52 protein-coding genes (1 of these 52 running past the window's edge) are annotated in these 56074 nt (G+C 68.6%); 29 read left to right on the top strand and 23 right to left on the bottom strand.

The window, feature by feature from the left end; all coding sequences use genetic code 11:
• The 13 genes from cofE to KHC24_RS12140 form a co-directional block, all read left to right on the top strand.
• A protein-coding gene (cofE, locus tag KHC24_RS12200; RefSeq protein WP_213363546.1) for a coenzyme F420-0:L-glutamate ligase crosses the window boundary here: on the top strand, positions 1–289 show its 3' portion. Its footprint begins 497 nt before the window's first position; the window shows 289 of its 786 coding nt (coding positions 498–786); its start codon lies beyond the left edge, outside the window; the stop codon is at positions 287–289.
• Positions 286–1017 (top strand): 2-phospho-L-lactate guanylyltransferase, encoded by a 732-nt coding sequence (cofC, locus tag KHC24_RS12195; protein ID WP_213363545.1) that lies wholly within the window; start codon positions 286–288, stop codon positions 1015–1017. Before cofE ends, cofC begins: the two co-directional genes overlap by 4 nt.
• 21 nt (positions 1018–1038) lie before the next feature.
• On the top strand, positions 1039–1782 hold the full coding sequence (locus KHC24_RS12190; RefSeq protein ID WP_213363544.1) for an alpha/beta fold hydrolase: 744 nt from the start codon (positions 1039–1041) through the stop codon (positions 1780–1782).
• Between the two features lie 173 nt (positions 1783–1955).
• The gene (locus KHC24_RS12185; protein ID WP_213363543.1) at positions 1956–3059 is read left to right on the top strand and encodes an ABC transporter ATP-binding protein; all 1104 of its coding nucleotides are present in this window, start codon (positions 1956–1958) and stop codon (positions 3057–3059) included.
• Positions 3056–4225, top strand: coding sequence for an ABC transporter ATP-binding protein (locus KHC24_RS12180; protein WP_271180673.1), 1170 nt, complete (start codon positions 3056–3058; stop codon positions 4223–4225). Before KHC24_RS12185 ends, KHC24_RS12180 begins: the two co-directional genes overlap by 4 nt.
• Positions 4226–4274: 49 nt before the next feature.
• A complete protein-coding gene (locus KHC24_RS12175; protein ID WP_213363542.1) occupies positions 4275–5699 on the top strand; it encodes an extracellular solute-binding protein in 1425 nt (474 codons plus the stop codon).
• Positions 5700–5890: 191 nt separating this feature from the next.
• Entirely contained in the window at positions 5891–6814 is a 924-nt protein-coding gene (locus tag KHC24_RS12170; RefSeq protein WP_246546842.1) for a carbohydrate ABC transporter permease, read from the top strand.
• 253 nt (positions 6815–7067) lie between these two features.
• On the top strand, positions 7068–7904 hold the full coding sequence (locus KHC24_RS12165) for a carbohydrate ABC transporter permease (protein WP_213363541.1): 837 nt from the start codon (positions 7068–7070) through the stop codon (positions 7902–7904).
• Positions 7905–7914: 10 nt separating this feature from the next.
• A complete protein-coding gene (locus KHC24_RS12160) occupies positions 7915–8877 on the top strand; it encodes an acetamidase/formamidase family protein (protein ID WP_213363540.1) in 963 nt (320 codons plus the stop codon).
• Positions 8874–10046 carry an LLM class flavin-dependent oxidoreductase gene (locus KHC24_RS12155; RefSeq protein WP_213363539.1) on the top strand — a complete coding sequence of 391 codons (1173 nt, stop codon included), beginning with the start codon at positions 8874–8876 and terminating at the stop codon, positions 10044–10046. Before KHC24_RS12160 ends, KHC24_RS12155 begins: the two co-directional genes overlap by 4 nt.
• Positions 10047–10057: 11 nt before the next feature.
• Positions 10058–10564, top strand: a complete 507-nt coding sequence (locus tag KHC24_RS12150; RefSeq protein ID WP_246546841.1) for a hypothetical protein — start codon at positions 10058–10060, stop codon at positions 10562–10564.
• Positions 10565–10591: 27 nt separating this feature from the next.
• Positions 10592–12154, top strand: coding sequence for a GMC family oxidoreductase (locus KHC24_RS12145; protein ID WP_213363538.1), 1563 nt, complete (start codon positions 10592–10594; stop codon positions 12152–12154).
• 159 nt (positions 12155–12313) lie between these two features.
• Entirely contained in the window at positions 12314–13033 is a 720-nt protein-coding gene (locus tag KHC24_RS12140) for a phosphoribosyltransferase (protein WP_213363537.1), read from the top strand.
• Positions 13034–13286: 253 nt separating this feature from the next.
• Here the strand turns inward: KHC24_RS12140 and KHC24_RS12135 are convergent, their stop codons facing one another.
• Positions 13287–15593, bottom strand: a complete 2307-nt coding sequence (locus tag KHC24_RS12135) for a xanthine dehydrogenase family protein molybdopterin-binding subunit (protein WP_213363536.1) — start codon at positions 15591–15593, stop codon at positions 13287–13289.
• A gap of 167 nt (positions 15594–15760) precedes the next feature.
• Between KHC24_RS12135 and KHC24_RS12130 the strand changes: the two genes are divergently transcribed.
• The 3 genes from KHC24_RS12130 to KHC24_RS12120 are packed head-to-tail and all read left to right on the top strand — an operon-like array spanning position 15761 to position 20135.
• Positions 15761–18130 carry a xanthine dehydrogenase family protein molybdopterin-binding subunit gene (locus tag KHC24_RS12130; protein ID WP_213363891.1) on the top strand — a complete coding sequence of 790 codons (2370 nt, stop codon included), beginning with the start codon at positions 15761–15763 and terminating at the stop codon, positions 18128–18130.
• Positions 18127–18957 carry an FAD binding domain-containing protein gene (locus KHC24_RS12125; RefSeq protein WP_213363535.1) on the top strand — a complete coding sequence of 277 codons (831 nt, stop codon included), beginning with the start codon at positions 18127–18129 and terminating at the stop codon, positions 18955–18957. The genes KHC24_RS12130 and KHC24_RS12125 overlap by 4 nt, the downstream gene beginning before the upstream one ends.
• Positions 18954–20135, top strand: a complete 1182-nt coding sequence (locus KHC24_RS12120; protein ID WP_213363534.1) for a xanthine dehydrogenase family Fe-S subunit — start codon at positions 18954–18956, stop codon at positions 20133–20135. Before KHC24_RS12125 ends, KHC24_RS12120 begins: the two co-directional genes overlap by 4 nt.
• Before the next feature lie 176 nt (positions 20136–20311).
• Here the strand turns inward: KHC24_RS12120 and KHC24_RS12115 are convergent, their stop codons facing one another.
• The 3 genes from KHC24_RS12115 to pxpB form a co-directional block, all read right to left on the bottom strand.
• Positions 20312–21064: a GntR family transcriptional regulator gene (locus KHC24_RS12115; protein WP_213363533.1), complete on the bottom strand. Its 753-nt coding sequence runs from the start codon at positions 21062–21064 to the stop codon at positions 20312–20314.
• A 99-nt stretch (positions 21065–21163) separates the two neighbouring features.
• Positions 21164–22204, bottom strand: coding sequence for a 5-oxoprolinase subunit C family protein (locus KHC24_RS12110; RefSeq protein ID WP_213363532.1), 1041 nt, complete (start codon positions 22202–22204; stop codon positions 21164–21166).
• Positions 22201–22959, bottom strand: coding sequence for a 5-oxoprolinase subunit PxpB (gene pxpB, locus KHC24_RS12105; RefSeq protein ID WP_271180671.1), 759 nt, complete (start codon positions 22957–22959; stop codon positions 22201–22203). Before pxpB ends, KHC24_RS12110 begins: the two co-directional genes overlap by 4 nt.
• 166 nt (positions 22960–23125) lie before the next feature.
• Here pxpB and KHC24_RS12100 point away from each other — a divergent pair, with 166 nt between their 5' ends.
• Together KHC24_RS12100 and cofH are read left to right on the top strand one after the other, a co-directional pair.
• Positions 23126–23902: a LamB/YcsF family protein gene (locus tag KHC24_RS12100; protein WP_213363530.1), complete on the top strand. Its 777-nt coding sequence runs from the start codon at positions 23126–23128 to the stop codon at positions 23900–23902.
• A gap of 5 nt (positions 23903–23907) precedes the next feature.
• The gene (cofH, locus tag KHC24_RS12095) at positions 23908–26382 is read left to right on the top strand and encodes a 5-amino-6-(D-ribitylamino)uracil--L-tyrosine 4-hydroxyphenyl transferase CofH (protein WP_213363529.1); all 2475 of its coding nucleotides are present in this window, start codon (positions 23908–23910) and stop codon (positions 26380–26382) included.
• A gap of 31 nt (positions 26383–26413) precedes the next feature.
• Here cofH and KHC24_RS12090 read toward each other — a convergent pair whose 3' ends face one another.
• From KHC24_RS12090 to KHC24_RS12045, 10 genes are all read right to left on the bottom strand, one after another.
• Positions 26414–26812, bottom strand: a complete 399-nt coding sequence (locus KHC24_RS12090; RefSeq protein ID WP_213363528.1) for a hypothetical protein — start codon at positions 26810–26812, stop codon at positions 26414–26416.
• Positions 26813–27013: 201 nt separating this feature from the next.
• Entirely contained in the window at positions 27014–27961 is a 948-nt protein-coding gene (locus tag KHC24_RS12085; protein ID WP_213363527.1) for an LLM class flavin-dependent oxidoreductase, read from the bottom strand.
• 199 nt (positions 27962–28160) lie between these two features.
• Positions 28161–28964: a CoA-transferase subunit beta gene (locus tag KHC24_RS12080; RefSeq protein WP_213363526.1), complete on the bottom strand. Its 804-nt coding sequence runs from the start codon at positions 28962–28964 to the stop codon at positions 28161–28163.
• A complete protein-coding gene (locus tag KHC24_RS12075; RefSeq protein WP_213363890.1) occupies positions 28954–29838 on the bottom strand; it encodes a CoA transferase subunit A in 885 nt (294 codons plus the stop codon). Before KHC24_RS12075 ends, KHC24_RS12080 begins: the two co-directional genes overlap by 11 nt.
• Positions 29839–29955: 117 nt before the next feature.
• Positions 29956–31449: a pyridoxal-phosphate dependent enzyme gene (locus KHC24_RS12070; RefSeq protein WP_213363525.1), complete on the bottom strand. Its 1494-nt coding sequence runs from the start codon at positions 31447–31449 to the stop codon at positions 29956–29958.
• Positions 31450–31551: 102 nt separating this feature from the next.
• Positions 31552–32268, bottom strand: a complete 717-nt coding sequence (locus KHC24_RS12065; RefSeq protein ID WP_213363524.1) for an ABC transporter ATP-binding protein — start codon at positions 32266–32268, stop codon at positions 31552–31554.
• Positions 32261–33034 carry an ABC transporter ATP-binding protein gene (locus KHC24_RS12060; RefSeq protein ID WP_213363523.1) on the bottom strand — a complete coding sequence of 258 codons (774 nt, stop codon included), beginning with the start codon at positions 33032–33034 and terminating at the stop codon, positions 32261–32263. Before KHC24_RS12060 ends, KHC24_RS12065 begins: the two co-directional genes overlap by 8 nt.
• Complete coding sequence (locus tag KHC24_RS12055; RefSeq protein WP_213363522.1) at positions 33031–33972, bottom strand: branched-chain amino acid ABC transporter permease; 942 nt, start codon at positions 33970–33972, stop codon at positions 33031–33033. The genes KHC24_RS12060 and KHC24_RS12055 overlap by 4 nt, the downstream gene beginning before the upstream one ends.
• Positions 33969–34832, bottom strand: coding sequence for a branched-chain amino acid ABC transporter permease (locus KHC24_RS12050; RefSeq protein WP_213363521.1), 864 nt, complete (start codon positions 34830–34832; stop codon positions 33969–33971). Before KHC24_RS12050 ends, KHC24_RS12055 begins: the two co-directional genes overlap by 4 nt.
• Positions 34833–35291: 459 nt before the next feature.
• Entirely contained in the window at positions 35292–36533 is a 1242-nt protein-coding gene (locus tag KHC24_RS12045) for an amino acid ABC transporter substrate-binding protein (protein WP_213363520.1), read from the bottom strand.
• Between the two features lie 422 nt (positions 36534–36955).
• On the opposite strand from KHC24_RS12045, the gene KHC24_RS12040 reads away from it, so the two are divergent.
• The 5 genes from KHC24_RS12040 to KHC24_RS12020 all read left to right on the top strand — a co-directional run bounded on the left by KHC24_RS12040 (position 36956) and on the right by KHC24_RS12020 (position 41394).
• Positions 36956–37432, top strand: a complete 477-nt coding sequence (locus KHC24_RS12040) for an SRPBCC family protein (protein ID WP_213363519.1) — start codon at positions 36956–36958, stop codon at positions 37430–37432.
• Between the two features lie 64 nt (positions 37433–37496).
• Entirely contained in the window at positions 37497–38006 is a 510-nt protein-coding gene (locus tag KHC24_RS12035; RefSeq protein WP_213363518.1) for a (2Fe-2S)-binding protein, read from the top strand.
• Between the two features lie 12 nt (positions 38007–38018).
• The gene (locus tag KHC24_RS12030; protein WP_213363517.1) at positions 38019–38825 is read left to right on the top strand and encodes an FAD binding domain-containing protein; all 807 of its coding nucleotides are present in this window, start codon (positions 38019–38021) and stop codon (positions 38823–38825) included.
• 31 nt (positions 38826–38856) lie between these two features.
• Entirely contained in the window at positions 38857–39207 is a 351-nt protein-coding gene (locus tag KHC24_RS12025; protein ID WP_213363516.1) for an ArsC family reductase, read from the top strand.
• 552 nt (positions 39208–39759) lie between these two features.
• Complete coding sequence (locus KHC24_RS12020; protein ID WP_213363515.1) at positions 39760–41394, top strand: peptide chain release factor 3; 1635 nt, start codon at positions 39760–39762, stop codon at positions 41392–41394.
• Here KHC24_RS12020 and KHC24_RS12015 read toward each other — a convergent pair.
• The 4 genes from KHC24_RS12015 to KHC24_RS12000 form a co-directional block, all read right to left on the bottom strand.
• Positions 41366–42547 (bottom strand): GGDEF domain-containing protein, encoded by a 1182-nt coding sequence (locus KHC24_RS12015; protein WP_213363514.1) that lies wholly within the window; start codon positions 42545–42547, stop codon positions 41366–41368. The two genes, KHC24_RS12020 and KHC24_RS12015, sit on opposite strands and share 29 nt — an antisense overlap.
• A 90-nt stretch (positions 42548–42637) precedes the next feature.
• Complete coding sequence (locus KHC24_RS12010; RefSeq protein WP_213363513.1) at positions 42638–43063, bottom strand: L,D-transpeptidase; 426 nt, start codon at positions 43061–43063, stop codon at positions 42638–42640.
• Positions 43064–43178: 115 nt separating this feature from the next.
• On the bottom strand, positions 43179–45509 hold the full coding sequence (locus tag KHC24_RS12005; protein ID WP_213363512.1) for a tetratricopeptide repeat protein: 2331 nt from the start codon (positions 45507–45509) through the stop codon (positions 43179–43181).
• 306 nt (positions 45510–45815) lie between these two features.
• Positions 45816–45965, bottom strand: a complete 150-nt coding sequence (locus tag KHC24_RS12000; protein ID WP_213363511.1) for a hypothetical protein — start codon at positions 45963–45965, stop codon at positions 45816–45818.
• A 168-nt stretch (positions 45966–46133) separates the two neighbouring features.
• Between KHC24_RS12000 and KHC24_RS11995 the strand changes: the two genes are divergently transcribed.
• The 5 genes from KHC24_RS11995 to der all read left to right on the top strand — a co-directional run bounded on the left by KHC24_RS11995 (position 46134) and on the right by der (position 50122).
• Positions 46134–46706, top strand: a complete 573-nt coding sequence (locus KHC24_RS11995) for an NnrU family protein (RefSeq protein ID WP_213363510.1) — start codon at positions 46134–46136, stop codon at positions 46704–46706.
• A 46-nt stretch (positions 46707–46752) separates the two neighbouring features.
• Entirely contained in the window at positions 46753–47574 is an 822-nt protein-coding gene (panB, locus tag KHC24_RS11990; protein ID WP_213363509.1) for a 3-methyl-2-oxobutanoate hydroxymethyltransferase, read from the top strand.
• A 143-nt stretch (positions 47575–47717) separates the two neighbouring features.
• Positions 47718–48431, top strand: coding sequence for a tetratricopeptide repeat protein (locus tag KHC24_RS11985; protein ID WP_213363508.1), 714 nt, complete (start codon positions 47718–47720; stop codon positions 48429–48431).
• An 11-nt stretch (positions 48432–48442) separates the two neighbouring features.
• The gene (locus KHC24_RS11980) at positions 48443–48745 is read left to right on the top strand and encodes a hypothetical protein (protein ID WP_213363507.1); all 303 of its coding nucleotides are present in this window, start codon (positions 48443–48445) and stop codon (positions 48743–48745) included.
• Positions 48746–48769: 24 nt separating this feature from the next.
• Positions 48770–50122, top strand: a complete 1353-nt coding sequence (gene der / locus KHC24_RS11975) for a ribosome biogenesis GTPase Der (protein ID WP_213363506.1) — start codon at positions 48770–48772, stop codon at positions 50120–50122.
• Between the two features lie 704 nt (positions 50123–50826).
• Here der and KHC24_RS11970 read toward each other — a convergent pair.
• Positions 50827–51288, bottom strand: coding sequence for an Lrp/AsnC family transcriptional regulator (locus KHC24_RS11970; RefSeq protein WP_213363505.1), 462 nt, complete (start codon positions 51286–51288; stop codon positions 50827–50829).
• Between the two features lie 113 nt (positions 51289–51401).
• On the opposite strand from KHC24_RS11970, the gene KHC24_RS11965 reads away from it, so the two are divergent.
• Positions 51402–52355, top strand: a complete 954-nt coding sequence (locus tag KHC24_RS11965; RefSeq protein ID WP_213363504.1) for a DMT family transporter — start codon at positions 51402–51404, stop codon at positions 52353–52355.
• Here the strand turns inward: KHC24_RS11965 and KHC24_RS11960 are convergent.
• The 4 genes from KHC24_RS11960 to KHC24_RS11945 form a co-directional block, all read right to left on the bottom strand.
• A complete protein-coding gene (locus KHC24_RS11960; RefSeq protein WP_213363503.1) occupies positions 52330–53085 on the bottom strand; it encodes an SDR family NAD(P)-dependent oxidoreductase in 756 nt (251 codons plus the stop codon). The two genes, KHC24_RS11965 and KHC24_RS11960, sit on opposite strands and share 26 nt — an antisense overlap.
• A 34-nt stretch (positions 53086–53119) precedes the next feature.
• Positions 53120–53536 (bottom strand): VOC family protein, encoded by a 417-nt coding sequence (locus KHC24_RS11955; RefSeq protein WP_213363502.1) that lies wholly within the window; start codon positions 53534–53536, stop codon positions 53120–53122.
• A gap of 221 nt (positions 53537–53757) precedes the next feature.
• Entirely contained in the window at positions 53758–55284 is a 1527-nt protein-coding gene (gene purF, locus KHC24_RS11950) for an amidophosphoribosyltransferase (protein WP_246546839.1), read from the bottom strand.
• A 168-nt stretch (positions 55285–55452) separates the two neighbouring features.
• Complete coding sequence (locus KHC24_RS11945; protein ID WP_213363887.1) at positions 55453–56031, bottom strand: CvpA family protein; 579 nt, start codon at positions 56029–56031, stop codon at positions 55453–55455.
• Between the last annotated feature and the right edge of the window lie 43 nt (positions 56032–56074).

The raw sequence follows: 56074 nt of genomic DNA, 5'->3' as shown, positions 1-56074 counted from the left end.
CAATGACAGCTTCGGCCGGCCGTGGCGGCGCGGCACCACCGGCATCGCCATCGGCGCCGCCGGCCTGCCGTCGATGATCGACCGGCGCGGCGAGACCGACCTGTTCGGCCGCACGCTGCGGGCGACGATGATCGCCCATGCCGACGAGATCGCCGCGAGCGCGTCGCTGGTGATGGGGCAGAGCACCGAGGCGACGCCGGTGGTGCTGGTGCGTGGACTGCAATGGACTGCGCCGGACAATCCGGCGGCGACGCTGATCCGCACGCCGGAGGAGGACCTGTTCCGGTGACCGCCGGGCGGGGAGCCGGCGGCATCTGGGCGGTGGTGCCGGTGAAGCCGTTCGGCCTCGCCAAGCAGCGGTTGGCGGCAACGCTTGCGCCGCAAGCGCGCGCCAGGCTGGCGCGGGCGATGCTGGAGGATGTGCTGGCGGCGCTGCGGCAGGCCGAAGCACCGCCCGGCGGCACGTTTGGTGGGCTTGGTGGGCTTGACGGGTTTGGCGGGCTCGCCGGCACGCTGATCGTCTCGGCGGAGCCGGCGGTGGCCGAACTGGCGCGGGCCTACCGGGCCGAATGGCTGGCGGAGCCGGAAGTGGCCGGGCTCAACGCGGCGCTGGCGCGGGCGGCGCGGCATCTGGCGGCGCGGCGGGCGGCCGGGCTGATGGTGCTGCCCGGCGACATTCCGGGGCTGGCCGCCGCCGAGGTGGCGCAGGTGATCGCCGCGCATCCGGCCGGCGGGGTGAGCCTGGTGGCCGCCCATGACGGGCAGGGCACCAATGCGCTGCTGGCGACGCCGCCGGAGGTGATCGGCTTTGCCTTCGGGCCGGGCAGCCTGGCGGCGCATCGCGCCGCGGTGCAGGCGGCCGGGGTGCCGGTGCGGGTGCATGCGGGCGCGGCGCTGCCGGGGCTCGGCTTCGATGTCGATGCGCCCGGCGATCTTGCGTGGCTGGCCCGGCTGCCGGCGGAATCCCGCACGCGGCAGGCGCTCGCCGCCGAAGGCGTTTCGGTGGATCGGACTTAAGCTCGACAGGGGAGGGGCGGCATGGCGAATTTCGTTCTCGTGCACGGATCGTTTCACGGTGCCTGGTGCTGGCAGCGGCTGGTGCCGCTGCTGGAGGCACGCGGCCACACCGTGCTGGCGCCCGACCTGCCGGCGAGCGGCGGCGACCCGGCGTTGCCCGAGACCGCCGATCTCGACAGCTATGTCACGCGCGTCTGCTGGGCGATCGACCAGCTGCCCGACGATGTGGTGCTGGTCGGCCATTCCATGGGCGGCATCGTCAGCGCGCAGGCGAGCGAGCGCCGCGCCCACCGGCTGGCGGCCACCGTCTATGTCAACGGGCTGCTGCTCACGCATGGCGCCAGCCTCGTCAGCTTCCTCGACGCGCATGCCGATCTCGGCGTCGAGGATCTGGTCTTGAAGAACATGCAGGTGGCGGCGGGCGGGCAGACCGCGACCTTCCCGGCGGCGGCGGCGGGCGAGGTGTTCTACAATAGCTGCACGCCGGAAGACGCAGCCTGGGCCGCCGGGCAGCTGACGCCGCAGCGGATGAAGATTTATGCCGACCGGCTCGACCTCAGCGCCGCGCGCTTCGGCAGGGTGCGGCGCTTCTATGTCGAGGGCACGCGCGACAAGGCGGTGTCGCTCGCCTATCAGCGGGCCATGACGGAGGAGACGCCGTGCGAGGCGGTGTTCACCCTCGAGGGCGACCATTCGCCCTTCCTGTCGGCGCCGGAGGCACTCGCCGGGCTGCTCGATACGGTGGTGGCGCGGGTGGGTATCTAGGGCGTCTTAGAGGCGCACATTCTGGCGGCAGGGAGTGCCTTGCGGCTGCTTTTTTAAGCAGATGTTCAATGGCGAAACCGGGTTTCGAAGCCCTGTTGGCTAGAGTGTCTATACACCAGCACACTTTGGCACAGAACTTGGATTGTTCATCGGCATAGCCATTGGAGTGCCGGATGTCGTCCATCGCCTTTGAGTCGGTCTTCAAGCGTTACGGGGAGGTTGATGCCGTTAGGGAACTCAACCTCACCTGCGCTGCCGGCGAGATGCTCGCCCTGCTGGGGCCCTCGGGCTGCGGCAAGTCGACCACATTGAAGATGGCCGCCGGCATCGAGAGCGTGTCGTCGGGCGAGATCTGGTTCGGCGACAAGCCCGTCTCGCGCCTTGCGCCCGGCGAGCGCAACATCGCCATGGTGTTCGAGGACTACGCGCTCTACCCGAACATGACGGTGTGGGAGAATGTCGGCTTCCCGCTGAAGGTGCGCGGCATCACCGGCCAGCCGGCCTCGCAGCGCATCGGCGAGGTGCTGCAGCTGCTCGGCCTGCGCCAGATGGCGGATCAACCCGTGCGCGGCCTGTCGGGCGGGGCGATGCAGCGCGTGTCGATCGGCCGGGCGCTGGTGCGCGACCCGGAAGTGATCCTGTTCGACGAGCCGCTGTCGCATCTCGACGCCGACCAGAAGGTGCAGCTGCGCGCCGAGATCAAGCGGCTGCAGAAGCTGCGGCAGGTGACCTCGATCCTCGTCACCCACGACCAGACCGAAGCCATCGCCATGGCCGACCGGGTGGCGGTGATGAATCACGGCGTGCTCCAGCAGGTGGGGGCGCCGCAGGACCTCTATGAGCGCCCGGCCAATCTGTTCGTCGCCAACTTCATCGGCGAGCCGCCGATGAACCTGATGAAGGCCGCCTATGCCGGCAACCGCATCGTCGGCGAGGGCTGGGAGGTGACGCTCACCACCGCGCGGCGGGCGAAGCTGCCCGACGGCGCCATCGTCGCGGGCATCCGCCCCGAGCATGTGACGGTGTCGGCGCCGGACGTCGCGGGCGACGCGGGAGGGGCGGCGCGGGGAACCATCATCTATCGCGAGCCGCGCGGCGATGCCGACGTGCTCACCGTGGCGCTCGATGCCGGCAGCGGGCCGGGTGGCAAGCTGGTGGCGGAGATCGCCGGCCCGACGGCCTGGCGGGCGGGCGACAAGGTGTCGGTCGGGCTCGATGTCGGCCGGCTGCTGGTCTTCGATGCCGCGAGCGAGAAGAACCTGGAGGTGGCGCCGTGAACGCCCCGCTGCGCATGTCCACCCATGCCGGGCTGATCGCCCGCGGCATTTCCAAGAGCTTTTCCTCCAAGGGGCAGCCGCACAAGGTGCTGGCCGAGATCGGCATCGAGGTGAAGCCGGGCGAACTGCTGGCGCTCACCGGCCCTTCCGGCGCCGGCAAGAGCACCTTCTGCCGCATCCTCGCCGGGCTGGAGCGGCCGGATGCCGGTTCGGTCGAGCTCGGCGGCCGCGCCATGGCCGAGGTGCCGGCCGGCCAGCGCGGCGTGGCGCTGATGTTCGAGAGCTACGCGCTCTATCCGCACCTCACCGTGCGCGGCAATGCGCTGTCGCCCTTGCAGGCGCCGGGCGGTCGGCTGGCGCTCGCCGAGGCCAACAAGCGCGTCGACGAGGTGCTGGAGCTGCTGGAGATCCGCCATCTGCACGAGCGGCTGCCGGGCGCGCTGTCCGGCGGGCAGAAGCAGCGCGTGGCGCTGGCGCGCCTGCTGGTGCAATCGCCGGCGCTCTATCTGCTCGACGAGCCGATCTCGCATCTCGACGCCAAGCTGCGCCACAAGCTGCGCGGCGAGATCCGCCGCCGGCTCTCCGGGCTGACGGTGCCGACGATCTGGGCGACGCCGGACGGCATGGAGGCGCTGTCGGTCGGCGACCGGGTGGCGGTGATCGACCAGGGCCGCCTCGAGCAGATCGGCACGCCGGAGGAGATCTGGCTGCGCCCGGCGAGCGCGCGGGTGGCCAAGCTGCTCGGCGATCCGCCGATGAACCTGATCGACGGCGAGCTGACCCGCGAGGACGGCGCCATCGTGTTCGTGCGCCGGGGGGTGAAGCTGACGCTGGCCGGCGCGCTGGCGCGGGCGGCGGAGCGCGCCAGCGGCGCGGCGGCGACGCTGGGCGTGCGGCCCGACGCCATCGGCTTCGTGGCGCCGGATGCCGGGGGCAGCGCATCCGGCGCGGTGCTGGCCGAGGTCTATTCCAACGAGCCGTTCGGCAAGCACGCCATCGTCACCATCGATCTCGGCAACCTGCTGGCCAAGGTGAAGACCTCGATGGCGGCGGCCGCGGCACTGGGCGCCGATGGCGGCATCGGCCGCGGCATCGGCATCACATTTCCCGGCGAGGGGATGGTCCTCTTCGACGGTGCGACCGGCCGGGCGCTTTCCGGCGACTGACGACTGACAGGCATAAGCCGCTAACGGCAAACTACAGAGGGAAAGAGCGATGAAGCGTAAGATTTGGTGTTTCGCCGCCGCCTTGGCGGCAACCACGGCACTCACCGTGCCGATGGTGGTCTCCGGCGTGCAGCCGGTGCTGGCGCAGGATGCCGGCTTCTATGCCAAGGCGGCGGCGCCCTATAAGGGCACCACCATCCGCGTGCTCGACGAGATCACGCCGCTGCAGGAGACGCTCTCCAAGATCGTGCCGGACTTCGAGAAAGAGACCGGCATCAAGGTCGAGTGGGAGCTGCTCAACCATTTCGAGGTGATCAACAAGGGCCAGGCCGACATGCTGTCCGGCCGCGGCTATTACGACGCCATCATGCTGCACGGCGCCCAGCTCGGCCCGATGCTGTCGGCCGGCGTGATCATGCCGCTCGACAAGTTCGTCGCCGACCCCAAGCTGTCGGATCCCGGCCTCAACGCCGCCGACTTCATCCAGGCGCCGTACAAGACCACCGCCTTCAGCGACGGCAAGCAGTACGGCTTCATCAACTGGAACTACAACCACGTCTACTGGGCGCGCGCCGACCTTTTGAACAACCCGGAAGAGCAGGCGGCGTTCAAGGCCAAATACGGCTATGACCTCGCCCCGGCCAAGACCATCGAGCAGATGCGCGACATCGCCGAGTTCTTCACCCGCAAGAAGGGCGAGAAGCTGGCCGGTGTGCCGCTGACCAGCGATTTCTACGGCATCGTGCTGGAAGGCATCAAGGGCGGCTCGACCTTCTCCAACCTCTGGGTGAACTTCATCCAGAACTATGGCGGCAACCTGCTCGACAAGGACGGCAAGCCGGTGTTCGACAGCCCGCAGACGGTGGCGGCGCTGAAGATGTGGCGCGAGCTGTGGACCTTCGCCCCGCCCGGCATCGCCGAATACTCGCTGGTCGACGTGCCGACCGTGATGGGCAACGGCATCGCCGCCCAGTCGCTGGCCTGGTCGGACTTCGTGCTCGGCATCGACAAGCCGGGCGTATCGCCCTTCGCCGGCAAGTTCGTCTACGCCCCGATCCCGGCCAAGGCCGGCAACGAGGCGCACCGCCATGCCGACGCCGAGCCGTCGGTGACGGTGATCAGCGCCGCGAGCAAGAACCCCGAGCCGACCTTCCTGTTCCTGCAGTGGCTGGCCGACAAGAAGCAGCAGGACAAGCTGATCGAGATGGGCCAGGGCGGCGTGCCGATCCGCGAGAGCTCGTGGGCGGCCCCGGCGATCACCGGCAGCACCAACCCGACGCTGTTCGCGGCGATGAAGTCCTCGCTCGACGTCGCCACCGCGCGGCCGAAGATGGAGAAGTACCCGGAGATGTTCGATGCCATGAGCGGCATCGCGCAGCAGGTCGGCCTCGGCAAGATGACCCCCGAGCAGGGCGCCAAGGAAGGCCAGGCCATCCTGGAGAAGCTCTGCGGCGGCAAGTCCTGCACGCTGTGACATCCGGAACGCTGTGACGTCCTGCACGCCCACGCAGTGACGTGACGTTCCATGCACCGGAGGCCTGGCGCTTCCGGTGCCCGATACGGCCGGCGCCCACCCGATCTGCCGGCCGCCTGCCGGGACGCGTGCCCCCGCGTCCCGGCTTCTTCTTCCCGATACACGACCACGCAGCGAGACGGACAGGCAGGATGGCGAGCGCAAGCGAGACGATGACGGTGGCCAAGCCGCAGGCGACGGGGATGCGCGAGCGGGCCTGGTATCCCTATCTGCTGATCGCCCCCTCGATGATCACCCTGGTGGTGGTGTCGCTGGCGCCGTTCATCTACGCCATCTATCTGAGCTTCCACGAGGCGAAGTTCGGCCGGGTGCGCGACTTCATCGGCTTCGACAACTACATCACGCTGCTCACCGATGCGCGGTTCTGGAACTCCATCGGGGTCGCCACGACCTTCGTGTTCATCGCGGTGCCGATCGAATTCATGCTCGGGCTGATCGGCGCGCTGGTGCTGAACCAGAATGTGCGCGGCCGCTCGATCCTCATCCCGCTCCTGTTCATGCCGACCATGATGGCGCCGATCGTCGTCGGGCTGCTGTGGAAGATCATGCTCGCCGGCTCGTGGGGGTTCTTCTCCTACAACGTGCTGGAGCGCTTCAACATTCTCGGCGAGACCTCGATCTTCGCCTCGCCGGAGCTGGCGCTGTACGCGCTGATTTTCGTCGATATCTGGCAGTGGACGCCGTTCATGATGCTGGCGTTCTTCGCCGGCCTGCAGGCGCTGCCGCTCGGCCCCTACCGTGCCGCGGCGGTGGACGGGGCCAACCCGGTGCAGATGTTCTTCCACATCACCCTGCCGATGATGACGCCGCTGCTCGCCGTGATCGGCCTGCTGCGCTTCATCGACGCCTTCAAGGTGTTCGACACCATCTACATCCTCACCAATGGCGGGCCGGGCATCTCGACCGAGACCCCGTCCATCCTCGCCAACAAGATGACCTTCGAGTTCTGGAACATCGGCGAGGCCTCGGCACTGGCGGTGCTGGTGTGGATCGCCTTCTTCGCCTTCTGCTCGATTTTCTACCAGGTCGCCAAGAAGCGCCTGAACGCGTTCTGAGAGCTTAGCTTTTCCCTCTCCCCGTCCGAGCTCGGCTGTTGCTGAATTCGGTTCTGGCGAGGCCGAAGCCGGAAACATCCGGCTTCGGCGGAGAGGTGGCCCGCGTAGCGGGTCGGTGAGGGCGACGACGTTGGGAAGCGTCGGAGACCCCTCACCCCACCCCTCTCCCCGGCGGGGAGAGGGAATCAGAAGTCAGGCCCCTCCCGACAGGGAGAGGAATCGAAGTCCGGTGTCCGGAACGAAAGAGGTAGAGATGGCCGAAGCTTCAAGCCGCCCCGAAGGTTCGCGCGGTCTGTTCTGGACCACGCTGGTCATCGTCTACGCCGCCATCATGCTGTTCCCGATCTTCTGGATGGCGTCGATGATGGTGAAGCCCAACGAGGCGATGTTCGCGCGCCCGACGCAGTGGCTGTTCGTGCCCACGCTCGACCACTTCTCCTATGTGATCGAGCAGGGCTTCCACTGGAGCCTGCTCACTTCCTTCGTGCTGTGCACGGTGTCGACCGCGCTGGTGGTGATCATCGGCACGCCGGCCGCCTATGCGTTCGCGCGCTTCGAGATGAAGGGCAAGGACGACCTGTTCCTGTTCATTCTCGGCTCGCGCATGGCGCCGCCGGTCTGCCTCGTCATCCCGTTCTACCTGATCTACGCCAAGGTCGGCCTGCTCGACAGCTTCCTCGGGCTGACGCTGGCCTACATGACCTTCAACCTGTCCTTCTACGTGTGGGTGCTGCGCTCGTTCTGCCGCGACCTGCCGGTGGAGCTGGAGGAGGCGGCGGCGCTGGAGGGATGGTCGAAGGTGCAGATCTTCCGCCGGGTGGTGTTCCCACTGCTGCGCAACGGCATCGTCGCCACCAGCGTGCTGTGCTTCATCTTCGCCTGGAACGAGTTCCTGTTCGCCTTCATGCTCGGCGGCAAATCGGTAACGACGCTGCCGGTTTCCATTCCCAAACTGATCACCAGCCAGGGCGTGCGCTGGGGCGAGATGGCGGTGGTCGGCATGACGGCGCTGCTGCCGGTGCTCGCGGTGGTGTTCGTGCTGCAACGCCATATCGTGCGCGGGCTGACGCTCGGCGCCGTGAAGGGCTGAGGAGGACAAGATGGCGGAGCATTACCTGCCGGCGCAGCCGGGCACGGTGAACTGGGGCAAGTGGGACGCCACCCTGCCGCCGGCGCTGACCATCAAGTCCGGCGACCGGGTGGTCATCGATACGGTGTCCGGCGAGCCGGAGGACATGCCGGACTTCGCCGCCACCGGCTTCACCCCGGTGCCGGGCCATGCGGAGATTTTCGCGGGCACCCATCGCGGGCCGGGGCCGCATCTGCTCACCGGCCCGGTCTTCGTCGAGGGCGCCGAGCCCGGCGACGTGCTGGAGGTGCGGATGCTCGACATAAAGTTCCGCGCCGATTGGGGCTGGAATCTCCAGCTGCCGTTCCTCGGCACGCTGCCGGAGGACTTCCCGACCCTGCGGCGCCTGCATATCCCGCTCGACCGCGAGCGGCTCATCGCCACCATGCCGTGGGGGCAGGAGCTGCCGCTGGAACCGTTCTTCGGCAATTTCGGCGTCGCGCCGGCCCTCGAATGGGGGCGGCTGTCGTCCACCGAGCCGCGGGTGTTCGGCGGCAACATGGACAACAAGGAACTGGGCGTCGGCACCACGACCTATTTCCCGGTGTTCGCGAAGGGCGCGCTGTTCTCGGTCGGCGACGGCCATGGAAGGCAGGGCGATGGCGAGGTGTGCATCACCGCCATCGAGACCGCGCTGACCGGCACCTTCGAATTCCACGTTCGCAAGGACATGAAGCTGACCACGCCGCGCGCCGAGAAGGCCGACGAGTGGATCACCATGGGCTTCGATCCCGATCTCGACGACGCGGTGAAGGAAGCGCTGCGCGACATGATCGTGCTGATCTCCGCGCATTCCGGCCTGTCGGCGCAGGACGCCTATACTCTGTGCTCGCTGTGCGCCGACCTGCGGGTCACCCAGACGGTGGACGGCAACAAGGGCATCCACTGCGTGCTGCCCAAGCGCTTCCTTCCCGTGCGCCAAGGGGAAGCATGATGCGGAAGACCCGTTTCGGCATCTTCATGCCGCCGTGGAATTCGCCGCCGACGCAGAACATCACCACCTCGCTTCAGCGCAACATGGAGACCATCCAGTGGATCGACGCGCTGGGCTATGAGGAGGCGTGGGTCGGCGAGCATCACTCGGCTGGCAGCGAGATCATCGCCGACCCGATGGTGTTCCTCGCCCATGTCGGGGCGCTGACCAAGTCGATCAAGCTCGGCACCGGCATCGTGCCGCTGCCCTATCACAACCCCTACCATGTCGCCGACCGCATGATCCTGATGGATCACCTGCTGCGCGGGCGCTTCATGGCCGGCTTCGGCCCGGGCGGCCTGCCCAGCGACGCCTCGATGTTCGGGCTCGACCCGCGCCAGCTGCGCCCGGCGCTCGATCACGATCTCGGCGTGCTGATGAAGCTGCTCACCACGCTGGAGCCGGTGAGCGTCGAGACCGACCGCTACAGGCTGGTCGACGCCTTCTGCCAGGTGGCGCCCTATTCCGACCCGATGTTCGATGTCTGCGTCGCCGCCACCCGCTCGGAGGCCGGGCCACGCATCGCGGGAAAGCACGGGCTGGGCCTGCTTTCCACCGGCGTGATCTCGCCGAAGGAGGGCATGCCGGCGCCGCCGCTGCACTGGGACGTCTATGCCGAGGAGGCGGTGAAGCACGGCCACACCCCGGACCCGTCGCGCTGGCGGCTGGTGGTGAACGTGCATGTCGCCGAGACCCGTGAGCAGGCGGTGGCCGACATGCGGCACGGCTTCGATGCCTTCTGCGAATACACCCAGAAGACCATCGCCATGCCTTCGATCACCGCGGTGGGCGACACGTTCGAGGAGCGCATCGCCTGGATGAACGAGACCGGCATCGGCGTCATCGGCACGCCGGACGACGCGGTCGCCTTCCTCAAGCGCCTCGCGGCGCGGGCGGGCGATTTCGGCTGCTTCCTGATGCTGGCGCATGACTGGGCGAACCGCGAGGCGACGCTGCGCCATTACGAGCTGTTCGCCCGCCATGTCGTGCCGCATTTTCAGCCGACGCGGGCGCGGCTGCTGCAGGCCGAAGCCCGGTCGCAGGCAAGCCATGCCGCAGACCTGGTGAAGAACGCTGCCGCCATCAATGCCTGGCTGCCGCCCGGCGAGCAATTGCCCTCGACGAACTGAGGAACGTGCCGATGACCGAAACCCCGATGCCCACTGCCTACAAGGATCCCAAGCTGCCGCCGCCGGTGGAACTGCCGGAGGGGCCGGACTGGGTGGGCGTGCTCAAGGTGTTCGACGCCCATGTCGCCGAGACGCTGGTGGTGGCGGCGCGCACGCTCTATCCGCACCAGGACCTGCCGGAGCGGGTCTATCGCCGCACGGTTGTGGCCTTTGACGGGCTGGCGGCCAAGATGCCGGCGGTGGCGCAGGGCTTCGCCGAGTTCGTCGATCTGGTGGATGGCGCCATGCCGGTGCCGTTCCGCGAGCTGTCGGAGAGCTACCGCGTCAACGGGCTGAAGGCGATCGAGGGCACGGCCGCCTTCCGGCTGGTGCAGCGCACCACCGTGCGCTTCCTCTATGACGATATCGAGGTGTGGCAGGCCTTCGGCTATGAGGGCGCCTCGGCGCATCTCGGCGGCTATGTCGACCGCGGCTTCAACGATCTCGACTGGCTGCCCGAACCGCCTCCGGGCATCTGACGCGCCGTCCGCACACAGGTACGCAGCATGACAAAATATGATCTGGATGATTCCGGCGTCGTGGTGATCGTCGGTTCCGGTGCCGGCGGCGGTACGCTGGCGCATGAACTGGTGAAGCGCGGCGTCGAGGTGGTGCTGCTGGAGGCCGGCAAGCACCTGACCGCCGACGATTTCGTCAATGACGAATGGGCCGGTTACGAGATGCTGTCCTGGCTCGACAAGCGCACCGCCTCCGGCACCTGGCGCGCCGCCAAGGACCATCCGACCGCCCCGAGCTGGAGCTGTCAGGTGGTGGGCGGCACGACGACCCACTGGTCGGCCTGCTGCTATCGCTTCATCGAGGACGAGTTCCGGGCGAAGACGCTCTATGGCGAGATCCCCGGCACCAGCCTGATCGACTGGCCGTTCACCGTCGCCGACATCGCGCCCTATTACGAGCTCGCCGAGGCCAAGATGGGGGTGACGCGCACCAATGGCCTGCCCGGACTGCCGGCCAACAACAACTTCAAGGTGATGTATGCCGGCGGCTCGAAGCTCGGCTACAACGTCTCGACCGGCCGCCACGCCATCAACTCGATCCCCTATGACGGCCGCCCGGCGACCATCCAGGACGGCTTCACCATCACCGGCGACAAGACCGGCGCGCGCTGGTCGACGCTGGCGGTGGAAATCCCGCGGGCACTGGCCACCGGCAAGCTGGAACTGCGCCCGCAATCGCGCGTGACCTTCATCGAGCATGACGCGGCCGGCAAGGCCTCGGCCGTGGTCTATGTCGACGCGGCCGGCGTCACCCATCGCCAGAAGGCCCGCGCCGTGGTGCTCGCCGGCAACTGCATCGAGACCTCGCGGCTGCTGCTGCACTCGAAGAGCGGGCGCTTCACCGACGGCCTCGCCAATGGCTATGGCCATGTCGGGCGGCATTATCTGCGGCACATCATCCAGACCGTGTGGTCGATCTTCGACAAGCCGGTCTACATGCATCGCGGCGAGATCATGGGCGGCATGATCGACGACTTCGTCCGCCACGACCCGGCGCGCGGCTTTGCCGGCGGTTATTATATCGAGATGAACTCGATGGGGCTGCCGACCACCGCCGCCTTTCTCGACCCCGGCTGGTGGGGCCGCGATTTCGTCTCGGTGATCGAGCAATACCGCAACATGGCCGGCATCTTCATGTCCGGCGAGGACATGCCGCAGCCGGGCAACCGGGTGACGCTGGGCGACGAACTCGACGCCTTCGGCGTTCCGGTCGCCAACCTGCATTATGACGACCACCCCAACGACCTGAAGCTGCGCGTGCACGGCTACAAGACGCTCTCCGCCATCCATGCGGCGGCGGGGGCGAAGCGCTCGATCGAGGCGCCGTCCTATCCGGCGAGCCACAATCTCGGCTCCAACCGCATGGCGGCGAAGGCAGAAGACGGTGTGCTCGACGGCAATGGCCGGGCGTGGGAGGTGCCGAACCTGTTCATCGCCGACGGCTCGACCTTCTCCACCGGCGGCGCCTGCAACCCGACGCTGACCATCGTCGCGCTGGCGATCCGGCAGGCCGAGTTCATGGCCGGGCGGATGGCCGCCGGCGAGCTGTGAGGCGAGGGGAGTTCCGCTCCGCAGACATTACGTCATGGCCGGGCTTGACCCGGCCATCCATGCGGTTCCGCTCGGTGCCCAGGCGAGGGCGTGGATGCCCGGCTCACGTCCGGGCATGACGATGTTCGGGATCGTGAGCCGTTCGCAGCGGGGAGCATCGTGTCCGACTCTTTTACCGAGCCGACCACCGGCTACTGGCAGGAACTGACGCAGGAGGTGCCGTCGCGCTTCTCGGCGACGCCGCCTTTCCGTTTCGGCTACCCGGTGCGGCTCGCCGACGGGCGGGTGCTGGTGCTGCCGCTGCGGGCGCTGCCGGATGGCGAGCACGCGGTGGCCTCGCTGATCGCCAACCAGGCCTCGCACGCGGTGGTCGCGGCGCTGGCGGAGGCGATGGCGGAAGCCGCCGGCGATCTCGGCGCCGAGCTGGTGGCCGGGCTGCCGACGCTGGGGCTTTCCTTCGCCGCCCTGGTGGCGGAGCGGCTGGGGCAGAAGCGCTACGTGCCGCTCGGCTATTCGCGCAAGTTCTGGTACCGCGACGACCTCGCAGAGCCGGTCTCCTCCATCACCACCCCGGAAGCGGGGAAAAGGCTGCGGCTCGACCCCAACCTGCTGCCGCTCATCGAAGGGCGGCGGGTGCTGCTGGTCGACGACGCCATTTCCTCCGGCGCCACGGCGGTCGCCGCCTGCCGGCTGCTGACGCGGGCGGGGGCGGAGATCGCCGGCATGGCGGTGGCGATGAAGCAGACCAATCGCTGGATGGCGGCGATGCAGGACGTGCTGCCGGCGGAGCGGGTGAGGGCGGCCTATGGCTGCCCGCTGTTCGCGCGCGGGGAGGGCGGCTGGCGGCCGGTGGAGGGCACGCTGCCGGAGGTGCCTTGATCTTTCTCGCTATCCCGGACGGCCGCAGGCCGATCCGGGATTGTGTGCCGTACCCGACAGCGATCCCGGCTTTCCGCTTCGCTGTGGCCAGGATGACAGGCGCGGGTGGAAAATCAGGCGGCGCCTGACTTCACCTCTCCCCATTGGGGAGAGGTCGCCGCATGGCGGCGGGTGAGGGGGAGAGAGTTTGGCAGCCGAAGAAGGTCCCTCACCCCAGCCCTCTCCCCGACGGGGAGAGGGAGCAGGGCGTCCGTCAAGCCGCCGCGTTCGCTCCCGTCTTCGCCGCCTCGATGGCTTCCCATACCCGGAACGGGGTGAGGGGCATGTCGAGCTCGGTGATGCCGAGGGAGCTGAGCGCGTCGATCACCGCGTTTACGAAGGCCGGCGGCGCGCCGATGGCTCCGGCCTCGCCGGCGCCCTTGATGCCGAGCGGGTTGGTGGTGCAGGGCACGTTCTGCGTCGCCACCTCGAAGAAGGGCAGGTCTTCCGCGCGCGGGATGCCGTAATCCATGAACGAGCCGGAGAGCAGCTGGCCGCTGTCCGCATCGTAGACCACCCGCTCCAGCATCGCCTGGCCGATGCCTTGGGCGATGCCGCCATGCACCTGGCCGGACAGCACCAGCGGGTTCAGCACCCGGCCGAAATCATCGACCACGGTGTAGCGCTCGACGGTGATCGAGCCGGTGTCGGGATCAACAGCTACCTCGCAAATATGCGCACCATTGGGGAAAGTGCCGATCAACTGCTCGAAATCGCCGATTCCGGTGAGGCCGCCGGCCTTGGCGGCGACCTCCAGCAGGCCGACATGGCGGTTGGTGCCGGGGACGTGGAAGGCGCCGTCCTCGAACTCCACCTCGCGCGGGTCGCTGTCGAGCAGCTTCGCCGCTTCCGCATGCGCCTTGCCGAGCACGTCGCCGGTGGCAAGGCGCAGCGCGCCGCCGCCATGCACCATGGAGCGCGAAGCCACGGTGCCGCCGGCCGAGGGCAGCGGCTGGTCGGTGTCGCCGGTCTTCACGGTGATGCGCTCGGGCGGGATGCCGAGCGTCTCGGCGGTCATCTGCACATAGGTGGTCTCGTGGCCCTGGCCGGTGGACTGGGTACCGACATGCACCGTCACCGCGCCGTCGGCGGCGATCTCCACCACCGCGCCTTCCTTGCCGGGCACGCCGGTGCGCTCGATGTAATAGCCGAGGCCGATGCCACGCATCAGGCCGTCCGCCTGCGCCCGGCGGGCGGGGAAGCCGGCCCAATCGGCGGCCTGCATGGCGGTGCGCATCACCGCGGCGAAGTCGCCGGAATCATAGGTGACGCCGGCGCCGGTGGTGTGCGGCATCTCCTCCGGCGCGATCATGTTGAGCGCGCGCAGCGCTTCCGGCGCCAGCCCGAGCTGCCGAGCCGCCTTGTCGACGATGCGCTCGATGAGATAGGCGGCCTCCGGCCGGCCGGCGCCGCGATAGGCGTCCATCGGCGCATTATTGGTGTAGGCGATGCGCACATCGGTCGCCACGATCGGGATGCGGTAGACGCCCGGCGCCATGGGTGGGCCGGACAGCGTCGGGCAATAGACGCCGAAGGCCGACAGCGCGCCGCCGCAGGGCGCCATCGTCTCCACCATCAGCGCGGTGAAGCGGTTGTCGGCGTCGAGGCCGAGCCGGGCGCGCGAGAGATTGTCGCGGCCCTGCGTATCGGAGAGGAAGGCCTCGGCGCGGGTGGATTGCCAGCGCACCGGCCGGCCGAGCTTGCGGGCGGCATAGAGCACCAGTCCCTGCTCGGGATAGGGAATCGCCTTCATGCCGAAGCCGCCGCCGACATCCGGGGTGATGACCCGCAGCTTTTCGGCGGGCAGGCCGAACAGCGCCTCGAACAGCCAGGCGCGGATCATGTGGCTGCCCTGCGAGCCGGTGACGAGGGTGAAGTCGCCGGTCTCGCCGTCATAAAGCCCGATGGCGTTGCGCGGCTCCATCGAGGCGACGACGATGCGGTTGTTGACCACTTCCAGCTCGACGACGCGGTGCGAGGCTTTGAGCGCCGCCTCGGTTGTGGCGACGTCGCCATGGGCCCAGTGCAAAGCGAGGTTGCCCGGCGCTTCGGGGTGCAACTGCGGCGCGTCGTCGGCGAAGGCGGCGACGGGATCGACCACCGCCGGCAGGTCCTCGATGTTGAGCATCACCGCCTCGGCGGCCTCCAGCGCTTGAAGCGCGCTCTCGGCGACCACGAAGGCGACCGGCTGGCCGAGATAGGTCACCTTGCCCTGCGCCAGCGGATGATAGGGCGGGGTCGGCATGCGGCCGCCCTCGACATGGTCGAGCACGATGACGGCGGGCAGGGTGCCGATGCCGTCAGTGGCGAGATCGTCGCCGGTATAGATGGCGAGCACGCCGGGCATCTCCCGCGCCGCCTCGGCATCGACGCCGTTGAGTAGGCCGTGGGCGACCGGGGAGCGCACCACGAAGCCATAGGCTTCGCCATCATAATGGATGTCGTCGGTGTAGCGGCCGGTGCCGGTGATGAAGCGCTGGTCCTCGACGCGCCGGAACGGCTGGCCCACACCGAATTTCATCGCTCTCGTCCCCTTCGATCCCGTCGCCGCAGCTTAGAACCGCTCTGCGCTCTTGCCAATGATACTGTTTGTGTAAAGATCAGCACATGTCGTGTGATAATCTCGATAATCGAATAGGATAGTGCATCAGACAAGATGCTTCGTCAGGGGATCGACCGGCCGTGGACATGCAGGAAACGAGCCATGAGGCTAAGGGTGGGCGCGGGGTCGGCGCCTCGCTCCGGCGCAAGGAGGATGCGCGGCTGCTGGCCGGCCGCGGGCGCTTCATCGGCGACATGCGCTTCGCCGGCCAGCTTGAGGTCGCCTTCCTGCGCGCGCCGCTCGCCCATGCGCGCATCAAGGCGATCCATATTCCTGAGCACCTGAAGGGGCGCGCCTTCACCCATGCCGACATGGCGGGCGTGAAGGACATTCTCGCCAAGACCGGCCTGCCGGGGTTCCGCGTTTCCGCCCAGCCCTCGCTCGCCAGCGGCAAGGTGCGCTTTGCCGGCGAACCGGTGGTGATGGTGCTGGCCGACACCCGCGCCGAGGCGGAGGATCTGATCGAGGAGATCCGCGTCGACTATGAGGAACTGCCGGCCAATCACGACATGCTGCGCGCGGTCGAGCCCGGCGCGGCGCTGGTGCATGACGACTGGCCGGACAATGTGTTCCTCATCTCGCAGACCGACAGGTTCTTCGACGAGGCCAGGCTCGCCGGCGCGCCGATCAAGGTGACGCGCGAGGTGCGCACCAGCCGGCAATGCATGTCGCCGCTGGAGGGCAAGGGCTGCATCGCGGTGTTCGAGCGCTATCTCGAGCAATTGACGCTGTGGACCTCGACGCAGATGCCGCACATCGTGCGCTCCGGTCTCGCCGAATGCCTCGGCCTTGAGACCCGCAAAATCCGCGTGGTGGCGCCGGATGTCGGCGGCGGCTTCGGCTGGAAGGGCCTGCTGCAACCGGAGGAGGTGTGCTGCGCCTGGGCGGCGCTCAAGCTCGACCGGCCGGTGAAATGGCTGGAGGACCGGCGCGAGCACCTGATCGCCGCCGCCAATTGCCGCGAGCATCATTACGTCATGACCGCCTATGCCGATGCCGACGGCACGCTGCTCGGCTTCGAGGCGGTGGCGCATGTCGATGCCGGCGCCTATTCGGTCTACCCGTTCTCGGCCTGCCTGGAAGGCGCGCAGGTGGTGTCGAACCTGCCGGGACCGTACAACCTGCCGGCCTATCGCTGCCGCACCTATTCGGTGTGCTCCAACAAGCCGCCCATCGTTCCCTATCGCGGTGTCGCCCGCACCGGCGTGTGCACGGCGATGGAGTTGATGATCGACGCGGTCGCGCGCGAGGCCGGGCTCGATCCCTATGACGTGCGCCTGCGCAACCTCGTCCGCCCGGAGCAGATGCCGTTCACCTCGATAACGGCCAAGGAGTTCGACATGGGCGACTATCCCGAGAGCCTTCGCCGGGCGCGGGAGATGATCGGCCATGAGGCGGTGCGGGCGCGGCAGACGCAGGCGGAAGCGGATGGCCGCAAGATCGGCCTCGGCTACGCCACCTATTGCGAGCAGGGCGCGCACGGCACCTCGGTCTATCACGGCTGGGGCATCCCCATGGTGCCGGGCATCGAGAGCTGCGGAGCCCGGCTGACCCCGGACGGCACGCTGGAGGTGCGCCTCGGCGTCCAGAGCCACGGCCAATCCATGGAGACCACCATGGCGCAGATCGCCTGCGAGGTGCTCGGCATCGATCCGGGGCTGGTCAATGTGGTGCATGGCGATACGGCGATGACGCCCTATTCCACCGGCACCTGGGGCTCGCGCTCGGCGGTGATGGCCGGCGGCGCGGTGGCGAGCGCCTGCGAGCGGCTGGGCGAGCGGCTGAAGAAAATTGGTGCGCATCTTTTGCAGGCGCCGGAGGAGGCGGTTAGCATCCGCGATGCCGAGATCGTCGGGCCGAACGGCTCGGTCAGCTTCAAGGAGGTGGCGAAGACCTGGTACCTCGCGCCGCAGAACCTGCCGGCTGACATCCACTCGGACGGGCTCGATCTCGTTGCCGGCTACAAGCCGACGGTGGATACCGGCACCTTCTCCTATGCCAGCCATGCCGCATTGGTGGCGGTGGAGCCGGAGACCGGCGAGGTGGAGATCCTCGACTACGTCATCGTCGAGGATGGCGGGGTGCTGATCAACCCGATGGTGGTGGACGGCCAGATCTATGGCGGCACCGCGCAGGGCATCGGCACCGCGCTCTATGAGGAGATGACCTATGACGAGCACGGCCAGCCCTTGGCTTCGACGCTCGCCGACTATCTGCTGCCCGGCGCCGGCGAGATGCCGAATGTACGCATCGACCACATGCAGACGCCCTCGCCCAATACCCGCTTCGGCCAGAAGGGCATCGGCGAGGGCGGGGCGATCGCGCCGCCGGCCGCGCTGGGCAACGCCATCAATGATGCGCTGAAGGGCATGGGCGTCGAGCTCTCCATGTCGCCGATGACGCCGCGCCGGGTGCGCGCGGCGGTGGCCGCCGCGCGCGAGGGGGCGGTGTCGTGAAGGCGGCGCGTTTCGACTATCTGCGTCCCGCCTCGGTGGTGGAGGCGGTGGCGGCGCTGGCGCAGGATGCCGGCGCCAAGCCGGTGGCCGGCGGCCAGAGCCTCGGACCGATGCTGAACCTGCGCCTCGCGCGGCCCTCGACGCTGGTGGATGTGAGCAAGATCGCCGATCTGCGCCGCGTCGACGAGCGCCCGGACGGCGTGCTCTACGGCGCGGCGATCACCCATGCCGAGTTCGAGGACGGCACGGTGCCGGACCCGACGCCGGGCTTCCTCGCGCGCGTCGCCCACGGCATCGCCTATCGCGCGGTGCGCAATCGCGGCACGGTGGGCGGCAGCCTGGTCCATGCCGATCCGGCCGCCGACTGGCCGACCACGCTGACCGCGCTCGGCGCCCGCGTGGTGCTCGCCGGGCCGTCCGGCGCGCGCGAGCTGGCGCTGGAGGATTTCATCCTAGGCGCCTTCTCCACCGCGCTGGCCGACGGGGAGATCGTCACCGGCGTGTTCATCCCGCGCTGCTCGCCGCAGGCGCGTTTCGGCTACCGCAAATCCTGCCGCAAGGTCGGCGAATTCGCCGAGGCGATGTGTGCCGTGCTGGCCGATCCCGCGCGCGGTGTGCACCGCCTCGTGGTCGGCGCCACCGAGGGGCGGCATATCGTGGTGACCGAGGCGGCGGCGGTGATCGCCGATCCTGCCTTGCTCGATGCCCGGTTGACCGCCGCCGGCCTTGCCGCCGAGCCGGCGACGCTGCGCCTGCATCAGAAGGTGGTACGCCAGGCGATCGAGCAACTCACGACCGTGCCGGAAACCGAAAGCCTGCCCGCATGATCCCGATAAAGCTCGAAGTGAATGGCCGACCGATCGAGGTGCGCGTCGAGCCGCGCCAGCACCTCGCCGATTTCCTGCGCGAAGAGATGCTGCTCACCGCCACCCATCTCGGCTGCGAGCATGGGGTGTGCGGCGCCTGCACGGTGCTGATCGACGGCGCGCCGGCGCGCTCCTGCATCGCCTTCCCGGCGATGCTCGACGGCGCCCGCATCACCACCGTCGAGGGGCTGGCCGACGACGCGGTGGCGGCGGAGCTGCGCGAGGCCTTCATGGACGAGCACGGCCTGCAATGCGGCTTCTGCACGCCCGGCATGCTGGTGATGGCGCGCGACATCGTGCTGCGCCGGCCGCAGGCGGACGAAGACGTCATCCGCCATGAGTTGGCGGGCAATCTGTGCCGCTGCACCGGCTATGTCGGCATCATCCGCGCGATCCGGAAGGTGGCGGCTGGCCGTGCCGATGCGGTGGTGACGCGCGGCACCGTATTGGAGCCGCCGGCCTATGCCTCGCCGCTCGCCTTGCCGGTGTCGCCGGCTCGGGTCGCGGTGGAGGCGCCGTTGGCACCCTCGCCGGCGGCGGCGATGGCGGGCGCCGGGGAGGGTGAGGCTGAGGCCGAACCGCTGCGCAACCCGGTGGAACTCAGCGAGAGCTTCGAAGTGCCGGCGCCGCGTGCCGAGGTGTGGGCGCTGTTCCAGTCACCGGAGCAGGTGATCGCCTGCCTGCCGGGGGCGCGGCTGACCGCGCCGAGCGACGGGCGCACGCTCAAAGCCGAGATGGTGGTGAAACTCGGGCCGATGCAGGCGGCGTTCGGCGGCGCCGGGCGCATTACGCCGGATGCGGCGAACTGGTCCGGCACCATAGACGGACGCGGCGTCGATGCGCGCAGCGCCACGCAGGTGCGGGCGCGGCTCGGCTATCGCCTCGCGGAGATCGAGGCGGATGCGGCGACGCGGGTGAGCGTCGACGTCGCCTATGTGCTGCAGGGGCCGCTGGCGCAGATGAGCCGCGGCGCCATCGCCCGCGACGTCGCCGCGCGGCTGACGCAGGCCTTCGCCGCCAATCTCGCGGCAACGGTGAAGGGCGAGACGCCGGCGGCGCAGAACGCTTCGCTGGATGCCGGCGCGCTGGCGTGGAGCGTGATCAAGGGCTGGCTCGCGCGGTTGTTCGGGCGCGGGTGAGGGGGCTCGGGGCGGCAGGCAAACTGTCCCTCTCCCCGTTGGGGAGAGGTGGCCCGCGCAGCGGGTCGGTGAGGGGAGACGCGGCTGCGGAAGCTTGGAGCGTCCTTCCCCCCTCACCCCACCCCTCCCCCCTGGGAGAGGGGGGTTCCTCGCTCTCGTGTCGCAGCCGGCCACCGCTACCGCAGCAGGTCGACATCCAGCTGCACGCAGTCGCCGCGATAGATGATGTCGGCGACATAGATCACCGTGTCGCTGTCATCGGTGACCACCAGATGCGCCTCCACGGTGGGGAAGCCGATGCCGATGGCGAGCAGGTTGGCGACGCGCGGTTCCACCGTGCCGACGATGAAGGATTGCCGCGCCCGCGTCACCTTGATGGCGTCCAGCGTCGAGACCACGCTGATGGTCGGCTCGCGGTCGAAGCGGGCGGGGGCGAGCTTGTAGATGTTCTCGTCGAAATGCACCCGCGCGAAGGAATAGGGCTGGCCGCGCCGCGACTGCACGCTCTCCAGATAGCGGTACTGCGTCGCCGGGTTGCCATCCTCCGGACGGATCTGCGGCGGAGCGGCGGGGGCGGCGCCGGACACGAAGCGCGGCACGTTGGCGCCGATGATGCTGGGGATCGAGTCCCATTTCAGGTCCAGCTTCAGCCAGCGTTTCTCCTCGACCGAGCCGGAGACGAAGGTGCCCTTGCCCTGGATCCGGCGCACCAGACCCTCGCCCTGCAGCACCTCCACCGCCTGGCGGACGGTGACGCGAGCCACCTGGAATTCGGCTTCCAGTTCCTGCAGCGTCGAGATCTTCTCGTTCGGCCCCCAGACGCCGTCCTCGATGCGGCGGCGGATGACGCCGGCGATCTGCAGATAGCGCGGCACCGGGCTGCGGCGGTAATCGGGATTGGCCAGTGCGGCCGTGTTGTCCTTCAGCATCGGCGTGTGTCGCACTCGGTCGCAGCAGCCTCAATCTAACGGCGGAATCAGCGAAGTGTTCTTATGTTCTCTATCACATAAACTTATCAAGCCGTCTCGTTACTCGGGTTCGCAGGCTGTCACCACCCCGGAAATAAGATTGGCCGAATAAAGCGCGGCGAGATCGATCTCTGCCGCTGCGCGCACCGGCGTCAGCGAGGCGATCAGGCTCGCCACCTCGCGCTCGAGTGCCCGGCGCGCCTCTTCCGCCTCGCCGACGCTCACCGCCCGGAAGCGCAGCTCGGCGCCGGGGAGCAGCCGGCCGGCGCGGGGCAGGTCGGCGGAGATCACCGTGGCGATCTTGGCATAGCCGCCGACCGTCTGGTGGTCGGCGAGCAGCACGATGGGCAGGCCGGAGCCGGGTACCTGGATGGCGCCGGTGGCGATGCCGTCGGAGGTGATGTCGGCGCCGGCGCGGAAGGCGAGCGGCGCGCCGTCGAGGCGGATGCCCATGCGGTCGGCCTCGCGCGAGACGCGATAGGCGGTGTCGAGGAACGTCGCGAGGCCGGCCTCGGTGAAGGCGTCGTCCTGCGGGCCGAGCACCACGCGCAGCACACCGTCGAAAGCCAGGGATGGCGGGCGCGGCAGTTCGAGGCACGCACCTTCCGGTGTCGCGATGCCGACCGGCAGGTGGTCGCCGGCCTTCAGCGCCCGGCCGTCCAGCCCGCCGAAACCGCCCTTGAGATCGGTCGCCCGCGAGCCCAGCACGGCGGGCACGTCGATGCCGCCCGCCACCGCCAGCACCGCCGCGCCGCTGCCGCGCAGCGGGCCGATGCGCACGCCGGCGCCCTCCGGCACGTCGATGGCCCGCCATGCGGGATAGCTGCGCGTCTCGCCGTCGCGCGTCACCTCGATGGCGGCCTCGGCGCCGGCGAGCGCGAGGCGCACCGGCCCGCCCTCGACGGTGAAGGCGGGGCCGATCAGGCGGCACTCCAGCGCGGCGGCGCCGGGCTCATTGCCGATCAGGGCATTGGCGAGGCGTAGCGCCACCATGTCGAGCGCGCCGCAGACCGGCACGCCATAGGCCTGCGCCCCGGTGCGGCCGAGATCCTGCACCGTGGTCTGCGGGCCGGGCTGGGTGAGGAGGAGGCGGGCGCTCATCGGCCGACCTCCTGCTCGGGCCGATAGGTGCCGCGCGCGACCGCCTCGGCTATGGCCGCATGTTCCTCGGCCGCGACAGGCCGGAAGCGCACGCCGTCGCCGGGGGCGAACAGGGTCGGCGGCGTGGCGGCATGGTCGAAGAAACGCAGCGGCGTGTTGCCGATCAGCCGCCAGCCGCCGGGCGATTCCACCGGATAGACGCCGGTCATGCGCTGGGCGATGGCGACCGAGCCCGGCGGCACCCGCACCCGCGGCGTGGCGAGGCGCGGCAGCTCCAGCTCCGGCGGCAGCACGCCGAGATAGGCGAAGCCGGGCAGGAAGCCCTGCACATAGACGCGGTAGAGCGTGCCGGCATGGCGGGCGATCACCTCCGCCGGCGACAGGCCGGTCGCGCTGGCGACGTCGTCGAGATCCGGCCCGGCCGCGCCGCCATACAGGGTGGGGATCACCCACACCCGCTCCGGCGCGCTCACCACCGCCTCGCCGAGATCGAGACCGTCCATCGTGTGCTGAAGCGCGGCGGCGCTGGTGACGAGCGGGTCGTATTGCACCAGCAGCGAGCGGAAGCTCGGCACCGTCTCGGTGACGCCGGGCAGCGCGGCCTCGCGGATCAGCGCCGCGGCGCGGTGCACGCGGGCGTTCAGCACCGGATCGATGCCGGTGCCGAACTCGATGGCGAAGGCGGTGTCGCCGACGCTGAGGAAGCGGGCGAGGCGGCCGAGGCGGTTGTCGTCCGGCGCGGGAGGGGTCGCCACCATGGCACTCCGATAGATGCAGCGGTCAGGGACGATATCGCCTTGCGGCAATCATCCTAATGTTAGTATGTTTCAGCTTGAAAGGCATGATTATTTAATGCCTTAATAACGCAGCTGTCGAGAGGGCGAGGGCTCCCCATCGGGCTCATCGGTTTAGGAGGCGTCTTTGGCAACCCGCATCAACATCAACGCCGACATGGGCGAAGGCTACGGTCATTATGACATCGGCAACGATGCCGCGATCCTCAAGATCGTGCAGAGCGTCAATGTCGCCTGCGGCCTGCATGCCGGCGACGCCACGGTGATGCGCGACGTCTGCCTGAAGGCCAAGGAGAACGGCGTCTCGATCGGCGCGCATCCCGGCTTCAACGATATCTGGGGCTTCGGCCGCCGGCAGATCCGCATGAACGCCAACGATCTCGAATATCTCGTCGCCTACCAGCTCGGGGCGCTGGCCGGCATGGCCGCCTATGCCGGGGTGAAGGTGACGCATGTGAAGCCGCATGGCGCGCTCAACAACATGGCCGCCATCGACAAGGACTATGCGCTGGCCATCGGCCGGGCGATCAGGACCGTCGATTCCAGCCTGTATTATCTCGCCCTGTCCAATTCGGAGATGGAAAAGGCGGCGCTGGCGCTGGACCTGAAGCTCGCCCGCGAGGCATTCATCGACCGGCTCTATGACGATGAGGGCAATCTGTTCACCCGCACCGACCCCCGCGCGGTGATCAAGGACCCGCAGGTGGCGGCCGAGCGCACCGTGCGCATGGTGCAGGACGGCGAAATCATTTCGGTAAACGGCAAGAAGATGCCGACGAAATTCGATTCGCTGTGCGTACATGGTGACGAGCCGACCGCGATCGCGGTGGCCGGCGCGGTGCGCGATGCGCTGAAGGCGGCGGGGATCGAACTGCTCACCCTGCCGGAAGTGATGGAAGGCTGACGAGCATGCACGACGCGGCGGCGCGGTGGGACGAACTTGCCCGGCAGGTGCTGGAGGAAGGCGGCCTCGACCGCGACGCCGCGATGGCGCTGGCGGCCAAGGGCGACGTCGCCGGGCTGATGCGCGCGTCGGCACGGGTGCGCGATGCCGGCTTCGGCAGCGTGGTCACGGTGTCGCGCAAGGTGTTCATCCCGCTCACCCAGCTCTGCCGCGACGTCTGCCACTACTGCACCTTCGCGCATCCGCCGCGGAAGGGGCAGCGCGCCTTCCTCACGCCCGAGGAGGTGCTGGAAATCGCCCGTGCCGGCGCCCGCGTCGGCTGCGACGAGGCGCTGTTCACCCTCGGCGACAAGCCGGAGCTGCGCTACAAGGTCGCCCGCGAGGAACTGGCGGCGCTCGGCTATGCCAGCACGGTCGATTATCTCGCGGCGATGGCGGAGCTGGTGCTGCGCGAGACCGGCCTGCTGCCGCATCTCAATGCCGGCGTGCTGACGACCGCCGACCTGCGCAGGCTGCGGAAGGTCTCCGCCTCGCAGGGCATGATGATCGAGACCACCTCCGAACGGCTGTCGGCGCGCGGCGGCCCGCATTTCGGCTCGCCGGACAAGCTGCCGGAAGCGCGGCTGGCGACGCTGGAGGCGGCGGGCGAGGCCGGCGTGCCCTTCACCACCGGCCTGCTGATCGGCATCGGCGAGACGCGGGCGGAGCGGGTGGAGGCCCTCCTCGCCATTCGCGATTCCCATGCCCGCCACGGCCATGTGCAGGAAGTCATCATCCAGAACTTTCGCGCCAAGCCCGGCACACGGATGGCCGATGCGCCGGAGCCGAGCCTCGACGAGCATCTGTGGACGATTGCCGTGGCGCGGCTGATCCTCGGCCCGGCGATCTCGATCCAGGCGCCGCCCAATCTGCGCGCCGACGAGCTTGGCCCGCTGATCGCCGCCGGCCTCAATGACTGGGGCGGCGTCTCGCCGGTGACGCCGGACCATGTGAACCCGGAGGCGCCGTGGCCGGCGCTCGCCGCGCTCGCCGCCGCCACGGCGAAGGCCGGCAAGGTGCTGAGCCCCCGGCTCGCGGTCTATCCGGCCTATCTGTTCGACGCGCCGCGCTGGCTCGACACGGCCGTGGCGCCTTATGTGCTGCGCCGCGCCGACGCCGGCGGCCTTGCCCATGAAAGCGGCTGGCGGGTGGGCGAGGGCGAGAGCTTCGAGAGCACGGTCGTCGAGTGGCCGGCAAATCCCGTGATCGCACGCCCGGCCATCGCCGGCGCCGGCGGCGAACTCGCCGCGCTGTTCGACAAGGCGTTCGACGGGCGCGGGTTGGACGAGGCCGAAATCGTGCGGCTGTTCGAAGCGCGCGGGCACGAGGCGCGCCGCGTGACCGAGGCGGCGGATGCGCTGCGGCGCCGGGCGGTGGGGGACACCGTCTCCTATGTCGTCACCCGCAACATCAATTACACCAATGTCTGCGCCTATCGCTGCGGTTTCTGCGCCTTCTCCAAGGGCAAGCACAACGAGCATCTGCGCGGAAAACCCTATGAGCTCGACCTCGGCGAGATCCAGCGCCGCACCATCGAGGCGTGGGAGCGCGGCGCCACCGAAGTGTGCATGCAGGGCGGCATCCACCCGGATTTCTCCGGCGAGACCTATCTGTCGATCGTGCGCGCGGTGAAGGCGGCGGTGCCGGACATGCATGTCCATGCCTTCTCCTCGCTGGAGGTGCGGCACGGCGCGGCGACGCTCGGCCTGTCGCTGACAGAGTTCCTCATCGCGCTGAAGGAGGCCGGGCTCGGAACGCTGCCCGGCACGGCGGCGGAGATCCTCGACGACGAGGTGCGGGCGATCATCTGCCCGGACAAGCTTAACACCGCCGAATGGCTGGAGACGGTGGGCGCGGCGCATCGCGTCGGGCTGAAGACCACCTCCACCATCATGTTCGGCCATGTCGACCATTACCGCCACTGGGCGCGGCATCTCATCCGGCTGCGGCATTTGCAGGAGGAAACCGGCGGCATCACCGAATTCGTGCCGCTGCCCTTCCTGCACATGGAGGCGCCGCTCTATCTCAAGGGCGGCACAAGGCAGGGGCCGAGCCGGCGCGAGGCATTGCTGATGCATGCGGTGGGGCGGCTCGCCTTGCATCCGGTGATCCCGAACGTGCAGGCGAGCTGGGTGAAACTCGGCGAGGGCGGCATCGTCGCCGCGCTGAAGGCGGGCGCCAACGACATTGGCGGCACGCTGATGGACGAATCGATCAGCCGCGCCGCCGGCGGCATGCACGGGCAGGAATTCCCGCCGGACCGGATGGAGGCGGCGGTGCGCAACGCCGGCCGGCTCGCCCGCCAGCGCACCACCACCTATCAGGACGCACCCTCGCGGCAGAAGCAGCGCTCCTATGCCGCCAATGCGCTCACCCCGCGCGTCGAGCCGGCGGCGGGCAAGTTCGCCAAGATCGGCAGCCTGGCCGCGCGGCGGGGGTGAGGCGCCCGTCGCCGGCCATCGTCTGGCGTGGTCAGTCGATCGGCATCATCGGCCCCCAGGGGCCGTCACCCCAGGGGCTGTAATCAAAGGCGGCCTGCTGGTTCATCATGGCGGTCATCTGCTGCTCGTTGACCATGCGCTGCTGGAACGCCATCTGCTGGTAGTTCTGGAAATTCTCCTGCGTGCCGACATAGAGGCAGCCGCACACCGTCGGGTCGGCATAGAGGAACACCGGCTGGCCGTTCTGGCTCTGGACGGTGAATTTGTGCGGCGGCAGCTTCTGCAGCGAGGCCACCTTCTCCGGCGTATTGGCGAGGCGCATCTGGAAGCCGGCGGCGGAGAGCATGTTCTCCTTGTCCTGGGTGGCGGTCACGCATCCGGCGGCGGTAAGGCTGACCAGCGCCAGCGCGGCGATCGAAGGCAGTTTCACGGCAGGCTCTCCTGAGACGATACGCGAATTCCCGGCAACGCAACGGTAGCAGCGCGAGGCCGGGAGTCGAGTGAGGCAGGCCGCCCCGCCGCGGTTTCATCGACGCAAGGCTAAGAATTTCTTCCGGTCGTGCGGTGGCATCCGGCCTCCCGCGGCGCCGGCGTGACCGGCCGGAGCTTTAACCCCGGATCGTTCGCCGGCTCACTTCCGCAGCAGCGGCAGCACCTCGTGGGCGAGCAGGTCGATCTGCTCCTTCTCGTAGCGCCAGGGCACGAAGACGATCTTCTTCACCCCGGTCTCGATGTGGCGGGCGATCTGCTCGGCGCATTCGGCCGGGGTGCCGACGATGGCGCTGTCGAAGGTCGACAGCGAGCCCTTCGACAGGTCCCACTCGGAATTCAGCCACTCGGTCATTTTCGGCAGGCCGACCTCGCGCGGGCCGACATAGATCGGCAGCTGGTTGAGGCTGTAGAGCGAGGCCGGGTCGCGGCCCTCTTCCTCGGCGAAGGCGGAGATCTTGGCCCAGGCCTCGTTGTAGCCTTCCGGCGTGTAGAAATAGGTCAGCCAGCCGTCGCCGCGCTTGGCCACCCGCTTCAGCACCGCATCGACATAGCCGCCGATCAGGATCGGCGGATGCGGACGCTGCACCGGCTTGGGGAACATCACCGCCTTGCGCAGGCTCAGTTCGTCCCACTCGCCGGTGACGCTGTCCTCGGTCCACAGCCGTTTGATGATGTCGAGGTTGCGGTCCATGATCTTGCCGCGGCGGTCATGGGCGATGCCGATGGCGTCGAATTCGCGCTTGTACCAGCCCACCGCCGCGCCCAGCATCAGCCGGCCGTTCGAGATCAGGTCCATCGAGGCCAGCTGCTTGGCCAGCACCACCGGATTGCGCAGCGGCAGCACCAGCACGCCGGTGCCGATCTTGATGGTCTTGGTGCGCGCCGCCACCGCGGTGAGCAGGGTCAGCGAATCGATGATCGGGAAGTGCGGATCGGTGCCGAGCAGGATGTGATCCCACACCCAGAGTGACTCGAAGCCGAGTTCCTCCATCCGCACCCCGTATTCCACCAGCGCCGGGGCGTCCGGCAGCTCGGGGAAGCGGGTGAAGTTGCGCATGGCGATGCCGAAGGAGACGGGAGCGGGCATGGGTGAGAGAGACCTTCTTCTCAGCTCTCCCAGAGGGGAGAGGTCGGCCGCTAAAGCGACCGGGTGAGGGGGGGGGCACGATTGCGGAGCGAAAGAAGACCCCTCACCCCGGCCCTCTCCCCCACGGGGAGAGGGAGCAGAACGCAGCCTTTCCCCATTGGGAGAAGGGGCGGTCCCTTCTCCGACCGGGAAGGGAAGCTTACGCCGTGTAGAGCCGCGCGGGATCGAGCTCGCGCAGGATGGCGAGTTCGACATCGCTGGGCACTTCGGTCACCGGCACATCGGACGGCACCGGCAGATCGAAGCCGGTATTGTCCTTGATCGCCTGCGGCGTCACGCCCGGATGCAGCGCCACCACCGTCATCGCGCGGGTCTGCGCATCGAAGCCCATGATGCCGAGATCGGTGACGACGCGGAACATGCCGCCCGCCGGCAGGCCGGCCTTCGCCCGGCTGTCGCCGCCCTCGATGAAGCCCGGCGAGGTGATGAAGTCCACCTTCTCCACGAAGCGGCGCTTCTCGTGCTTCATGGCGACGATCATATCGGCCAGCGAGGCGATGTCGTTGCCGCCGCCGGTGCCGGGCAGGCGGATCTTCGGGTTGTCGGCATCGCCGATGAAGGACGAGTTGAGATTGCCGTAGCGGTCGATCTGCGCCCCGCCCATGAAGCCGACATCGACATAGCCGCGCTGGAGCATCAGCAGCACTTCGGTGATCGACACCAGCATGTTGGCGCGCCGCGTGCAACGCTGCTCATTGGTGGAGGGCGGCAGCTTGCCGGCCTCGACGAACGGGCCGATCACCCCGCCCTCGAACAGGATGGTAAGACCGGGTGCATGGGTCTTCTGCGCCAGGATCGCGGCGAGCAGCGGGATGCCGACGCCGGCGAACACCGTCTGCCCATCCTTCAGCAGGCGGGCGCTCATCACGCCGAGCAGTTCGGAGGCCGTATAGGCCGGCACGGCTGCAAGGGCGGGTGTGGTGCGTACGGGTTCAGTCGTCATAGATGCCACTCCCGCGACGCTGGGCGTCGAGCAACTCGGCCATGCCGATGCGGCTGAGATAGTCCGCCCAGTCCTTGGGCTCGTGATAGAAGCGCGCGAGATAGTCGGCGGCGCCCTTGTCGGGGTCCTTCGCGGTCATCTGCGCATAGAGGTCCATGTGCGAATAGAACGGCTCGTAGAGGCCGTAGCATTCATGCGGCGCCGAGCCGAACGGCACTTCCACGACGGCATCGACGGTGAAGAAGCCGATCTTGGTCTGGTCCGGATGCCGGCGCATCTGCTCGTTGGAGACGATGCGCTCGGTGGTCAGGATCACCTTGTTCGCCGCCATGGCGATGTCGATGTCCATGAAGGTCAGCCCGTCGAGCTGGGCATTGCCATAGGCATCGCAGCGCTGGACATGGATCAGCGCCACGTCCGGGTTCAGCGCCGGCACCAGCAACAGCTGTTCGCCGGTGAACGGGCATTCCATGGTCTTGGCGCCCGGCGCGCGGTCGACCACGCCCGAGCCCATCATCGAGCGCATCGGCATGAACGGCACGCCCATGGCGCCGGCGCGGTAGCGCAGGCCCATCGCCATGTGGCTCCATTCCTCGAAGGTGGCGCGCTTGCTCTCGGTATAGGCGCGCATCACCTTGGATACGCCCCACACGATGCCCTGGCTGAACCATGAGGTGATGACGTGCTGCGACAGGCCGGAGGCGTAGAGGATGTCGCCCTCGGTCGACATGATCGAGCGGGAGACCACGAGCCCCTGCTTCTGCGCCCGCACCAGCGCCCACAGCATCGCCATCGGCGTGCGTGAGGCGGTGCAGCCGCCCAGCGCCACCGAGGCGCCGTTGTCGACGAGCTTCGCGGCCTCTTCCAGCGACATCACCTTGTCGCGCAGGCTGCGGTCGCGCTCGCGGGTCTTCTGCCGGAGTTCGAGATAGGACTGGGTCACGCGCGCAAAATCTCCCTCACGCCAAATCTCCGTCAGGCCGCAATGGGCTCAAGCTGCCTGCGCGATGCCGACATCGCGGTTCAGGCGGGCGATCATTTCGTCGAAGATGGCGAGATGCCCGGTCAGCCCCTTCCAGAACGACTGGTGGCGGCGGCGATCGAAATCCTCCACCGAGACGCCCTGCTGCTCGACCCAGGTGTAGTAGCCGAGGTTGAACACACGCTGGCGGTCGCGGTGGTCGAGCTCCAGCACGTGGTCGGCGTCACCGCCGAGCAGATGCTGGCCGAAGGCTTCCGCCGCATCGATCTGGTCGAAGCGGCCGCCCTTGCGGGCTAGGTGGCCGGCGAGCTCGCTGGGATAGAGCTCCGAGCCGTCGGTCGCCACGGTGATGATCACGTCGTCTTCGGAGAGGTCGAGCTTGCGGGCGGTCTTGATCGCCGCCAGCACATTGCCGATGCCAGACAGGCCGAGGCCGGCGAGCCCCTTGATGGTCACATCATCCAGCCCGCGGCGATCCGCCAGATAGGCGCGGCCGGCATCCGAGCCGAACAGCAGCGCCAGATCGTCGGAGGCCACATCGGAGACGCCGGCGACGATATCGGTGTTGGTGACGTTGTGGATCAGCGGCACATGCTTGTCGCCGATACCCTGAATATTGTGCTCGCCGAAGCCGTTATAGAGCAGCGTCGGGCACTGGACCGGCTCCATGGCGACGATGCGGGCGCCGAACTCTTCCTTCAGTCTGTCGCCGGCCCCCAGCGTGCCGGCCGAACCCGTACCGGCGACGAAGGCGGCGAGGTTCAGCTTGCCGGAGGCGTTCAGCCCCTCGAACAGCCGGGCCGCCGCCGCGCCGGTGACGGCGTAGTGGCCGAGATAGTTCGGGAATTCGGAGAACTGGTTGAGAATGAAGTTGCCGGGGTCCTTCGCCATCACCGCGCAGGCGTCGTAGATCTCCTTGACGTTCGACTCGGTGCCGGGCGTGCGCACGATGTCGGACGGGTCGGTGACCCACTGCTCCAGCCAGTTGAAGCGCTCGGCGCTCATGCCGCCCGGCAGCACCGCGACGCCGTGGCAGCCGAGAATGCGCGAGATGGCGACGCCGCCACGGCAGTAATTGCCGGTGGAGGGCCACACCGCGCGATGATGCGTCGGATCGAAGGCGCCGGTGGCGAGCCGCGGGGCGAGGCAGGCATAGGCCGCCAGCACCTTGTGGGCATGGATCATCGGGAAGTGCCGGCCGAGCATCACCACGATGCGCGCCGGCACCCCGGTCACCGCGCTGGGCAACTCGATGAAGTCCGGCACGCTCACGCCGCCGAGGTCGCGGGCGTTGTTGTACCAGTGCACGCCGAACAGGTTGCGCGCGTCCGGGGCATTCTTGTCGGCGGCATCGGCGGCGGCGCGGGTGGCGGCCGGGATGGTCTCGGGGTCGGCGAGCTCGGAGAAACGCGGCAGCACGATGCCGCGCGCGCGCAGATGCGCGACGGTGCGGGCATAGATGCCGGAATCGACGACGGCGGACGGAAGCTCGAAGGGATTCATTCTCACGACCTGGTTGGGGCCGGCGCCACGCGCCATCGCCTTATTTCCCATGATACTAATGATAGTATCATTTTGGCAAATTCTTCTTTTGTATCACGCATATCATATCGAAAGGTAAGCTTCGCTCACCGTCGGGTCGGCCATCAGCTCGGCGGAGGCGCCGGCGCGCGCCACCTTGCCGTTCTCGACGATGTAGGCGCGGTGCGAGAGCTCGAAGGCGGTCATCACGTCCTGCTCGACCAGCAGGATGGTCTGGCCGCCCTTGTTGAGCTGGGTGAGCGCGCCGCTCAGATGCTCGACCATGCGCGGCGACAGGCCGAGCGAAAGCTCGTCGATCATCAGCAGTTTGGGCCGCGACATGATTCCGCGCCCGACCGCGCACATCTGCTGCTCGCCGCCGGACAGGGTGGTGGCGTCCTGGCGCTGGCGCTCGGCGAGGATGGGGAACAGTTCGAACACGTAAGCGAGGTCGCGGGCGATGTCGTCCTTGTCGCTGCGCAGATAGGCGCCGAGCAGCAGGTTGTCGCGCACGGTGAGGCCGCGAAACAGCCGTCGCCCCTCGGGCACATGGGCGATGCCGGCGGTCAGCACCGCGTCGGGCCGGGCGCCGCCAATGTCGCGGCCGTTAAAGCGAATGGTGCCCTCGCGCGGCGCCAACTGGCCGGAGATGGTGCGCAGCAGCGTCGATTTTCCGGCGCCGTTGGAGCCGACCAGCGCCACCACCTCGCCCTCGCGCACCGCGAGGTCCATGCCCCACAGTACCTGGATCTGGCCATAACCGGAGGTCACGCCGGAGAGTTCGAGCAGCGGTTCAGCCATGGTGCCGCTCCTTGAGCTTGGCCGCGTATTTCTGGCCGAGATAGGCCTCGATCACCCGCTCGTCGGCGACGATCTCGCGGCTCGGCCCGTCGGCGATCATCTGGCCGTGATGCAGCACCAGAAGGCGCTTCGACAGCGATAGCACCACCTTCATCAGGTGCTCGATGATCAGCACGGTGACGCCGCGCTCGGCGATGCTGCGGATGAGGGCGAGCGCGCCGTCGATCTCCGAGGAGTTGAGCCCGGCATTCACCTCGTCGAGCATCAGCACTTTGGGGTTCATCGCCAGGCTCTTGGCCAGTTCCAGCCGCTTGCGGGCGGCCAGCGCCAGCTGTGCCGCCGGCCTGTCGGCCAGCGGCGCGAGGCCGACGAAGTCGAGGCTGGTGCGTGCCATGTCGCGCGCGTCGCCGACCGACGCGGCGCCGCCGCCGAACAGCGCGCCGGCGGTGACGTTCTCCAGCACCGTCATCTGCGGGAAGGGCTGGACGATCTGGAAGGTGCGCGCCAGCCCGCGCCGCGCCGCCTCATGCGGCTTCTGCGCCGCCACGTCCTTGCCCTCGAACAGGATGCTGCCCGAGGACGGCCGCAGATTGCCGGTGACGACATTGACCAGCGTGGTCTTGCCGGCGCCGTTGGGCCCGATCAGCCCGACCACCTCGCCGGGCTGGAGCGCGAAGGACACGTCGGTCAGCGCCTTCAGCCCGCCGAAGGTCTTCGACACGCCGTCGAGCTTCAGGATGGCATCGCCGGTTGTGGAGGTGCTCATGCGGCGCCTCCCGACTTCGCGCGGCGGCGCAGGTGCAGGCTGAGCAGCCCGCCCGGCAGGAAGAACACCAAGAGCACGATGACCACGCCGAGAATAGCGCGGTTCCAGTCGAGGAAATTGGCCCAGAACACCTCTTCGAGCAGCACGAAGGCGGCGGCGCCGAGGAACGGCCCGGCCAGCGTGCCGGCGCCGCCGAGCATCGCCATCACCGGCACCTTCACCGTCATCAGGATCTGGAACGACTCCGTCGGGTCGATGTAGCCGGTCCACGAGGCATAGGCGGCGCCCGCGGCGGCGCAGAAGATCGCTGACAGCGTGTAGGCGGCGACCTTGTAGCGGGTGGTGTCGATGCCGACCATGGCGGCGGCATCCTCGTTCTGGTGGATGCAGCGCAGGCCGAAGCCGAGCCGGGCGCGATCCACCAGGAAGGTGGCGATCAGGCTCAGCACCAGGATGCCGAGCATCACGAACAGGAAGAAGCGCATCAACTCTTCCGGCGGCCAGTGCAGCAGCGGCAGGTTCAGCCCGTCGCCGCCGCCGGTCAGGCTCGACCAGGACGAGACCACCAGCCGGCACACTTCCACCACGGCGATGGAGCCGATGGCGAAATAATGCCCCCTCAGCCGCAGGATGATCGCGCCCAGCAGCGCCGCGAACACGCCGACCATCAGCGTGGCGATCAGCCAGGCGGCGATCATCGGCACGCCGGCGCGCTGGCAGATGGCGCCGACATAGCAGCCGAGCCCGAAGAAGGCGGCGGTGGAGAAGGAGGGATAGCCGGTGAAGCCGCCGATGAAGTTCCACGAGGTGGCGAGCGCGCCATACATGGCGACGATGGCGGCGGTGCGCACCACGTAATTATCGGCATAGAGCGGCGTGGTCGCCAGCACCAATATGCCAGCGGCGAGAAGGAGATAGGCGAGGGGCCCGGATTTCATTCATACCCCCTGACGCCGACGAGGCCGGTGGGACGGGTGAGCAGGATGATCAGCATCAGCGCGAAGCCGGCGGTGATCGCCTGCTGCGGGCCGAACCAGTGGCCGGCGAGGCTTTCCACCAGCCCGAGCACCAGCCCGCCGACCAGCGCGCCCGGCACCGAGCCGAGGCCGCCGACCACGCAGACCACGAAGGCCTTGCCGAGATAGGTGCCGGTGACATTGGTGGTGATCGGGAAGATCGAGGCGAACACTACCCCCGCGACGCCGGCCATCAGCGCGCCGATGCCGAAGGTGATGGCGTAGATGCGCTCGGTGCGGATGCCCATCAGCTCGGCCGCCGAGCGGTCCATGCGCACCGCCACGATGGCGCGGCCGATATTGGAGCCGCGCATCACCGCGTAGAGCAGCAGCGTCAGCGCCAGCGCGAGGGCGGTGCCGAACAGCCGGTCCACCGGCAGCGTCACCGGCCCGAGGCTGACGGCGCCGAGATCCAGCGTCACCCGGCGCGGCGTCGCCGTGAACCAGTAGGTCATGACGTTGTAGAGGATCATGTCGAGGCCGAAGGTCAGCGTCAGCGTGGTGAGCACCGGCGCGCTGACCACCCGGTTGATCACCAGCTTCTGCAGCGCGAAGCCCAGCGCGAACAGCAGGGCGCCGACCACCGGCAGCATGACGATCGGGTGGATGCCCCAGGCGTGCCAGGCGAAATAGGTGAGGTAGCCGCCGAGGATGATGAAGGAACCGTGGAGCATGTTGATCACGTTCAACACCCCCCACACCAGCGAGAAGCCGACGGCGAGGCAGGCATAGAGCGCGCCCAGCATCAGCCCGTTGGCGAGGATCTGCGAATAGATGGCCATCGGTCAGGCGTTGCTCCCCAACATGGTCATGATGCATGCGGCCATGACGTCTCCTCGGCCGATTGGGCGATGCGGGATCAGCTTCATGGCGCTCTCTCGAAAATCTGGCGTTCGTTTCCCTCTCCCCATTGGGGAGAGGTGGCCCGCGCAGCGGGGCGGTGAGGGGGACGACATTGCGGAGCCTTGGAGCGCCCGCCCCCTCACCCCACCCCTCTCCATCGACATCGGATGTATCCGATGTCGACCTCTCCCCGCACGGAACCCGGCAACAGCCGAGTTCCGTGCGGGGAGAGGGAGAAGGTAAGGGACTTCGCCGGTTGCGCCGGCATGAAGCCGACATTCTGGCGAAGCGGGGTGAAGTTGGCCGGCGGACCAGAGGGGGGTCTGTCAGCGTCCGCCGGCCTCTTCACGCGGCGGGACGGTGCCCGCGCCGCGTGCAAGCGATCCCTGCCGCGCTCCTCACTTCGGCATGGCGATGAGGTCGGCGTTCTTGATGTCCGCCGGGGCGAGCACCTTGATGGTCTCGCCCTGCACCTGGATGATCGGCAGTTCGCGGGTGAGGTTCATGCCGGTCGGGCCGAACTTGATCGGGCCGTAGAAGGTCTGGATGTCGGTGGCCGCGATGGCGTCGCGCAGCTTGGCCTTGTCGAGCGAGCCGGTGCGGGCCAGCGCGTCGGCGATCACCTCGCCGGCGGCGGCGCAGGAGCCGTGCACATAGTCCGGGTCGGCGCCGCCGGTCTTGGCCTGGAAGTCCTTGTAGAAATCGGCGGTCGCCGGCCACACGCCCTGGCCGGTATAGTTGGTGGCGTGGTGCCACCAGCTCGACGAGGTGACGCCGTCGGCCAGCTTGCCGAGCCCCTCGGTGAATTCCTTGTAGGACGGGCCGGTCACCATGGTGACGATCGGCGCGGTGACGCCGAGGTCCTGCATCTGCTTGCGGGCGAGGATCAGGTCCTGAGTGTAGCCGGTGATGTAGATCCAGTCCGGCTTGGCCGCCTTGATCGAGGACAGCGCCGCGGCGTGGTCCATGGTGCCTACGGGATAGAGCTCCTTATAGGCGACGGTCAGGCCCTGCGCTTCCGCCGCCTTGGCGATGCCCTCGGCCATCGATTTGGGGAACACGTCGTCGCGGCCGAGCACGGCGATGGTCTTGGTCTCCGGGAACTTCTCCTTGAACATCTTCACCATGGCGGTGGTCATGCCGCCATTGGGGGAGAGCGTGCCGAACAGGTGCTTCAGGCTCTGGTCGAACACGCTTTCGGAGGAGGCGACGCAGGCGATGGTCGGCACCTGGTAGCGCTCGCCGACGCCGCCGACGATCTTGGTGTGGCCGGAGCCGAACGGCGCGAACAGGAACTGCACCTTGTCGTCGTTGATCAGCTTTTCGGCGAGCTGCGAGGCGCGCTGGCCCTCCGACTGGTAGTCGTATTCGATCAGCTCCACCTTCATGGTCTTGTCGCCGACCTTCAGGCCGCCGGCGGCGTTGACCTTCTCCACCCACATCTTCCAGACGAGGTCCTGCTTCTTGCCCTCATCGGCGAGGCCGCCGGTGAGCGCCAGCGGCGCGCCGATCTTGATCACTTCCTGCGCGAGGGCCGGAGCCGCCGCGGTGCCGGCGAGCGCGGCGATCAGCGCCGCCGCCAGCAGGCCGGTGCGGCGCGAGGGGGAGAGGGCGCGGCGGCGAGGATCTCGTTCGAACATGTGCCTGTTCCTGTGCTCTGGGCAGTGGGTGCTGTGGGCGGCGAAGATCGCGCCCTGCTCGGAGGCCGTTCATGCGCGGTGCCATCAGGTGGAGGAGGTCGCTTCCACCCTGATGGTATGGTGTGCTATGTAACCATACCAATCGAGGTGAATTCCTCAATCCGTCACGTAACTTAAGGGTGCGCGAATTTTATGCGTCGCCTGCCTCTCCTGGCGGCAGTTCCGTGCCGCCGGTGCCCGCCGGGCGATCATGGACGGCGCCGTTGCAGGCATGGCATGGTCGTTGCTCGCCGGGCTGCCGGCAGGGTCGCGGCGCGCCGGCCCGGCCGTTGCCGATCCACTCGTCTCCTCCCGCGGTCCGGCGGGCGGCTTCCTTGCCTTTCCTCCGGCCCCGGGCCGGCGTCCTCGCTTCAGGTGACTTCATGGAATTTTCCGGCTCGCACCGCATCGCCTCCCCCCGCGCCGCCGTCTGGGCGGCGCTCAACGATCCCGAGGTGCTGCGCCAGTGCACGCCGGGCTGCCAGGAGGTGGTGCAGGTCTCGCCGACCGAGTTCACCGCGAAGATGGTGTTGAAGATCGGTCCGATGAAGGTCGCCTTTGCCGGCAACGTCACGCTGACCGAGCTGGATCCGCCGGCCTCCTGCCGCATCGTCGGCGAGGGACAGGGCGGGGTGGCCGGCTTCGCCAAGGGCTCCTCGCTGGTGCGGCTCGACGAGGAGGGGGAGGAGACGGTGCTGACCTATCAGACCGAGGCCAAGGTGGGCGGAAAGATCGCCCAGCTCGGCGCGCGTCTGATCGACGGCACCGTGAAGAAGCTGACCGGCGAGTTCTTCACCGCCTTCGCCGCGGTGGTGGCGCCGGTGCCCGAGCCCGCCGAGGCAGCGGCGGGCGAGGCCTGATCCATCGTCTACATGCCGACAAGCGTTGCCTTGTGACGCGTCGCCTGAATCCGGGAGAGGTTCGATGCGAGACGTGACTTTGACCATCAACGGCGCGCCGGTCTCGGTCGCCGTCGACGAGCGCACTTTGCTCGTCCAGCTGATCCGCGACGATCTGCGGCTCACCGGCACCCATGTCGGCTGCGACACCAGCCAGTGCGGCGCCTGCAACGTGCTGGTCGACGGCGAGGCGGTGAAGGCCTGCGCCGTGCTGGCGATGCAGGCGGAGGGCGCCGAGGTCGTCACCGTCGAGGGGCTGGCGGCGGGCGAGACGCTGCACCCGATGCAGGCGGCGTTCCGCGAGCATCACGGCCTGCAATGCGGCTTCTGCACGCCGGGCATGATCGTCGCCGGCATCGACATGGTGCGCCGCCTCGGCCCGCAGCTCGACGCCGCGACGGTGCGCGCGGAGCTGGAAGGCAATCTGTGCCGCTGCACCGGCTACCACAACATCGTCAAGGCCATCCAGGCCGGCGCGCTGGCGATGGCGGGAGCGGTGCCCGGCTCCGGCGCCGTGCCGGTCGCGGCCGAGTGAGAGGAGCGGGAGATGTTCGCCTTCGCCTATCACCGCCCGTCCGAGCTTGCCGATGCGCTGGCGGCGCTGGCCGCCTCCGAGGAGGCCAAGCCGCTCGCCGGCGGCCAGACGCTGATCCCGACGCTGAAGCAGCGCCTCGCCAGCCCGTCCGATCTCGTCGACCTGTCGGGGGTGACGGCGCTGAAGGGCATCACGCTTCACGACGACGCCCTCGTCATCGGCGCGATGGCGCGCCATGTCGAGGTGGCGACCTCGCCGGTCGTCGTCGCCCATTTGCCGGCGCTGGCGGCGCTGGCCGGGCTGATCGGCGATCCGGCGGTGCGCAATCGCGGCACGCTCGGCGGCTCCATCGCCAATAACGATCCTTCCGCCGACTATCCCGCCGCCTGCCTCGCTCTCGCCGCCACCATCGTCACCGACCGGCGCGAACTGCTGGCGGCCGCGTTCTTCACCGGCCTGTTCGAGACGGCGTTGCAGCCGGGCGAGATCGTCACTGCCGTGCGCTTCCCGCTCGGCGGCGAGGGCACGTATGAGAAATACCCCAACCCCGCCTCGCGCTATGCCATGGCCGGCGTGTTCGTCTGGCGCGGGGGCGACGAGATCCGCGTCGCCGTCACCGGCGCCAGCCAGGGCGGCGTGTTCCGCTGGGCGGAGGCCGAGGCGGCATTGGCGGCGGAGTTTAGCCCCGCCGCGCTGGATGGCCTCAAGCCGGAGGCCGACGACATGATCGCCGATATCCACGGCTCCGGCGCCTATCGGGCGCAACTCGTCGCGGTGATGGCCAGGCGGGCGGTGGCGAGGCTGGCCGCGGCGCGCTAGATCAGCCGCAGCACATCAGCGGAGGCGCGCCATGGCCGCGACGATCTACGGCATCAAGAACTGCGACACCATGAAGAAGGCGCGCGCCTGGCTCGACCAGCACGGCGTCGCCTATGGCTTCCACGACTACAAGGCGGCCGGCATCGATCGCGAGCGACTCGGCGGCTGGGTGAAGCAGCTCGGCTGGGAAGTGCTGCTCAACCGCGCCGGCACCACCTTCCGCGCGTTGCCCGAGGCCGAGAAGCAGAACCTCGACGCGCCGAAGGCGATGGCGCTGATGCTGGCGCAGCCCTCGATGATCAAGCGCCCGGTGCTGGAGGCCGACGACAAACTGATCGTCGGCTTCAAGCCGGAGATCTACGCGGCGGAGTTTTCCAAGTAGCGGCGCTGCTCCCTCTTTCCGTAGGGGTGAGGGGTCTTCGACGCCTCCCAATGGTGTCTCCCCTCACCGACCCGCTGAGCGGGCCACCTCTCCCCAGCGGGGAGAGGGAAGGAAGATGAGGCGTTCCACCCGTATAAAATAGGTTCTGCCCATTCCGCCTGACATGGCGAGGTTCCGTGGCCCCCTCTCCCCGCCGGGGAGAGGGGAGAAGGGTCTTCGACGCCTCCCAATGGTGTCTCCCCTCACCGACCCGCTGCGCGGGCCACCTCTGCCCAGCGGGGAGAGGGAAGGAAGATGAGGCGTTCCACCCGTATAAAGTCGGATCTGCCCATTCCGCCTGACATGGCGAGGTTCCGTGGCCCCCTCTCCCCGCCGGGGAGAGGGGTGGGGTGAGGGGTCTTCGACCCTCGCCGACTGCGTGTCGCGCCGATCCGCGCCCCCCGGACAAAGAGCGGCCGGCCGGCCCGGACACTCCGCATGAGAGTGCCGGTATCGGCCGTTCCCACCGTCCGCCTCTTGATAAGCCGCGCCATCCCTGCCACATCCGGCGCCATGAACGCTCCGTCCAACGCTCCGTCCAACGCCCTCTCGAATTCCGCGGCCTCGCCCATCGCGCTCGAAGTCGCGCGCCGGCGCACCTTCGCGATCATCTCGCACCCGGATGCCGGCAAGACCACGCTGACCGAAAAGCTGCTGCTGTTCGGCGGCGCGATCCAGCTCGCCGGCCAGGTGCGCGCCAAGAAGGACCGGCGCTCGACCCGCTCGGACTGGATGGCGATCGAGCGCGAGCGCGGCATCTCGGTCGCCACCTCGGTGATGACCTTCGAATTCGCCGGTCACGTGTTCAACCTTCTGGACACGCCGGGCCATGAGGACTTCTCGGAGGACACCTACCGCACGCTGACCGCCGTCGATGCGGCGGTGATGGTGATCGACGCCGCCAAGGGCATCGAGGCGCGCACGCGCAAGCTGCTCGAAGTGTGCCGGCTGCGCGACATCCCGATCATCACCTTCATCAACAAGATGGATCGCGAGAGCCGCGACCCGTTCGAGATCCTCGACGAGATCGAGAAGACGCTGGCGCTCGACACCACGCCGATGACCTGGCCGGTGGGGCGCGGGCGCGATTTCGTCGGCACCATGGACATCGCCACCGGCGGCATGCGGCTGCTCGACGGCGACGAGGGCAAGACCGGCCCGTTGCGCGACATGAGCATGGCGGCGATTGCCGGGCTGAATAAGTCGCTCGACGAGGCGGCGCTCACCGAGGAACTCGGGCTGGTGCGCGAGGGCTGCAACCCGTTCGAGCTCGACAGCTTCCTCGAAGGTCATCTCACCCCGGTCTATTTCGGCTCGGCGCTGCGCAATTTCGGCGTCGGTGACCTTCTGGAGGGCCTCGGCAAATATGCCCCGCCGCCGCGGGCGCAGGATGCCGACAAGCGCCGGGTCGAGGCCGAGGAGCCGCGCATGACGGCTTTCGTGTTCAAGATCCAGGCGAACATGGACCCCAACCACCGCGACCGCATCGCCTTCGCCCGGCTGTGCTCGGGCAAGCTGTCGCGCGGCATGAAGGCGAAGCTGGTGCGCACCGGCAAGCCGATGAGCCTGTCGACGCCGCAATTCTTCTTCGCGCAGGACCGCCAGCTGGCCGAGGAGGCCTATGCCGGCGACGTGGTCGGCATTCCCAATCACGGCAATCTGCGCATCGGCGACACGCTGACCGAGGGCGAGGAGATCAACTTCGTCGGCGTGCCGAGCTTCGCGCCGGAAATCCTTCGCCGGGTGAAGCTCGCCGACGCCATGAAGGCCAAGAAGCTGAAGCAGGCACTGCAGGAGATGGCGGAAGAGGGCGTGGTGCAGGTGTTCCGTCCCAATGACGGCTCGCCGGCACTGGTCGGCGTGGTCGGCCCGCTGCAGCTCGACGTGCTGAAGAACCGGCTCGATGCCGAATACAGCCTGGACGTCGGCTTCGACATGAGCGAGTTCCAGCTGGCGCGCTGGGTGTCCTGCACGGAGCCCAAGAAGCTCGATGATTTCATCGCCGGCAACCGCTCCTCCATGGCGGAGGATCTCGACGGCGACCCGGTGTTCCTCGCCTCCTCGGCGTTCATGATCGGCTACACCGGCGAGCGCTGGCCGGGCATCGTCTTCACCGACATCAAGGACGTGAAGAAGAAGGCCGCGTGATCATCCCCGCCTCGCCGGCGTCTTGCCCGGCGAGCGCGGTGCGGTCGCGCCCGCCCCGCTTGGCCTTGTAGAGCATCTGGTCGGCGGCGTTCAGGGTCGCCTCGAAGTCGCGTCCGGTCGCCTGCCCATGCGCGACGCCGGCGCTCGCGGTGCAGGCCATGCCGAGTTCGGCCATCGCCAGCTGGGCGAAGCTCGTGCGCACCGCCTCGGCATGGGCGAGGGCGGTCTGCGGCCCGATGTCGCCGAGCACCAGGGCGAACTCCTCGCCGCCGAGCCGCGCCGCGAGCTGGCCCTTGCCGAGATGCTGGCGCAGCGCGCGGGCGAACAGCGCGATCACCCGGTCGCCGGTGGCATGGCCGCGCGCATCGTTGATCGCCTTGAAGTGGTCGATGTCGAACAGGATGACGGCGATCTCGCGCCCCATCGCCATGGCGCCGACCATGTCGAACAGCGCCCGGCGGTTGAACAGGCCGGTGAGCGGATCGGTCATGGCGTCGCGCTTGTGCAGCTGCGTCATGCGGCTCTGGTTGAGGATCATCGTCATCGCCCCGACGCCGGGGATGCCGATGACGGCGGAGATGACATTCAGGTGCTCCGCCCAGTTGGAGGGCGCGCCGTCCAGCACCAGCCGGCCCTCGAGCACCAGTACCGCCCCGCACAGCACGAAGGTGGAGCCGATGAAGAGGTAGAAGCCGCACAGGCCGGCGATGGCGACCGGCGCGTCCTGCCGCGCGCGCCAGTATTCGCCTGCGATCAGCGCGATGATCGTGGCCGCCGCTGCATTGAAGAGAATGGCGCTGATCCCGTCATAGCCGCCGCTGATCGGCGGCAGCACGATGGCGAGGCTGATCGCCGCGACGCTCACCGCGTGCGGCCAGGGTGGCCGGCCGGTGCGAAACTGGCGGGCCGCGCCATAGAGCACGCCGAGCGCCACCATCAGGAAGCCGAAGCCGATGCACAGCAGCAGCGGCTGCGGGTCGTTCGCATAGGCGGCATAGGTGAAGGCGTGGCAGACGACGAGCAGGGCGCCGATCGCGCAGGTCAGCAGATAGCGGTCGGCCCGCGCCGTCATCCATGCGGTGAACAGCAGCGCCGACAGGCAGACGGCGGAAAAGCCGATGGCGACGAGCAAGGACGGGTAGTCGAGCAGCATGATGGGTCCGAGGTCGGGTCTCCGGTCGATCGTCGCGCCGACGAGGGGCCGCGATCTTAGCACCGTCGGCACGGCTGTGGAGCGCGGCGCTCAGCGGGTGATGACGATGCGGGTATCGGCGCGGCCATATTGGCGGATCAGCCGGTAGAACGCCCCGGCATGGGCGGGGGCGAGGCGGATGCAGCCATGCGAGGCCGGGCGGCCGAGCCGGCGCAGGTCGTTGGTGCCGTGGATCGCCCAGCCGCGATGGAAGAACACCGCATAGGGCATCGGCGCATTGTCGTATTTCCGGGAGAAATAGCTGCGATGCAGCCGCTGCGGCCGGAAGCTGCCGGTGGGGGTGAGATAGCCCTTGCGGGCGGTGGAGACCGGCCAGCTATAGTGCCGGGCGCCGTCCACCCAGACATTCATGCGCTGGCTGCCGATATCGACATAGGCGACGACGCCATTGGCCAGCGCCGGCGTCGCCATGTGCAGAAGCAGTGCGCCGAACAGCGCGGCGAGCACCGGTTTCATTTGCTTCGCGTCCCCGGCCGATAGACCGGAGATTACTCTGCCACGGCGATGCGCGCCGCGGCAGTGTGGTTGTTACGCATGGTCGGCACGGTGGCGCGGCTCAGGGAAGCGCGGCTCAGGGAAGCGCCCTTGGTGCCGGCGGCAGCGTTGCGGCAGCGTTGCCGGGCTCGTCGGCGGGGCGCGTGCCCGGTCGCTCGGCCGGCGGCGGCGGCGGGGCGGCGCTGTGCACGATGTGCGGCAGATTGTCGAATTCGCGGGCCTGCCAGTTGCGGTCGGTGTGCTTGTAGGAGACCCGGCAGCCGGACACGCAGAAGCGGGTGATCTCGGGCTGGTCGAGCACCAGCAGGTCGCTACCCAGCGTCTCCAGCCGGCGCGGATCGTCGACAAGATGCGTCGCCACCGTCCGGGTCATCAGGCCGGGGCCTGTGGACAGCCAGATGGATTCGCGGTCGCCGCGCAGCACCGCCGACACCGCATCCTCCAGCGCCTGCCCGATGACCGGGTGGTGCGGCCGCACGGCGATGAAGTTGTTGCCGATCGAGCCGTAATGCTCCTGCCGCAGCACCAGGCCGCGCCCGGAAATGGCGGCATCGAGCGAGGCCAGGCAGCGGTCGTCGGCGTCGGCATAGACGCCGCCCTCGGCGAACAGCACCGCCAGCCGCAGCAGGTCGACCTTGCCGGCTATGGTCGGCATATGCCGGAAGGCGCGCAGCAGCCGGCTGTCGGAGACCTGCCGGAGCCACTCCCTCGCCGAATCGAGCGAGTGCAGCGTGTAGCTCCAGCCGGGATTGTGTGCTCGCCAGCTGCCCATCAGCGTCATCACGTCGTCCGGGATCTCGGGGGTATCCCAGAACTGGTGGATGTGGCGCGGAATGGCGACGCGGTCGTCGGCTTCGGACGGCTTCTCGTCGAAGGCGCCGGTCTGGCGCAGGTGGATCATCAAGCCGATGGCGCAGCCGGTATGGTGGCGGTGCGCGTCGACCGTGGCGACCCAGTTTTCCAGCTTGTCCTGCTCGCGCGCGGCCTGGCCGGCGGCAAGGGCCTGCGGATCGGTCCAGAAATCGTTGAGGATTTCGCCCACCAGCCCCTGCGACACGTTCAGCATCCGCCGCTGCGGGGTACGCCGGTTGGCTTCGCGCAGGCACCGCCGGGCTTCGACGACGTCGAGCGCCATCAGGTGGATGTCGGCGAGGAGACGGTACTCGGGAGCGTCCAGATCCGACCGGTTCGAGTTCCGGTAGAGGTCGCGGGCTTTCTCGACCCGCCATTGGGCTTTGTACAGCACGGCCTTCAGCCGGTTGCGCAGACGATGATCCTTGCGGGTCTTGTCGGGAAGCCGCGCGATATGGGCGAGGGCGGCGTCGTACCGGCCGGTGATGATGTCGAGCCGGAAGCCGAGCGTCTGAAGATCGAGATCGCCGGGAAACCGGCTGACGGCGGAGGAAACCACCATTTCGGCCTCGGCCAGGCAGCCGATCTGCTGCAGGTGGCTTGCCAGCGCGTAATGCACGTCCGGATCGTCCTGCTTGGCCGCCAGTGCCTGGGCCAGCTTTTCCAGTGCCAGCCGGGTGGAGACCAGCCGACCCGAGGCATGGGCCAGTCCCAGCCACGCTTCGGTCGGCGATTCCGGGGTTTCGATGGCGCGCTCGAAGGTCTTGATCGCCTCGGCATCCCGATGGGAGGCCGATTGCCGCCTGCCGAGGGCGACCAGCAATTCGGGGTGCGCGGGTGCCGCTTCCAGAGCCTGCACCAGCACCGTCTCGGCTTCCTCGGTCCGGCCGAGGCGCGCCAGCAGCTTGCTCAACTCGAGCACCGGCGCGACAGAAGCAGGGTGGCGCGACCACCCCTGCCGCAGCAGGTCTTCGGCCTCCTCGGCATCTCCCTGCCGCCGCCGGAATTCGGCCAGCTGGAGGCGCAGCTCGAGCGCATCGGGGTCGGCTTCCAGCAGTGGACGCAGCACCGCTTCGGCTTCCGGCACCGCCTTTCGCGCCACCAGCATCTCGATGAGGGGCAGCCCGATCCGCGGCTCGCCGGGACAAAGCGACCATCCCTGTTGCAGCAGGGCTTCCGCCTGTTGCGGGTCGCGCTGCTTGCGCCGCAGATCGACGAGCAGCAGGCGCGCCTCGATCTGGTCGGGCAGCCGGTCGAGCACCTGCCGCAGGACGGCTTCGGCCTCGTTCAGCTGCTTGTCGGCGATCAGCAGTCTCGCGAGGCTGAGCCCGGCCTTGGACGGACCGGTGCCCGCCGCCCACAGCCGTACGAACAGCGCCGTCGCCTCGGTGCTGTCGCCGGCCTTGCGCCGCAGCTCGGCCAGCATCTGCAAGGGGATCGGCTTGCCGGGAGCGGTTTTCAGAATCTGGCGCAGCAGGGCTTCGGCCTTGCCGCGTTGGCCGGCGGCGATCAGCGCCTTGGCCTGGCTCAGGCGGTCGGTCGGCTGCGAACTCATGGCGTCACCCGTGGCATCGGTGGCGCCCGCCGGGCCTCGGTCGCGGCGCATGGAATCCGCGTGTCCCGCGAGGCGGATGGCCGGTGATGCGGGTGTGGCAGCTGTCGGGGGCCTGCGCAGGCGTCCGGCGAAAGATCAGAATGGGAAGGCACCATTATAATAATCAGCGCAAACCAGGATCAGGGTGTGAATGTGCGGCGGAGTTTGGACGGACGTCTTCAGCTTGTCCAGTGGTCGGTTCCTGAATTGGCTGATCCGATCAGGATGAAGATAATAATATGTAATAGTCATTGGGTGATGGATTTACTATTCGATTTCGCAAGTCTTCCTGGTGATGTGTTTTGTATCCGCATTCGGCAGATCGAATGCGCTGAAAAATATCGGCATATCGCCCGCAATGTCGAAGTGACGGTTGAAGGATACCTCGGCCGAGGAGCAGCGGGTGATCCCCGTCATCGCCCGCGGCGTTTCCTGCTGGCCTCTCACGGCCTCCGGCATCGGGACGAAGGCTGGGTGGGCAGGCAGGGGAGGCGGGAGAGAGCCGCTTTCCTAGTCTGGACTCGTTCAATTTCTTTCCGGCTTGCTCTAGCGTGGCGCCGCTTCGCATGAAGAGGGGATCGCGACATGCTGTTGATGCTGGCCGGGCTGGTGCTGTTTCTCGCCGCGCATGTGTTCACCACGTTCCGCGAGGCACGGGCCGGGATGGTGGCCCGTCTCGGGCTCGGCCCCTATCGGGCGGTCTATTCGCTGGTATCGGTCGCCGCGGTGCTGATGATCGCCTATGGCTATGGCGACTGGCGCGCGAGCGGTCCGGCGCAGCTCTGGCAGCCGCCGGTGGCGATGCGGCACATCGCGCTCACCCTGATGCTGCTCTCCACCATCGCCATCGGCGGCTATCTGGTGCCGAGCCACATCCGGGCGTGGCTGAAGCACCCGATGCTGGTCGGGGTGAAGCTCTGGGCGCTGGCGCATCTCCTCGCCAATGGCGACGCCGCCACCATGGTGCTGGCCGGCGCCATCCTGGCCTGGGCGGTCTATGACCGCATCTCGGTAAAAAGGCGCGGCGCGCCGCTGCCGGTTGCCCCGAAGGGATGGGGCGGGGACGTCGTTGCGGTGCTGGTCGGCCTCGTGCTTTATGCGGCGCTCGCCTTCTGGTTCCACCCGCATGTGGTCGGCGTGCCCGTCATGATGCCCTAAGATCGACGCCGGACGCCAAGAACCGGCCGAAACGAGGAAGTGCCCGATGTCCGTCCAGTCCGCCGCGCGCCGGCTCACCGCTCCCGACATCCGCGCCCGCAAGGGCGGCGAACCCATCGTCTCGCTCACCTCCTACCATGCCCATACCGCCCGGCTGGTCGATCCGCATGTCGATTTCATGCTGGTCGGTGATTCGCTCGGCATGGTGATGCACGGCATGGAGACCACGGTGCCGGTCACCGTCGAGATGATGATCCTGCAGGGGCAGGCGGTGATGCGCGGCTCGTCGCGGGCGCTGGTGGTGGTGGACCTGCCGTTCGGCTCCTATGAGGGCTCGCCGCAGCAGGCTTTCGCCACCGCCTCGAAGGTGCTGAAGGAAACCGGCGCCGGCGCCATCAAGCTCGAGGGCGGGCGGCGCATGGCCGAGACGGTGCGCTTCCTCGCCGATCGCGGCGTGCCGGTAATGGGCCATGTCGGCCTCACCCCGCAGGCGATCAACACGCTCGGCTCGTTCAAGGCGCTGGGCCGCGACGAGGCGAGCGCCGAACTGATCCTCAACGACGCCCGCGCCATCGCCGATGCCGGGGCCTTCGCCATCGTGCTGGAGGCGATCTCCGAGCCGCTGGCGCGCCAGATCACCGCCGAGGTCGCCCCGCCGACCATCGGCATCGGCGGCTCGCCGGCCTGCGACGGCCAGATCCTGGTGCTGGAGGACATGCTCGGCCTCAGCGACCGGGTGCCACGCTTCGTCAAGAAGTTTGCCGAGATCGGCCCGGCCATCGGCGCCGCGGTGGAGGCCTATGCCAGCGAGGTGCGTTCGCGCTCCTTCCCCGCCGCCGAGCATGTCTACGCGCCCAAGAAAGTGTGACCGGGGCAAACTGCGGCGCCTCGGCGCGGTATTTGCCTTGCTGAAGCCGCATCGCTAGTTTACGCGGCCCTTTCCGGTGCCGGAACGCCGCCGCTCCCCGCGCGGCTCCGGTGCTCCCTGACAGTTTTCCCACGGATCGCGACATGGCTGACATTTTCCACGAAATCGACGAGGACCTTCGTCGCGAGCGGTTCGCCCGCCTGTGGAAGCGCTATGGCGGGCTGCTGATCGCGGTGGCGGTGCTGATCGTCGCCGGCGTCGCGGTCTGGCGCGGCGTCGAGTGGTGGAACCTGCAGCAGCAGCAGGAATCCAGCCTCCGCTTCGAGGCGGCGATGAAGCTTGCCGCCGACGGCAAGAACGGCGAGGCGGAGGCCGCCTTCGCCGCGCTGGAGAAGGACGGCACCGCCGGCTACAGCGTGCTGTCCCGCTTCCGCGCCGCCGCCGCGCTGGCTCCGACCGACCGCGCCGCGGCGGTGGCGGCGTATGACGCCATCGCCAACGACACGAAGATCAGCCCGCTGATGCGCGACCTCGCCCGGTTGCGCGCCGGCTTCCTGCTGGTGGACACCGCCCCGGCGGCCGACATCACCGCGCGCCTGCAGCCGCTGGCCGATCCCGCCGGGACGTTCCGCAATTCCGCGCGCGAGATCATCGGTCTCGCCCAGTACAAGGCCGGCGACTACGCCGCCGCCGCCAAGACCTTCGAGGCGGTCCTCGCCGATGGGCAGGCGGCGCCGGGCCTGCGCCAGCGTGCCGATCTGATGCAGAAGCTCGCCAGCGCGAGCGCTCCCGCCGAAGCGACGCCGCCTGCCGAGGCGGCGCCCGCCGCCGCGCCGGCGGCTCCGGCCGTACAGTAGGAGGGGTAGGGATGCCGTCCAGCCAACGTGTTACCGGGCGCTCCGTGCGCCGTGCGGCCCTGGTGATGGCCGCGCTGTCGCTCGCCTTCGCCACCGCCGGCTGCGGATCGATGGATATCGACAAGCTCAATCCCTTCGCGGAGAAGGAAAAGAAGCTGCCGGGCGCGCGCACGGCGGTGTTTCCGGAAGGCGTGCCGGGCGTCGATTACAACGCGGCGCCGCAGCAGCCGGCCAATTCCGGCTATGATTATTCCACTCCGGCCGCCGACAGCCCGTCTGCCGCCGGCCAGCCGGCCACCGTGCCGGCCCAGTAAACAACGGCGCGGGGGCGCCATCCGATGACCATGACCGTCGCCATCGTCGGCCGCCCGAATGTGGGCAAGTCGACGCTGTTCAACCGCCTCGTCGGCAAGCGCCTCGCGCTGGTCGACGACCGCCCCGGCGTGACCCGTGACCGGCGCGAGGGCGAGGCCCGGCTCGGCCATTTGTCGTTCCGCGTCATCGATACCGCCGGGCTGGAAGAGGCCAAGGCGGAAAGCCTCGAAGGCCGCATGCGCGCCCAGACCGAGGCGGCGATCGACGATGCCGACGTGCTGCTGTTCCTCATCGACGCCCGCGCCGGCCTTACCCCTACCGACCGCGCCTTCGCAGAGCTGGCCCGCCGCTCCGGCAAGCACACCATCCTGGTCGCCAACAAGAGCGAGGGCCGCGACGCCGTTGCCGGCGCGCTCGATGCCTATGCGCTCGGCCTCGGCGATCCGGTGGAGCTTTCCGCCGAGCATGGCGAGGGCATGGGCGAACTGGTGCGGGCGCTGGTGCAGTGCTTCCCGGATGACGATGAGGCCTTCGACGAGGAGGTCGAGGAGCGCGACGGCGAGCGGCCGATCCGCGTCGCCGTGCTCGGCCGTCCCAATGCCGGCAAGTCGACGCTGATCAACGCGCTGCTCGGCGAGGACCGGCTGCTCACCGGCCCGGAGGCCGGCATCACCCGCGATTCCATCGCGGTGGATGTCGAGCGCCACGGGGTGAAGCTGAAGCTGTTCGACACCGCCGGCATGCGCAAGCGCGCCCGCGTCGAGGACAAGCTGGAGAAGCTCTCGGTGGCCGACGGCCTGCGCGCCGCTCGCTTCGCCGAGGTGGTGGTGGTGATGATGGATGCCACCCATCCCTTCGAGGAGCAGGATCTGCGCATCGCCGACCTGGTGGTGCGCGAGGGGCGGGCGCTGGTGATCGCGGTGTCCAAGAGCGATCTGGTGCGGGATCAGGCCGGCATCGCCAAGAAGATGCGCGAGGAGGCCGATCACTGGCTGCCGCAGGCGCGTGGCATGCCGGTGGTGATGGTCTCCGGCCTCACCGGCGACGGCCTCGACCGGCTGGTGAAGGCGATCGAGCAGACCTATGAGGTGTGGAACCGCCGCGTCGCCACCAACCCGCTGAACCGCTGGCTTATCGAGACCACGACCGACCATCCGCCGCCGGCGGTGTCGGGCCGCCGCATCAAGCTGCGCTACATCACCCAGCCCAAGAGCCGGCCGCCGAGTTTCGTGCTGTTCTGCTCGCGGGCGGATGCGCTGCCGGAGAGCTATATCCGCTATCTGGTGAACGGGCTGCGCGCCACCTTCGACCTGCCCGGCGTGCCGATCCGCCTCACGCTGCGCGAGAAGGACAACCCCTACGCCGAGAAGGACTGAGGCCGGGCACGGAGGTTGAGGCGGCTCCCTCTCCCATCGGGGAGAGGCCTGGGGTGAGGGGTCTTCTTCGCCTCCCAATCGCGTCGCCCCTCACCGACCCGCTACGCGGGCCACCTCTCCCCAACGGGGGAGAGGGAAGTGCCGGGGCAGCCGGATCGGCCATGGCGCCCGCGTGCATTTGCTCCGCCCTTGGGAATGCTGGAACGCCTCGACCCGCCAGATGAGGGCCGCTCCCTCTCCCCGAGGGGGAGAGGGGTGGGGTGAGGGGGCTCCACGGCCGGCAATGTTGTCGCCCCTCACCGACCCGCTACGCGGGCCACCTCTCCCCAACGGGGGAGAGGGACGTGCCGGGGCAGCCGGATCGGCCATGGCGCCCGCGTGCATTTGCTCCGCCCTTGGGAATGCTGGAACGCCTCGACCTGCCAGATGAAGGCCGCTCCCTCTCCCCGAGGGGGAGAGGGGTGGGGTGAGGGGTCTTCTTCGCCTCCCAATCGCGTCGCCCCTCACCGACCCGCTACGCGGGCCACCTCTCCCCAACGGGGAGAGGGAAGTGCCGGGGCAGCCGGATCGGCCATGGCGCCCGCGTGCATTTGCTCCCCCCTTGGGGATGCCGGAGCCGCCGCATGAGCAGGATGAGGCCGGTCGAGCCCGGATCACCGCGCCTGCGGGCAGGATGCCGGTCGGCTAGCCGCTGGATCCTCTCCTCATCGCAGCGGCGGCAGCCTTCTTCGCACCGCCTGCGACTTGATGACCGCCGTCGAGGTCACCGCGTGCTCGGCCAGCGCCTCCAGCACCCCGTCCATCTCCTCGATGTCGCGCACCACCAATTGGGCGAGGAACGGGTCGTCGCCGGTGATCTTGTGGCACTCGACGATGTTCGGGCAGGCGTCGATCAGCTTCTCCACCAGATGCAGCTTGCCGGGTAGCGGCCGGATGCGGACCATGGCGCGGATGGCATAGCCGAGCGCGCGCGGCTCGATCTCCGCCGAGAAGCCCTTGAGCACCCCGGCCGCTTCCAGCCGCCGCACCCGTTCGGCGACGCCGGGCGCCGACATGCCGATCAGGCGGGCGAGTTCGCTCATGGTGATCCGCGCATCCCGATCCAGCGCGCTGAGAATGCCGGCATCGAGCGCGTCGAGCCCGGGTTCGGTGCCTTGAAGCCGCATCGCCGCTCTCCCCTTCGAATGAAAGGCATATTTGCCAGATCGGCTTGGTTTCTCCATTCGAATCGACGGCGGCGAATGCCATTCTCGCCGCCTCTCGAATCGGATCCTCCGACATGCTCATCGGCATCCTCGCGGGCCTCGTCACCGGCGCGCTGTGGGGTCTTTCCTTCGTGGCGCCGCGGGCCGTCCTGCCCTTCACCGCGCTCGAGCTTTCGGTCGCGCGCTATCTGCTATTCGGCCTGGTCTGCGTCCTGCTGATGGTGGATGCCCGCTTCCGGCCGCTCGGTCTCACGCGCCGGCAGCGGGCGGTCGGCTTCGCGCTCGGGGCCTTCGGCTATTTCGGCTACTTCCTCACCATTTCCTACGCCGTGCTGCTCGCCGGCGCGGTGGTGCCGCCGCTGATCGCCGGCACCGCGCCGGTCGTGCTGGCGGTGATCGGCAATCTGCGCGAGCCGGCGGTAGCCTGGCACCGGCTGGTGGCGCCGCTCGGCCTCATTGCCGCCGGGCTGGCGGTGGTGAACGCCGACGGGCTCGGCGAGGCGACGCCGGCCGAGGCCGGGGCGATGCTGGCCGGCATCGGCCTGGCAGCGGCATCGCTGGCGATCTGGGTGGTCTACGGGCTGGTCAATGCGGTGGTGATGCGCACCGACGGCGCGCCCTCGGCCCTGCGCTGGACCGGGTTGCAGGGGCTTGGCGCCGGCACGGCTGCGGTGCTGCTGCTGCCGGTGGTGCTGCGGGCGCCCACGCTGCCGCCGGCGCCCGAGGATGCCATGCGCTTCCTGGTCTGGGTGCTGCTGATGGGCGGCGTGGTGTCCTGGTTCGGCACCTATTGCTGGGTGGTGGCGGCGCGGCGGCTGCCGCTGGCCCTCTCCGCGCAGCTCATCGTCGCCGAGACGGTGTTCGGCCTCGGCTACGGCCTTGCCTATGAGCAACGCCTGCCGACTCTGCCCGAGACGGTCGGCACGCTGCTGCAACTGGTCGGCGTGGTGGTGGCGGTGACGATCTTCACCCGCCGCCGCGGCGGGAGAGCGGAGCGGCCGGTCACGCCGGAGCCGGGAATTCCTTGAGGCTGCGGGTGGGGAAGTCGTAGAGCGTGCCGGTCTGGGTGAAGCTCGGCAGGCACAGAGCGAGGATCGCCTGCGCCACCTCTTCCGGTGCCGGCAGGGTGCTCGGGTCCTCGCTCGGGAAGGCCCGGGCCCGCATGCGGGTGCGGATCGGGCCGGGATTGATCAGGTTCACCTTGAGCGCCGAGATGTTGGCGGTCTCCGCCGCCCAGGTGCGGGCCAGCACTTCCAGCCCGGCCTTGGTCACCGCATAGGCGCCCCAGAAGGCGCGCGCCTTGTGCGCGGCGCCGGAGGAGACGAACACCGCCCGCCCGGCATCGGACTGCCGCAGCAGCGGGTCCATCGAGCGGATCAGCCGCCAGTTGGCGGTGAGGTTCACGTTGAGCGGGCCTTCCCAGTCCTTGGGCTCGATCTGCGCCAGCGGCGTCATCGGTCCGAGCACGCCGGCATTGCCGACCAGTATGTCGAGCTTGCCGAAGCGCTCGAACAGCGCGCCGCCCAGCCGGTCGATGCCGGCGAAGTCAAGTATGTCCAGCGGCACCAGCGTCGCGGTGGCGCCGGTGGCGACGATGGCGTCGTCGAGTTCCTCCAGCGCACCCTGGGTGCGGCCGGTGGCGATCACATGCGCGCCGGCTTCGGCGAGGGCGAGGGCGGTGGCACGGCCGATGCCGCGGGTCGCCCCGGTGACGAGGGCGAGGCGGCCTTCCAGCGGCCGCGCTTGGGTATCGGTCATCCGGCGTTCCTCGGCAGATTGTTGCTTGGCGATGTCAGTTGTCGTCGGTCAGGACCACGGAGGGCGCCGAGCGTTTGGCCGGGCCGTGGTTGACGGCCTCGATATTATTGCCCTCGGGGTCGAGGACGAAGGCGGCATAATAGCCCGGGTGATAGTCGCGATAGCCCGGCGCGCCGTTGTCGCGCCCGCCATTGGCGAGCGCTGTCTCGTAGAAGCGCTTCACGGTCTCGATGTCGGCTGCCTGGAAGGCGAGATGGGCGCGGCCGGTGGTCGGTTCGCCGGGCGAGACGAACAGCTCGTCGGCGTAGAAATAGCCGTCGCCCTCCACCACCGGCACGCCGATCACCGCCAGCACCGCCTTGTAGAAGCGGCGGCTGCCCTCGAAGTCGGACACCACCAGCTGGAGATGGTCGATCAGCCGCCCGCGATGCCACTGGTTCAGCTCGACCATGTCCAGTTCCTCGAAGTTGACGCGTGGCGGTGAACGACTCCCTCTCCCTGACGGGGAGAGGGTTGGGGTGAGGGGTCTTCGACGCTCGGCAGTCGCGCAGCCCCCGCACCGACCCGCTTCGCGGGCGACCTCTCAACTGAGGCCGGATGTTTCCGGCTTCGGCCTTGCCGGAACCGAGTTCGGCAACAGCCGGGCTCGGGCGGGGAGAGGGATCGGCCCCCTCAGCTCGCTTCGGCCAGCAGCGACAGCTGGCGCGACGGCACCTCGCCGGTGCGGTCGGTCAGCGGCGTCGGGTACTCGCCGGTGAAGCAGTGGTCGGTGAACTGCGGCTGCAGGTTGTCGCGGCCCTCGAAGCCCATGGCGCGGTAGATGCCGTCGATGGACAGGAAGGCAAGGCTGTCGGCGCCGATATAGCGGCGCATGCCTTCGAGGTCATGGGTGGCGGCGAGCAGCTTGTCGCGGTCCGGCGTGTCGATGCCGTAATAGTCCGGGTGGGTGATCGGCGGCGAGGAGATGCGGAAATGCACCTCGCGCGCCCCGGCCTCGCGCATCATGCGCACGATTTTGACCGACGTCGTGCCGCGGACAAGACTGTCGTCGATCAGCACGATGCGCTTGCCCTCGACCACCGAGCGGTTGGCCGAGTGCTTCATCCGCACGCCCTGGTCGCGCACCGATTGGGTCGGCTGGATGAAGGTGCGCCCGACATAATGGTTGCGGATGATGCCGAGCTCATAGGGCAGGCCGGAGGCCTGCGAATAGCCGATTGCCGCCGGCACGCCGGAATCCGGCACCGGCACCACCAGGTCGGCCTCGGCCGGAGCCTCGGCGGCGAGCTGGTAGCCCATGTTCTTGCGCACCTGGTACACCGAGCGCCCGCCCACCACCGAGTCCGGCCGGGCGAAATAGATGTACTCGAAGATGCAGGGGCGCGGCGTCATCGCCGGGAACGGGCGCAGCGTCTCCACCTTGTCGGAGGAGAACACGATCACTTCGCCGGGCTCGACGTCCCGCACGAAACGCGCACCGATTATGTCGAGGGCGCATGTCTCGGAGGTGAGGATCGGGTGGCCGTCGAGCTCGCCGAGCACCAGCGGGCGGATGCCGAGCGGGTCGCGGGCGCCGACCAGCTTCTTGTTGGTGAGGCCGACAAAGGCGTAGGCGCCCTCGATCAGCTTCAGCGCGTCGATGAAACGCTCGGTGAAGCGCGGCCGCTTGGAGCGGGCGACGAGGTGCAGCATCACCTCGGTGTCGGAGGTCGACTGGCAGATGGCGCCGTCGCGGATGATCTGCCGGCGCAGCGTCAGGCCATTGGTGAGGTTGCCGTTATGGGCGATGGCGAAGCCGCCGCCGTCGAGCTCGGCGAACAGCGGCTGCACATTGCGCAGTATGGTCTCGCCGGTGGTGGAATAGCGCACATGGCCGACCGCGATGTGGCCCGGCAGGCGCTTGATCGCCTCGCCATCGGAGAAGGCGTCGCCGACGAGGCCGAGCCGGCGCTCGGAGTGGAAGCGCTGGCCGTCGAAGGTGACGATGCCAGCGGCTTCCTGGCCGCGATGCTGCAAGGCGTGCAGCCCCAGCGCGGTGATCGCCGCCGCGTCGGGATGGCCGAACACGCCGAACACGCCGCATTCCTCGCGCAGCGTATCGCCATAGGGGTCGAAAGTGTCGGTTCCCGGCTGGCGCGAGGCGGCACGTCTCTCGCCCGTGAGGTCGATGGCCGAATTCTCAAGGGTCCTATGGGTCATGTGACCTTGCTCCGCTCCACGCAGTCCCGGCTGCGCACGCTTCCGCGTGTGTGCTCCGAAGCGCCTTTATTGAACAGGAATAACTTCCCGCCCGCCAAAAGCGTTCCGGTGTCTCGATCCGAACGCCGCAGCGCCGGAAACGATCCCGTTCCGGCGCTGCGTGCGAATTCACTGTGCCGGAGGGGCGGCCGGTCCCGGAGCAACGGGCTCCGGGGGAGGTTCGGTCGGTTCGGCGTCCTTCGGGCTGCGAATGTCGCGTATCAGCTTCTCGGGATCTTCCGGCAACACGGAAATGAGCCAGTCGCCCGCACTTTGCAAGACCACCCGCGAATGCGCGTTGCGAATCCAGTCGGGCTGCCCCTGCTCGTTCTGGACCAGCCAGTTGAAGAACAGGAAGGCGACCACCATTATAAGGAATCCGCGTGCGAGACCGAACAGGAAACCCAGCGTGCGGTCGAGCGCGCCGATGCGGCTGTCGAGGATCGCATCCGAGATGCGCACGGTGATGATCGAGACGACCAGCAGCGTCACCAGGAACAGGCCGCCCACCGTCGCCGCCATGGCGAAGGTATCGTTGCTTATATATTGCTTGGCATAGGGCAGCAGGTGCGGGTAGCCGTACAGGGTTACCGCGGCAGCTGCGATCCAGGAGGCGATGGCGAAGACCTCGCGCACGAGGCCGCGGACCATGGCCAGCAGGCCGGAGATCACCATCACGGCGAGAAGGATGATGTCGAGCAGCGTCAAATCAAGCACACCGTGATCAAAGCGATGGCCCGCAGGCAAGACC

It is taken from the genome of Ancylobacter defluvii, assembly GCF_018390605.1.
Classification (GTDB): Bacteria; Pseudomonadota; Alphaproteobacteria; order Rhizobiales; family Xanthobacteraceae; genus Ancylobacter; species Ancylobacter defluvii.
The sequence above is the reverse complement of the archived record's forward strand: the minus strand, read 5'-3'. Positions and strand labels throughout refer to the sequence as shown.

What these genes read in the sequence shown, in the direction of transcription:
- KHC24_RS12190 (WP_213363544.1), top strand. Translation starts at nt 1,039, where the DNA reads ATGGCGAATTTCGTTCTCGTGCACGGATCGTTTCACGGTGCCTGGTGC.
- KHC24_RS12185 (WP_213363543.1), top strand. Translation starts at nt 1,956, where the DNA reads ATGTCGTCCATCGCCTTTGAGTCGGTCTTCAAGCGTTACGGGGAGGTT.
- KHC24_RS12175 (WP_213363542.1), top strand. Translation starts at nt 4,275, where the DNA reads ATGAAGCGTAAGATTTGGTGTTTCGCCGCCGCCTTGGCGGCAACCACG.
- KHC24_RS12170 (WP_246546842.1), top strand. Translation starts at nt 5,891, where the DNA reads ATGGCGAGCGCAAGCGAGACGATGACGGTGGCCAAGCCGCAGGCGACG.
- KHC24_RS12165 (WP_213363541.1), top strand. Translation starts at nt 7,068, where the DNA reads ATGGCCGAAGCTTCAAGCCGCCCCGAAGGTTCGCGCGGTCTGTTCTGG.
- KHC24_RS12160 (WP_213363540.1), top strand. Translation starts at nt 7,915, where the DNA reads ATGGCGGAGCATTACCTGCCGGCGCAGCCGGGCACGGTGAACTGGGGC.
- KHC24_RS12155 (WP_213363539.1), top strand. Translation starts at nt 8,874, where the DNA reads ATGATGCGGAAGACCCGTTTCGGCATCTTCATGCCGCCGTGGAATTCG.
- KHC24_RS12150 (WP_246546841.1), top strand. Translation starts at nt 10,058, where the DNA reads ATGACCGAAACCCCGATGCCCACTGCCTACAAGGATCCCAAGCTGCCG.
- KHC24_RS12145 (WP_213363538.1), top strand. Translation starts at nt 10,592, where the DNA reads ATGACAAAATATGATCTGGATGATTCCGGCGTCGTGGTGATCGTCGGT.
- KHC24_RS12135 (WP_213363536.1), bottom strand. Translation starts at nt 15,593, where the DNA reads ATGAAATTCGGTGTGGGCCAGCCGTTCCGGCGCGTCGAGGACCAGCGC.
- KHC24_RS12130 (WP_213363891.1), top strand. Translation starts at nt 15,761, where the DNA reads ATGCAGGAAACGAGCCATGAGGCTAAGGGTGGGCGCGGGGTCGGCGCC.
- KHC24_RS12120 (WP_213363534.1), top strand. Translation starts at nt 18,954, where the DNA reads ATGATCCCGATAAAGCTCGAAGTGAATGGCCGACCGATCGAGGTGCGC.
- KHC24_RS12115 (WP_213363533.1), bottom strand. Translation starts at nt 21,064, where the DNA reads ATGCTGAAGGACAACACGGCCGCACTGGCCAATCCCGATTACCGCCGC.
- KHC24_RS12110 (WP_213363532.1), bottom strand. Translation starts at nt 22,204, where the DNA reads ATGAGCGCCCGCCTCCTCCTCACCCAGCCCGGCCCGCAGACCACGGTG.
- cofH (WP_213363529.1), top strand. Translation starts at nt 23,908, where the DNA reads ATGCACGACGCGGCGGCGCGGTGGGACGAACTTGCCCGGCAGGTGCTG.
- KHC24_RS12085 (WP_213363527.1), bottom strand. Translation starts at nt 27,961, where the DNA reads ATGCCCGCTCCCGTCTCCTTCGGCATCGCCATGCGCAACTTCACCCGC.
- KHC24_RS12080 (WP_213363526.1), bottom strand. Translation starts at nt 28,964, where the DNA reads ATGACGACTGAACCCGTACGCACCACACCCGCCCTTGCAGCCGTGCCG.
- KHC24_RS12075 (WP_213363890.1), bottom strand. Translation starts at nt 29,838, where the DNA reads ATGTCGCTGGAAGAGGCCGCGAAGCTCGTCGACAACGGCGCCTCGGTG.
- KHC24_RS12070 (WP_213363525.1), bottom strand. Translation starts at nt 31,449, where the DNA reads ATGAATCCCTTCGAGCTTCCGTCCGCCGTCGTCGATTCCGGCATCTAT.
- KHC24_RS12065 (WP_213363524.1), bottom strand. Translation starts at nt 32,268, where the DNA reads ATGGCTGAACCGCTGCTCGAACTCTCCGGCGTGACCTCCGGTTATGGC.
- KHC24_RS12060 (WP_213363523.1), bottom strand. Translation starts at nt 33,034, where the DNA reads ATGAGCACCTCCACAACCGGCGATGCCATCCTGAAGCTCGACGGCGTG.
- KHC24_RS12055 (WP_213363522.1), bottom strand. Translation starts at nt 33,972, where the DNA reads ATGAAATCCGGGCCCCTCGCCTATCTCCTTCTCGCCGCTGGCATATTG.
- KHC24_RS12050 (WP_213363521.1), bottom strand. Translation starts at nt 34,832, where the DNA reads ATGGCCATCTATTCGCAGATCCTCGCCAACGGGCTGATGCTGGGCGCG.
- KHC24_RS12045 (WP_213363520.1), bottom strand. Translation starts at nt 36,533, where the DNA reads ATGTTCGAACGAGATCCTCGCCGCCGCGCCCTCTCCCCCTCGCGCCGC.
- KHC24_RS12040 (WP_213363519.1), top strand. Translation starts at nt 36,956, where the DNA reads ATGGAATTTTCCGGCTCGCACCGCATCGCCTCCCCCCGCGCCGCCGTC.
- KHC24_RS12035 (WP_213363518.1), top strand. Translation starts at nt 37,497, where the DNA reads ATGCGAGACGTGACTTTGACCATCAACGGCGCGCCGGTCTCGGTCGCC.
- KHC24_RS12030 (WP_213363517.1), top strand. Translation starts at nt 38,019, where the DNA reads ATGTTCGCCTTCGCCTATCACCGCCCGTCCGAGCTTGCCGATGCGCTG.
- KHC24_RS12025 (WP_213363516.1), top strand. Translation starts at nt 38,857, where the DNA reads ATGGCCGCGACGATCTACGGCATCAAGAACTGCGACACCATGAAGAAG.
- KHC24_RS12020 (WP_213363515.1), top strand. Translation starts at nt 39,760, where the DNA reads ATGAACGCTCCGTCCAACGCTCCGTCCAACGCCCTCTCGAATTCCGCG.
- KHC24_RS12015 (WP_213363514.1), bottom strand. Translation starts at nt 42,547, where the DNA reads ATGCTGCTCGACTACCCGTCCTTGCTCGTCGCCATCGGCTTTTCCGCC.
- KHC24_RS12010 (WP_213363513.1), bottom strand. Translation starts at nt 43,063, where the DNA reads ATGAAACCGGTGCTCGCCGCGCTGTTCGGCGCACTGCTTCTGCACATG.
- KHC24_RS12005 (WP_213363512.1), bottom strand. Translation starts at nt 45,509, where the DNA reads ATGAGTTCGCAGCCGACCGACCGCCTGAGCCAGGCCAAGGCGCTGATC.
- KHC24_RS12000 (WP_213363511.1), bottom strand. Translation starts at nt 45,965, where the DNA reads ATGACGGGGATCACCCGCTGCTCCTCGGCCGAGGTATCCTTCAACCGT.
- KHC24_RS11995 (WP_213363510.1), top strand. Translation starts at nt 46,134, where the DNA reads ATGCTGTTGATGCTGGCCGGGCTGGTGCTGTTTCTCGCCGCGCATGTG.
- panB (WP_213363509.1), top strand. Translation starts at nt 46,753, where the DNA reads ATGTCCGTCCAGTCCGCCGCGCGCCGGCTCACCGCTCCCGACATCCGC.
- KHC24_RS11985 (WP_213363508.1), top strand. Translation starts at nt 47,718, where the DNA reads ATGGCTGACATTTTCCACGAAATCGACGAGGACCTTCGTCGCGAGCGG.
- KHC24_RS11980 (WP_213363507.1), top strand. Translation starts at nt 48,443, where the DNA reads ATGCCGTCCAGCCAACGTGTTACCGGGCGCTCCGTGCGCCGTGCGGCC.
- der (WP_213363506.1), top strand. Translation starts at nt 48,770, where the DNA reads ATGACCATGACCGTCGCCATCGTCGGCCGCCCGAATGTGGGCAAGTCG.
- KHC24_RS11970 (WP_213363505.1), bottom strand. Translation starts at nt 51,288, where the DNA reads ATGCGGCTTCAAGGCACCGAACCCGGGCTCGACGCGCTCGATGCCGGC.
- KHC24_RS11965 (WP_213363504.1), top strand. Translation starts at nt 51,402, where the DNA reads ATGCTCATCGGCATCCTCGCGGGCCTCGTCACCGGCGCGCTGTGGGGT.
- KHC24_RS11960 (WP_213363503.1), bottom strand. Translation starts at nt 53,085, where the DNA reads ATGACCGATACCCAAGCGCGGCCGCTGGAAGGCCGCCTCGCCCTCGTC.
- KHC24_RS11955 (WP_213363502.1), bottom strand. Translation starts at nt 53,536, where the DNA reads ATGGTCGAGCTGAACCAGTGGCATCGCGGGCGGCTGATCGACCATCTC.
- purF (WP_246546839.1), bottom strand. Translation starts at nt 55,284, where the DNA reads ATGACCCATAGGACCCTTGAGAATTCGGCCATCGACCTCACGGGCGAG.